This window comes from Microbacterium pseudoresistens, assembly GCF_013409745.1.
GTDB lineage: Bacteria > Actinomycetota > Actinomycetes > Actinomycetales > Microbacteriaceae > Microbacterium > Microbacterium pseudoresistens.
In genome coordinates, this window is the sequence record NZ_JACCBH010000001.1 from 1854537 (window position 1) to 1909430 (window position 54894).

Annotated in this window: 56 protein-coding genes and 1 riboswitch (2 of these 57 running past the window's edge); of the genes, 19 read left to right on the plus strand and 37 right to left on the minus strand. The window is 70.2% G+C overall.

All coding sequences use genetic code 11. The features are described from left to right. The 6 genes from pstA to BKA02_RS09235 form a co-directional block, all read right to left on the minus strand. On the minus strand, positions 1 to 330 hold the start of the coding sequence (gene pstA / locus BKA02_RS09210) for a phosphate ABC transporter permease PstA (protein WP_179433350.1). It extends 768 nt beyond the left edge of the window; only the first 330 of its 1098 coding nucleotides appear in the window; the start codon lies at positions 328 to 330; its stop codon lies beyond the left edge, outside the window. Position 331: 1 nt separating this feature from the next. Then, positions 332 to 1312 (minus strand): phosphate ABC transporter permease subunit PstC, encoded by a 981-nt coding sequence (pstC, locus tag BKA02_RS09215; RefSeq protein ID WP_179433352.1) that lies wholly within the window; start codon positions 1310 to 1312, stop codon positions 332 to 334. Positions 1313 to 1441: 129 nt separating this feature from the next. Further along, the gene (locus tag BKA02_RS09220) at positions 1442 to 2545 is read right to left on the minus strand and encodes an extracellular solute-binding protein (RefSeq protein WP_179433354.1); all 1104 of its coding nucleotides are present in this window, start codon (positions 2543 to 2545) and stop codon (positions 1442 to 1444) included. 135 nt (positions 2546 to 2680) lie between these two features. Beyond that, complete coding sequence (locus tag BKA02_RS09225; protein WP_179433356.1) at positions 2681 to 3640, minus strand: NUDIX hydrolase; 960 nt, start codon at positions 3638 to 3640, stop codon at positions 2681 to 2683. Then, positions 3637 to 5799, minus strand: coding sequence for an RNA degradosome polyphosphate kinase (locus BKA02_RS09230; RefSeq protein WP_179433358.1), 2163 nt, complete (start codon positions 5797 to 5799; stop codon positions 3637 to 3639). The genes BKA02_RS09225 and BKA02_RS09230 overlap by 4 nt, the downstream gene beginning before the upstream one ends. Before the next feature lie 47 nt (positions 5800 to 5846). Continuing rightward, on the minus strand, positions 5847 to 6539 hold the full coding sequence (locus tag BKA02_RS09235; protein ID WP_179433360.1) for a winged helix-turn-helix transcriptional regulator: 693 nt from the start codon (positions 6537 to 6539) through the stop codon (positions 5847 to 5849). Positions 6540 to 6593: 54 nt separating this feature from the next. On the opposite strand from BKA02_RS09235, the gene BKA02_RS09240 reads away from it, so the two are divergent. The 4 genes from BKA02_RS09240 to pabB all read left to right on the plus strand — a co-directional run bounded on the left by BKA02_RS09240 (position 6594) and on the right by pabB (position 11033). Then, positions 6594 to 6884, plus strand: coding sequence for a hypothetical protein (locus tag BKA02_RS09240; protein WP_179433362.1), 291 nt, complete (start codon positions 6594 to 6596; stop codon positions 6882 to 6884). A 251-nt stretch (positions 6885 to 7135) separates the two neighbouring features. Next, positions 7136 to 7735, plus strand: coding sequence for a nitrobindin family protein (locus tag BKA02_RS09245; RefSeq protein WP_179433364.1), 600 nt, complete (start codon positions 7136 to 7138; stop codon positions 7733 to 7735). Between the two features lie 5 nt (positions 7736 to 7740). Next, the gene (ygfZ, locus tag BKA02_RS09250) at positions 7741 to 8925 is read left to right on the plus strand and encodes a CAF17-like 4Fe-4S cluster assembly/insertion protein YgfZ (RefSeq protein ID WP_343045386.1); all 1185 of its coding nucleotides are present in this window, start codon (positions 7741 to 7743) and stop codon (positions 8923 to 8925) included. After that, entirely contained in the window at positions 8922 to 11033 is a 2112-nt protein-coding gene (gene pabB, locus BKA02_RS09255; RefSeq protein WP_218844502.1) for an aminodeoxychorismate synthase component I, read from the plus strand. The genes ygfZ and pabB overlap by 4 nt, the downstream gene beginning before the upstream one ends. A gap of 30 nt (positions 11034 to 11063) precedes the next feature. On the opposite strand, the gene BKA02_RS09260 is transcribed toward pabB, so the two are convergent. Next, positions 11064 to 11885: a class I SAM-dependent methyltransferase gene (locus BKA02_RS09260; RefSeq protein WP_179433366.1), complete on the minus strand. Its 822-nt coding sequence runs from the start codon at positions 11883 to 11885 to the stop codon at positions 11064 to 11066. A 41-nt stretch (positions 11886 to 11926) separates the two neighbouring features. Between BKA02_RS09260 and BKA02_RS09265 the strand changes: the two genes are divergently transcribed. Continuing rightward, complete coding sequence (locus BKA02_RS09265; protein WP_179433368.1) at positions 11927 to 12673, plus strand: phosphoglyceromutase; 747 nt, start codon at positions 11927 to 11929, stop codon at positions 12671 to 12673. A 60-nt stretch (positions 12674 to 12733) separates the two neighbouring features. On the opposite strand, the gene phoU is transcribed toward BKA02_RS09265, so the two are convergent. Continuing rightward, the gene (phoU, locus tag BKA02_RS09270) at positions 12734 to 13426 is read right to left on the minus strand and encodes a phosphate signaling complex protein PhoU (protein WP_179433370.1); all 693 of its coding nucleotides are present in this window, start codon (positions 13424 to 13426) and stop codon (positions 12734 to 12736) included. 177 nt (positions 13427 to 13603) lie between these two features. On the opposite strand from phoU, the gene BKA02_RS09275 reads away from it, so the two are divergent. After that, positions 13604 to 14815, plus strand: coding sequence for a sensor histidine kinase (locus BKA02_RS09275; RefSeq protein ID WP_179433372.1), 1212 nt, complete (start codon positions 13604 to 13606; stop codon positions 14813 to 14815). Continuing rightward, positions 14812 to 15495, plus strand: coding sequence for a response regulator transcription factor (locus BKA02_RS09280; RefSeq protein ID WP_179433374.1), 684 nt, complete (start codon positions 14812 to 14814; stop codon positions 15493 to 15495). The genes BKA02_RS09275 and BKA02_RS09280 overlap by 4 nt, the downstream gene beginning before the upstream one ends. A gap of 27 nt (positions 15496 to 15522) precedes the next feature. Here BKA02_RS09280 and BKA02_RS09285 read toward each other — a convergent pair whose 3' ends face one another. Continuing rightward, complete coding sequence (locus BKA02_RS09285) at positions 15523 to 16059, minus strand: DNA modification methylase (RefSeq protein WP_179433376.1); 537 nt, start codon at positions 16057 to 16059, stop codon at positions 15523 to 15525. A 181-nt stretch (positions 16060 to 16240) separates the two neighbouring features. Between BKA02_RS09285 and BKA02_RS09290 the strand changes: the two genes are divergently transcribed. Together BKA02_RS09290 and ispD are read left to right on the plus strand one after the other, a co-directional pair. Beyond that, complete coding sequence (locus tag BKA02_RS09290) at positions 16241 to 16723, plus strand: CarD family transcriptional regulator (protein ID WP_179433378.1); 483 nt, start codon at positions 16241 to 16243, stop codon at positions 16721 to 16723. A gap of 112 nt (positions 16724 to 16835) precedes the next feature. After that, on the plus strand, positions 16836 to 18026 hold the full coding sequence (ispD, locus tag BKA02_RS09295) for a 2-C-methyl-D-erythritol 4-phosphate cytidylyltransferase (protein WP_179433380.1): 1191 nt from the start codon (positions 16836 to 16838) through the stop codon (positions 18024 to 18026). Between the two features lie 6 nt (positions 18027 to 18032). On the opposite strand, the gene paaZ is transcribed toward ispD, so the two are convergent. Genes paaZ through BKA02_RS09320 form a run of 6 tightly spaced genes read right to left on the minus strand, consistent with a single transcriptional unit; the run spans position 18033 to position 24006 of the window. Next, complete coding sequence (gene paaZ, locus BKA02_RS09300) at positions 18033 to 20090, minus strand: phenylacetic acid degradation bifunctional protein PaaZ (protein ID WP_179433382.1); 2058 nt, start codon at positions 20088 to 20090, stop codon at positions 18033 to 18035. After that, positions 20087 to 20977 carry a 3-hydroxyacyl-CoA dehydrogenase family protein gene (locus tag BKA02_RS09305; protein ID WP_179433384.1) on the minus strand — a complete coding sequence of 297 codons (891 nt, stop codon included), beginning with the start codon at positions 20975 to 20977 and terminating at the stop codon, positions 20087 to 20089. Before BKA02_RS09305 ends, paaZ begins: the two co-directional genes overlap by 4 nt. Then, entirely contained in the window at positions 20974 to 21708 is a 735-nt protein-coding gene (locus BKA02_RS09310; RefSeq protein ID WP_179433386.1) for an enoyl-CoA hydratase/isomerase family protein, read from the minus strand. Before BKA02_RS09310 ends, BKA02_RS09305 begins: the two co-directional genes overlap by 4 nt. Before the next feature lie 8 nt (positions 21709 to 21716). Beyond that, the gene (locus BKA02_RS14520) at positions 21717 to 21839 is read right to left on the minus strand and encodes a hypothetical protein (RefSeq protein WP_281370275.1); all 123 of its coding nucleotides are present in this window, start codon (positions 21837 to 21839) and stop codon (positions 21717 to 21719) included. Continuing rightward, complete coding sequence (locus BKA02_RS09315; RefSeq protein WP_179433401.1) at positions 21836 to 22909, minus strand: alpha-ketoacid dehydrogenase subunit beta; 1074 nt, start codon at positions 22907 to 22909, stop codon at positions 21836 to 21838. The genes BKA02_RS14520 and BKA02_RS09315 overlap by 4 nt, the downstream gene beginning before the upstream one ends. Next, entirely contained in the window at positions 22906 to 24006 is a 1101-nt protein-coding gene (locus BKA02_RS09320; RefSeq protein ID WP_179433403.1) for a thiamine pyrophosphate-dependent dehydrogenase E1 component subunit alpha, read from the minus strand. Before BKA02_RS09320 ends, BKA02_RS09315 begins: the two co-directional genes overlap by 4 nt. A gap of 145 nt (positions 24007 to 24151) precedes the next feature. Between BKA02_RS09320 and BKA02_RS09325 the strand changes: the two genes are divergently transcribed. Continuing rightward, positions 24152 to 24586 (plus strand): Lrp/AsnC family transcriptional regulator, encoded by a 435-nt coding sequence (locus BKA02_RS09325; protein WP_179433405.1) that lies wholly within the window; start codon positions 24152 to 24154, stop codon positions 24584 to 24586. Positions 24587 to 24704: 118 nt separating this feature from the next. Next, positions 24705 to 25244 carry a TetR/AcrR family transcriptional regulator gene (locus BKA02_RS09330; protein WP_179435359.1) on the plus strand — a complete coding sequence of 180 codons (540 nt, stop codon included), beginning with the start codon at positions 24705 to 24707 and terminating at the stop codon, positions 25242 to 25244. 10 nt (positions 25245 to 25254) lie between these two features. Here BKA02_RS09330 and BKA02_RS09335 read toward each other — a convergent pair whose 3' ends face one another. Next, complete coding sequence (locus BKA02_RS09335) at positions 25255 to 25911, minus strand: HAD-IA family hydrolase (protein ID WP_179433407.1); 657 nt, start codon at positions 25909 to 25911, stop codon at positions 25255 to 25257. Between the two features lie 135 nt (positions 25912 to 26046). On the opposite strand from BKA02_RS09335, the gene BKA02_RS09340 reads away from it, so the two are divergent. Both BKA02_RS09340 and BKA02_RS09345 read left to right on the plus strand, forming a co-directional pair. Beyond that, the gene (locus BKA02_RS09340) at positions 26047 to 26379 is read left to right on the plus strand and encodes a PadR family transcriptional regulator (RefSeq protein WP_179433409.1); all 333 of its coding nucleotides are present in this window, start codon (positions 26047 to 26049) and stop codon (positions 26377 to 26379) included. Next, entirely contained in the window at positions 26376 to 26987 is a 612-nt protein-coding gene (locus BKA02_RS09345; RefSeq protein WP_179433411.1) for an HAAS signaling domain-containing protein, read from the plus strand. The genes BKA02_RS09340 and BKA02_RS09345 overlap by 4 nt, the downstream gene beginning before the upstream one ends. A gap of 39 nt (positions 26988 to 27026) precedes the next feature. On the opposite strand, the gene BKA02_RS09350 is transcribed toward BKA02_RS09345, so the two are convergent. The 6 genes from BKA02_RS09350 to BKA02_RS09375 all read right to left on the minus strand — a co-directional run bounded on the left by BKA02_RS09350 (position 27027) and on the right by BKA02_RS09375 (position 32689). Beyond that, on the minus strand, positions 27027 to 27542 hold the full coding sequence (locus BKA02_RS09350) for a hypothetical protein (RefSeq protein ID WP_179433413.1): 516 nt from the start codon (positions 27540 to 27542) through the stop codon (positions 27027 to 27029). A gap of 43 nt (positions 27543 to 27585) precedes the next feature. Beyond that, entirely contained in the window at positions 27586 to 28398 is an 813-nt protein-coding gene (locus BKA02_RS09355; protein ID WP_179433415.1) for a carbohydrate ABC transporter permease, read from the minus strand. A 14-nt stretch (positions 28399 to 28412) separates the two neighbouring features. Further along, on the minus strand, positions 28413 to 29390 hold the full coding sequence (locus tag BKA02_RS09360; RefSeq protein WP_218844503.1) for a carbohydrate ABC transporter permease: 978 nt from the start codon (positions 29388 to 29390) through the stop codon (positions 28413 to 28415). Continuing rightward, a complete protein-coding gene (locus BKA02_RS09365; protein WP_179433418.1) occupies positions 29380 to 30672 on the minus strand; it encodes an extracellular solute-binding protein in 1293 nt (430 codons plus the stop codon). The genes BKA02_RS09360 and BKA02_RS09365 overlap by 11 nt, the downstream gene beginning before the upstream one ends. Before the next feature lie 3 nt (positions 30673 to 30675). Beyond that, positions 30676 to 31692 carry a GNAT family N-acetyltransferase gene (locus BKA02_RS09370; RefSeq protein ID WP_218844504.1) on the minus strand — a complete coding sequence of 339 codons (1017 nt, stop codon included), beginning with the start codon at positions 31690 to 31692 and terminating at the stop codon, positions 30676 to 30678. 136 nt (positions 31693 to 31828) lie between these two features. Next, the gene (locus BKA02_RS09375) at positions 31829 to 32689 is read right to left on the minus strand and encodes a MurR/RpiR family transcriptional regulator (protein ID WP_179433420.1); all 861 of its coding nucleotides are present in this window, start codon (positions 32687 to 32689) and stop codon (positions 31829 to 31831) included. Positions 32690 to 32820: 131 nt separating this feature from the next. Between BKA02_RS09375 and BKA02_RS09380 the strand changes: the two genes are divergently transcribed. The 4 genes from BKA02_RS09380 (at position 32821) to BKA02_RS09395 (ending at position 37609) form a co-directional block, all read left to right on the plus strand. Further along, the gene (locus tag BKA02_RS09380) at positions 32821 to 33738 is read left to right on the plus strand and encodes an N-acetylglucosamine kinase (RefSeq protein WP_179433422.1); all 918 of its coding nucleotides are present in this window, start codon (positions 32821 to 32823) and stop codon (positions 33736 to 33738) included. Next, complete coding sequence (murQ, locus tag BKA02_RS09385; RefSeq protein ID WP_179433433.1) at positions 33728 to 34663, plus strand: N-acetylmuramic acid 6-phosphate etherase; 936 nt, start codon at positions 33728 to 33730, stop codon at positions 34661 to 34663. Before BKA02_RS09380 ends, murQ begins: the two co-directional genes overlap by 11 nt. Positions 34664 to 34957: 294 nt before the next feature. Further along, positions 34958 to 36472 carry a glyceraldehyde-3-phosphate dehydrogenase gene (locus BKA02_RS09390; RefSeq protein WP_179433435.1) on the plus strand — a complete coding sequence of 505 codons (1515 nt, stop codon included), beginning with the start codon at positions 34958 to 34960 and terminating at the stop codon, positions 36470 to 36472. 66 nt (positions 36473 to 36538) lie between these two features. Further along, a complete protein-coding gene (locus BKA02_RS09395; RefSeq protein WP_179433437.1) occupies positions 36539 to 37609 on the plus strand; it encodes a winged helix DNA-binding domain-containing protein in 1071 nt (356 codons plus the stop codon). Positions 37610 to 37623: 14 nt separating this feature from the next. Here BKA02_RS09395 and BKA02_RS09400 read toward each other — a convergent pair whose 3' ends face one another. Beyond that, a complete protein-coding gene (locus tag BKA02_RS09400; RefSeq protein WP_179433439.1) occupies positions 37624 to 39066 on the minus strand; it encodes an XRE family transcriptional regulator in 1443 nt (480 codons plus the stop codon). Positions 39067 to 39174: 108 nt separating this feature from the next. Between BKA02_RS09400 and BKA02_RS09405 the strand changes: the two genes are divergently transcribed. Further along, positions 39175 to 41037 (plus strand): phosphoenolpyruvate carboxykinase (GTP), encoded by a 1863-nt coding sequence (locus BKA02_RS09405; protein WP_179433441.1) that lies wholly within the window; start codon positions 39175 to 39177, stop codon positions 41035 to 41037. Positions 41038 to 41114: 77 nt separating this feature from the next. On the opposite strand, the gene BKA02_RS09410 is transcribed toward BKA02_RS09405, so the two are convergent. The 10 genes from BKA02_RS09410 to trpS form a co-directional block, all read right to left on the minus strand. Next, positions 41115 to 42998, minus strand: a complete 1884-nt coding sequence (locus tag BKA02_RS09410) for an ABC transporter ATP-binding protein (RefSeq protein ID WP_179433443.1) — start codon at positions 42996 to 42998, stop codon at positions 41115 to 41117. Positions 42999 to 43031: 33 nt separating this feature from the next. After that, positions 43032 to 43232 carry an AsnC family protein gene (locus tag BKA02_RS09415; RefSeq protein ID WP_179433445.1) on the minus strand — a complete coding sequence of 67 codons (201 nt, stop codon included), beginning with the start codon at positions 43230 to 43232 and terminating at the stop codon, positions 43032 to 43034. A gap of 61 nt (positions 43233 to 43293) precedes the next feature. After that, on the minus strand, positions 43294 to 43656 hold the full coding sequence (locus BKA02_RS09420) for a Fe-S protein (protein ID WP_179433447.1): 363 nt from the start codon (positions 43654 to 43656) through the stop codon (positions 43294 to 43296). 48 nt (positions 43657 to 43704) lie between these two features. After that, positions 43705 to 44193, minus strand: a complete 489-nt coding sequence (ribH, locus tag BKA02_RS09425) for a 6,7-dimethyl-8-ribityllumazine synthase (protein WP_179433449.1) — start codon at positions 44191 to 44193, stop codon at positions 43705 to 43707. Beyond that, positions 44190 to 45518 (minus strand): GTP cyclohydrolase II, encoded by a 1329-nt coding sequence (gene ribA, locus BKA02_RS09430; protein WP_179433451.1) that lies wholly within the window; start codon positions 45516 to 45518, stop codon positions 44190 to 44192. The genes ribH and ribA overlap by 4 nt, the downstream gene beginning before the upstream one ends. Beyond that, the gene (locus BKA02_RS09435; protein WP_179433453.1) at positions 45515 to 46168 is read right to left on the minus strand and encodes a riboflavin synthase; all 654 of its coding nucleotides are present in this window, start codon (positions 46166 to 46168) and stop codon (positions 45515 to 45517) included. Before BKA02_RS09435 ends, ribA begins: the two co-directional genes overlap by 4 nt. Beyond that, entirely contained in the window at positions 46168 to 47232 is a 1065-nt protein-coding gene (gene ribD / locus BKA02_RS09440) for a bifunctional diaminohydroxyphosphoribosylaminopyrimidine deaminase/5-amino-6-(5-phosphoribosylamino)uracil reductase RibD (RefSeq protein WP_179433455.1), read from the minus strand. The genes BKA02_RS09435 and ribD overlap by 1 nt, the downstream gene beginning before the upstream one ends. Before the next feature lie 65 nt (positions 47233 to 47297). Next, positions 47298 to 47454: riboswitch (FMN riboswitch) on the minus strand. 55 nt (positions 47455 to 47509) lie between these two features. Then, positions 47510 to 48382, minus strand: coding sequence for an Fpg/Nei family DNA glycosylase (locus BKA02_RS09445; protein ID WP_179433457.1), 873 nt, complete (start codon positions 48380 to 48382; stop codon positions 47510 to 47512). Positions 48383 to 48428: 46 nt separating this feature from the next. Beyond that, entirely contained in the window at positions 48429 to 49013 is a 585-nt protein-coding gene (locus BKA02_RS09450) for a GNAT family N-acetyltransferase (RefSeq protein WP_179433459.1), read from the minus strand. A 19-nt stretch (positions 49014 to 49032) separates the two neighbouring features. Next, positions 49033 to 50037 (minus strand): tryptophan--tRNA ligase, encoded by a 1005-nt coding sequence (gene trpS / locus BKA02_RS09455; RefSeq protein WP_179433461.1) that lies wholly within the window; start codon positions 50035 to 50037, stop codon positions 49033 to 49035. A gap of 57 nt (positions 50038 to 50094) precedes the next feature. Here trpS and BKA02_RS09460 point away from each other — a divergent pair, with 57 nt between their 5' ends. Beyond that, positions 50095 to 50427, plus strand: a complete 333-nt coding sequence (locus BKA02_RS09460) for a hypothetical protein (RefSeq protein ID WP_179433463.1) — start codon at positions 50095 to 50097, stop codon at positions 50425 to 50427. A gap of 31 nt (positions 50428 to 50458) precedes the next feature. Here BKA02_RS09460 and BKA02_RS09465 read toward each other — a convergent pair whose 3' ends face one another. The 4 genes in view from BKA02_RS09465 to sdhA are tightly spaced (at most 24 nt apart) and all read right to left on the minus strand, a layout consistent with a single transcriptional unit that may run on beyond the window. Beyond that, complete coding sequence (locus BKA02_RS09465; protein ID WP_179433473.1) at positions 50459 to 51352, minus strand: exodeoxyribonuclease III; 894 nt, start codon at positions 51350 to 51352, stop codon at positions 50459 to 50461. A 9-nt stretch (positions 51353 to 51361) separates the two neighbouring features. Continuing rightward, positions 51362 to 52570, minus strand: coding sequence for a YhjD/YihY/BrkB family envelope integrity protein (locus tag BKA02_RS09470; protein WP_179433475.1), 1209 nt, complete (start codon positions 52568 to 52570; stop codon positions 51362 to 51364). 24 nt (positions 52571 to 52594) lie between these two features. Then, positions 52595 to 53377, minus strand: coding sequence for a succinate dehydrogenase iron-sulfur subunit (locus BKA02_RS09475; RefSeq protein ID WP_179433477.1), 783 nt, complete (start codon positions 53375 to 53377; stop codon positions 52595 to 52597). Then, positions 53377 to 54894, minus strand: partial view of a succinate dehydrogenase flavoprotein subunit gene (sdhA, locus tag BKA02_RS09480; RefSeq protein WP_179433479.1) — the 3' portion only. Its footprint extends 288 nt past the window's final position; 1518 of the gene's 1806 nt are visible here — the last part of the coding sequence; the start codon falls outside the window, past its right edge — the gene reads right to left on this strand; its stop codon occupies positions 53377 to 53379. Before sdhA ends, BKA02_RS09475 begins: the two co-directional genes overlap by 1 nt.

Sequence of the window (54894 nt, forward strand, 5' to 3'; positions counted from 1 at the left end):
CCACAGCAGTGAGACCAGCGGCAGCAGGGCGAGGAGGAACGCCGAGGACACCAGTGCGGTCATCAACCGATCGATCGCCTTGCGGCGGCTTTCGGCGATGACCGAGATCACCGTGATCAGCACCATGTAGATCACGGCGCCGACGATCGTGGCGCCGACGGCGTTGAAGTGCTGCAGGCCTTCGCCGATGCTCGCCACCCCGAAGATCGCGTAGGCGATGGCGAGAGAGACGAGCAGCAGGGTCCACGGCACCCAGCGGGCGAGCTTGCCCGCGGTGAGCGAGGCGGCGGGGGCGGTGCCGGTCGCGGTGCGGGCGTCGAGCACGGTCATGTCAGTTCGCTCCCGAGAACTCGGCGCGGCGGGCGACGATCCAGCGCGCCAGCGCGTTGACCGCGAAGGTCACGACGAAGAGGATGAGGCCGGTCGCGACGAGCGTGTTCACGCCCGTGCCGTGCGCCTCCGGGAAGGCCAGGGCGATGTTCGCGGGGATGGGCGTCGGGTTGGTGGAGGTGAGCACGAGGAAGCTCACCACGGCCGAGGGCGAGAGCACCATGGTGACGGCCATCGTCTCGCCCAGCGCGCGGCCCAGGGCGAGCATGGCGGCCGAGACCATGCCGCCTCGCGCGAACGGGAGCACCGACATCCGCACCATCTCCCACCGGGTGGCGCCCAGGGCGAGCGCCGCCTCCTCGTGCAGCTTCGGTGTCTGCAGGAACACCTCGCGGCAGATGGCGGTCATGATCGGGATGCACATCACGGCGAGCACCAGGGCGGCGGTGAGGATGGTCTTGCCGGTGGGCGAGACCTGTCCGCCGAAGAACGGCACCCAGGCGGCGTTGGCGTTGAGCCAGGCGTAGATCGGCTGCAGCAGGGGAGCGAGCACGAGCCCGCCCCACAGGCCGAAGACGACCGAGGGCACGGCGGCGAGGAGATCGATGATGTAGCCCAGCACCGAGGCGAGCCGCCGCGGCGCGTAGTGCGAGATGAACAGCGCGATGCCGATCGAGATCGGCGCGGCGATGATCAGGGCGATGAACGAGGCCCACAGCGTGCCGAAGACGAGCGGCCACACGTACGACCAGAACGAGTCGCCGCGCAGGATGTGGTTGCCGCTCGTGTCGGTGTCGAAGGCCGGCAGGCTCTGGATGATGAGGAATGCGGCGACGGCGGCGAGCACGATGAGGATGACGATGCCGGCGCCGAGCGCCGTGCCCGAGAACACCCGGTCGCCGAGGCGCTGCTTGGCCCTGATGGGTGCGGGCGGCGCCGGAGGGGCCGCGGTGGCGACGGGATCCTGCTCGGTCGTGCTCATGGTCTCCCTGTTCGGAATGGATGGAGCGGTTCGGCGTGCGCGGGTGCGGTTCTCTGGCGGCGACCCGCCGATGCCCCCGCGCCCGGTCGGAGGCGAGGGCACCGGCGGATCAGTGAACGCTCACGCCGTTCAGCCGACCTGGATGAGGTCGATGGCCGCGAGCACCTGCTCGCGCAGACCATCCGAGATAGGAGCGTTGCCCGCGTTGGCCTCGGCGGCCTTCTGGGCCTCGTCGCTGGCGACGTACTGGAAGTAGCTCTTGACGAGCTCGGCGGTGTTGGCGTCGTCGTACTGGACGCAGCCGATGAGGTAGCTCACCAGTGCGATCGGGTACGCCCCGCCGGTCGCGGCGGCCGGGTCGACGTCGAAGACGAGGTCGCCTTCGCCGCGGCCCTCGACGAGCGGCGAGTTCTCGACGAGCTTCGAGGCGGCCTCGGCCGAGTAGGCGATGAACTCGCCGTCGACGCCGACGTGCACCTGGCCGAGGTCGCCGACCTGGGAGGCGTCGGCGAACCCGATCGTGCCGTTGCCGGCCGTGAGCGCCTGCACGACGCCCGAGGTGCCCTGGCCGGCCTCGCCGCCCTGGATGGGCCACTCGTCGCTGACCTCGTAGGTCCACACATCCGGAGCGGTGGCGGCGAGGTACTTCGTGAAGGTCTCCTGCGTGCCCGAGGGGTCGGAGCGGTGCACGGGTGCGATCGCCAGGTCGGGCAGGGTCGTACCGGAGTTGAGCGCGGCGATGGCCGGGTCGTTCCAGTTGGAGATCGTGCCGGCGAAGATGCTGGCGATGGTGGCGGCGTCGAGGTTGAGCGTGTCGACGCCTTCGAGGTTGAACGCGACGGCGACGGGCGAGATGTACAGCGGCACCTCGACGATGTCGTCGGCGGCGCAGGCGCCGAAGCCGCCCGCGGCGATCTCCTCGTCGTTGAAGGCGCGGTCGGAGCCGATGAACACGCTGCCGCCCTCGAGGAAGTTCTCGCGCCCCGTGCCCGAGCCGGTGGGCTCGTAGTTGACGGTGACGTCGGGGTTGGCGGTCTGGAAGCCGGCGACCCAGGCCTCCTGGGCGGCGGTCTGCGACGAGGCGCCGGTGGCGTCGATGGTGCCCGAGAGGGAGGAGCCGGCGGGTGCGTCGGTCGAGCCGCCGGCGGCGGCCTCGTTCGCGGCGCAGCCGGCGAGGGTGAGTGCAGCGACGGCGCCGATGGCGCCGATACGGGCGATGCGGGAGATCTTCACTGTGTGATCCGTTCGATCGGTGTTCGGTGGAGCCCGGTGCAGGGCACACAACGACGCTAGGAGTGACGGTTAACGAGACTCTCCTGCGCTGGTGAACGGCAGGTGAACGGCTTGCGTCGAGCAGAACTCGATCGCTCAGGCCCTGGGCGTGTGCGTCTCGATGCAGACGAGTCCGGATCCGGGGTTCGATGACGACAGGTGCGCCACGCTGAACGCGGCGACATCCAGCGCCGAGGCGCTGCTCACGTACGAGCCCTGCATCGTGCCGGTGGCCAGCGCGATCTCGCGCAGGACGTCCGGCAGCACGGGGCCGTGGCTGCAGATGACGGCGGCCTTGCCCGCGCGCACCCGCTTGCCGACCACCGAGCGCACATCGGCGGTGCCGTCCTCCCACGCGTCCTGACTGAGCAGGGGAGTGAGCTTCGGGGCGCGCGTGATCGCGCGGGCCAGCGGCGCGACGGTCTGCTCGCAGCGCACGGCGTCGCTGCTGACGATGCGCTTGACGCCGAAGGTGCGCAGCGCCCCGACGATCCCGGTCGCCTGGGCGCGACCGCGCTCGGTGAGCGGGCGCGTGGCATCCGATCCGCCCCACTCCGAGCGGCTCATCGCCTTGCCGTGGCGCAGCGCGATGAGCGGGAACGTCTCCAGCACTCCGTCGTCGACGAGGGCATGGAAGGCGTCGAGGATCTCGATGTCGACAGGGTAGGTCAGTCGTGCGCGGGCCTTCTTCAGGCTCACCCATTCCAGTGCGGCGATCTCGCGGTTGGGCACGAACGCCGATGCGCGGATGGCCTTGTCGGTGGCGTGCGCGGCCCAGTAGTGCACGATCTTCTGCTTGCCGTTGTCCATCCGGTAGCGCGAGACGCCCACCGGCGCGCCGAGCACGACGGCGATGCCGGTCTCCTCGAAGATCTCGCGCACCGCGGTCTCGGCGAGCATCTCGCCCGGGTCCACCTTGCCCTTGGGCAGCGTCACGTCGCCGTACTTGGTTCGGTGGATGAGCAGCACACGCAGCTTCCCCTCCACGAACCTCCAGAGCAGACCGCCCGCCGCGTACACCGCGTGGTTCTCGCCGCGCGCCTTGCCCGAGGTCATCGCGCCGTCCGCGGGCGCCGGCGGCGCTGGATGCGCTGCATGGTCTGATCCTGCAGGTCGGCGAGGGGCGAGCCGTCGGCGGCGGTCGCGTGGCGGATCCATTCGCCATTGTCGCCCAGATGCCACGACGAGGTGTCGGGCGACATGGCCTCCTCGAAGAAGCCGAGCAGCTCCTCGATGTGCGCGGAGGCGTTGACGCGCACGAGCGCCTCGACGCGGCGGTCGAGGTTGCGGTGCATCATGTCGGCGCTGCCGATGTACACCTGGGGATCGCCGCCGTTCTCGAACGCGAAGATGCGGGAGTGCTCCAGGTAGCGGCCGAGGATGCTGCGCACCGTGATGTTGTCGGTGACCCCGGCCAGGTCGCTGCGCAGACTGCAGATGCCGCGCACCCAGACGTCGACGGGAACGCCCGCCGCGCTCGCCCGGTACAGGGCGTCGATGATCTGTTCGTCGACGATCGAGTTGACCTTGAACCGGATGCGCGCGGGCTTGCCCGCCAGGGCGTTGACCCGTTCGCGCTCGATCTGGCGCAGCAGCCCTTTACGCAGGTGCAGCGGGGCGACGAGCAGGCGTTTGAACTTCTTCTCGATCGCGTAGCCGCTGAGCTCGTTGAACAGCCGGGTGAGGTCTTTGCCCACCTGCGGGTCGGCGGTGAACAGGCCGAGATCTTCGTACACCCGGCTCGTCTTGGGGTTGTAGTTTCCCGTGCCCACGTGCGAGTAGTGGCGCAGCGCGCCCTCCTCGTTGCGGATGATGAGGGCGAGCTTGCAGTGGGTCTTCAGCCCCACGAGCCCGTACACGACGTGCACCCCGGCCTTCTCGAGCTTGCGTGCCCACACGATGTTGTTCGCCTCATCGAATCGGGCCTTCACCTCCACGAGGGCGAGCACCTGCTTGCCCGCCTCGGCGGCGTCGATGAGCGCCTGCACGATGGGACTGTCGCCCGAGGTGCGGTACAGGGTCTGCTTGATGGCGAGCACGTGCGGATCGCGCGCGGCCTGCTCCAGGAACGCCTGCACGCTCGTCGCGAACGACTCGTACGGGTGGTGCACGAGCACGTCGGCCTTGCGGATGGCCTTGAACACGTCGCCGCGCTCGTTGTTGTCGCCGGGCTGGAACGCCACGGCGGTGGTCGGCACATGCGGCGGGTAGCGCAGGTCGGGCCGGTCGATGCGCGACAGGTCGAACAGCCCCCGCAGATCGAGCGGGCCGGGCAGGCGGTAGACCTCCTGGTCGGTGATGTCGAGCTCCTTGATGAGGAGGTCGAGCGTCACGTCATCCATGTCGTCGGTGATCTCCAGCCGGATCGGCGGGCCGAACCGGCGGCGCAGCAGCTCCGCCTCCAACGCCTGGATGAGGTTCTCGCTCTCGTCCTCCTCGATTTCCACATCCTCGTTGCGGGTCAGGCGGAACGCGTGGTGGTCGAGCACCTCCATGCCGGGGAAGAGGTCGTCGAGGTGGTTGGCGATGAGCTCTTCGAGACGGATGAACCGCATCCCCGCCGCCCCCGGCACCGGCACGAAACGGGGGAGCATCGGCGGCACCTTGAGGCGCGCGAACTCCTGGCGGCCGGTGCGCGCGTTGCGGATGCGGATGGCGAGGTTGAGCGAGAGACCCGAGATGTAGGGGAAGGGGTGCGCCGGATCGACGGCCAGCGGCATGAGCACGGGGAACACGTTCGTGCCGAAGTAGTCGGTGAGCTCGGCGCGCTCCGCGCCGTCGAGGTCGGCCCAGTCGGCGACCTCGACGCCGGCGTCCATCAGCGCGGGCCGCACGTGCTCGATCCACGCCGACGCGTGGCGCAGCTGAAGCTCGTGCGCATGGGTGGAGATCTCGGCCAGCAGGTCGGAGGGGGAGCGGCCCACGTTGGTCGGCACCGCGAGGCCGGTGACGATGCGACGCTTGAGGCCGGCGACGCGCACCATGAAGAACTCGTCGAGGTTGCCGGCGAAGATGGCGAGGAAGTTCGCCCGCTCCAGCACAGGCAGCGTGGCGTCCTCGGCGAGTTCGAGCACGCGCTGGTTGAACGCCAGCCAGCTCAGCTCGCGATCCAGATAGCGGTTCTCCGGCAGGGAGTCGTCGTCTTCGACGACCGCGTCGAAGTCGTCGTCCTCGGCGTCGCCGAGACCGGAATCGGCCAGTATGGGATCGATCATGGGGTACATCTAAGCATTGGCACGTTGCGAGGGTGTGAACGAACGGGTCAACCCTCGACGGGGGCGGGGTCGGGGGCGTCCTCCTCGGAGATGTTGAAGCGGTAACCGACGTTGCGCACGGTGCCGATGATGTGCTCCTGGTCGCCGAGCTTGGCACGCAGCCGGCGCACGTGCACGTCGACCGTGCGGGTGCCGCCGAAGTAGTCGTACCCCCACACCTCGCTGAGCAGCTGCTCGCGGGTGAACACGCGGGCAGGGTGCGTGGCGAGGAAGTGCAGCAGTTGGAACTCCTTGTACGTGAGATCCAGCGGGCGTCCGCGCAGCTTCGCCGAGTACGACTGCTCGTCGATCGTCACGCCCGACGCCTGCACCCGCACGGGCGCCTCCTCGACCTGACCTCGCGCCAGCGCGAGCCGGATGCGCGCGTCGACCTCGGCGGGGCCGGCGGTGGCGAGCACCACGTCGTCGACGCCCCACTCGCCGCTGACGGCGCTCAGTCCGCCCTCGGTCGTCACGAGCAGGAGCGAGCCGCGCAGTCCCGTGGTGCGGATGAGCGAGCAGAGCGATCTGGCGGCCATGAGGTCCGTGCGCGCGTCGACGACGACGACATCCGCATCCGGCGCCGTGACGAGCGCGGCGGGCTCGGCGGGGATCGTGCGCACCCGGTGGCTTAGCAGCTCCAGGGCGGGCAGAACCGGCTCCGCAGCGGGAGACGAGGTCAAGACCAGCAGGAGAGCCAAGCGGGATCCTTTCGTGCAGTCATGTTATCCGCCCCTGTGGGGGAGAATGGACGCATGTCGGATCCGGTGCTCGCCCCGCGCAACGCGCTCTGGGGGCTTGCGATCACCTGGGCGTTCGCGCTGGTCGCCGCGATCGTCATCGGGATCGTGGCCCCGCCGTCGTCGACCATGACGTGGTTCATCGTCGCGTTCGGGGCGAGCGTGCTCGTCTCCTTCGCCGTGCAGCTCGTGCGCGGCGAGAAGAGCGGCTTCATCTTCCGGGTGGGCGCCGGGGCACTGGGCGCCCTCATCGTGATGGGCGTCGTCTCCGTCGGGCTCGGCGTCGTGACCCTGCTGGCGCTCTGAGCCGCTCGCGTTCCGGGCTGCTGCGTTCTGACGCGCTGTCCGCGTCGAACGGGTAGAGTAGCGGTCATGGACCTCGTCGCGCTCGAACTCTTCTTCGTCGGACTGCTGGGCCTGGCGAGCGTCGCGATCGCCTTCTGCGCCGGCGCCGTCCTGGTCAATCTCTTCCGCGGCCAGCGCTGAGCGCCGCGGATCCCGCTGCTCGGGGCCGTTCGCACCGCGGATCGCGCTCCCGCTGATTCGGAGGCGTCCGCATGCTCGACCTTCCCACCGACCTCCCTCCCGAGATCGTGCCGCTGTCGTGGCTGCTCGGCGTCTGGGAGGGCACCGGCGTCATCGACTACACGGCCGAGGGGCATCATCACACCGGCGAGTTCACGCATCGCGTGAGCTTCAGCCATGACGGCGGGCCGTTCCTCAACTACGCCGCCACCGCCGTGTTCGCTCCGGAGGGAGGGCCGTCCGTGCCTCTCGTCGCAGAGACCGGCTTCTGGCGGCTGGCTCGCCCCGCCACCGCCTCGGATGCGGGGCCCGGGCTTCTGCCGCCGACCTCCGACGCGGCGATGCGGACGCCCGAAGACGTCGAGGCACTGCGCGTGCCCGACGAGGGATTCGCCATCGAGGCGTCGATCGCGCACTCCGACGGCATCCTCGAGCTCTACCTCGGCCAGGTCAACGGCCCGCGCATCGACATCGCCACCGACGCCGTGGTGCGCCCGGCCGACGCCAAGGCCTATACCGCCGCGAGCCGGATGTACGGCCTCGTCGACGGCCACCTGCTGTGGGCGTGGGACATCGCGGCCCTCGGCTCCGAGCTGCGCTCGCACGCCTCGGCCCGGCTGGCGAAGGTGTGAGCGCCGTGGAGGATTTCACCGACCCGGCCGTCACGGACCTGGCCTTCACGGACCTGGCCTTCACTGAACTGGCAGGTGCCGTCGCCGACGAGACGAGCGGCGCCCTGCTGCACCTCGGCGACCCGGTGCGCGAGCAGCGCGCCCTCGAACGCGGCGATGCGCTCGCGCCGCTGGGCGATCGCACCGTGATCGAGCTGACCGGCACCGAGCGGCTCACCTGGCTCGACTCCATCACCTCGCAGTCCGTCGCCCGGCTGGCGGCGGGGGAGAGCACCGAGCTGCTCGTGCTCGATCCGCAGGGCCGCATCGAGCACGTCGCGGCGATCTTCGACGACGGCTCGTCGACCTGGCTCATCGCCGATGCGGCCGACGCCGAGCCCCTGGCCACCTGGCTGCTGCGGATGCGCTTCCGCGCCGCCGCGACCATCGGCGTGCGCCACGACCTCGCCGTCGTCGGCTTCTTCGGCGGCGGGGCGGCCGAGCGCCGCGCCGAGCAGGCCGCGCTGTCTCCGCACGGCACCGCCGTGGTGTGGACCGACCCGTGGCCGACCGTGCAGCCCGGCGGGCATCAATACCACGACGGCGCGGAGCATCCGGGCGCCGGATACCACTGGCGCACGGCCGTCGTCGACGCCGCCGGCGCCGAGATGGTCGTGGCCGATGCGCAGGCGGAGTGGGCGGGACTGCTCGCGGCCGAGGCGCTGCGTGTCGCCGCCTGGCGACCGCGCTGGGCGGCGGAGGTCGACGAGCGCTCGATCCCGCACGAGACCGACTGGATCCGCAGCGCCGTGCACCTGGCCAAGGGCTGCTACCGCGGGCAGGAGACCGTCGCCAAGGTGCACAACCTCGGCCACCCGCCGCGCCGCCTCGCGATGCTGCACCTCGACGGCAGCGAGAACGTGCTGCCCGCGCCCGGCGACGCCGTGCTGGCCGGCGACGACGAGGCGGGTCGGGTGACCTCGGTGGCCCGCCACCACGAGCTCGGGCCGATCGCGCTGGCGATCCTGTCGCGCCGCGCTCCGACGGGCGATGTCGTCGTGCGCACCGCCGAGGCGGATGTCGCGGCGGCGCAGGAGGTCATCGTGCCCGCCGATGCCGGATCCACCGCCGATGTGCCGCGTCTCACCCGGCTGTCGCGGCGTGCGACGGCTCCCGATCCGCGCGAGAGCGATCCGCGCGAGAGCCGATGATCCGCACGCTGCTGCTCGACAACCACGACTCCTTCACCTTCAACCTCTTCCACCAGCTCGCTCAGGTGACCGGATGCGCGCCCCGCGTGGTGCGCAACGACGACCCGGCGTGGGATCCGGCGATCCTCGGCGCGGTGGATGCCGTGGTGATCTCACCCGGCCCCGGTGATCCGCGTGTTCCCGCGGACTTCGGCGTGTGCGCGGAGGTGATCCGCTCGACCGCGCTGCCGCTGCTGGGCGTATGCCTCGGGCATCAGGGCATCGCCCATGCGCACGGCGGATCCGTCGTGCGCGCACCGGAGCCGCGGCACGGGCGCCCCTCGACGGTCGTGCACGACGGGATGGATCTGTTCGCAGGGCTCCCCTCGCCGCTGGAGGCCGTGCGCTACCACTCGCTCATGGTCGCCGACCTGCCCCCCGAGCTGCGCGTCACGGCGACCGCGGACGACGGCGTGGTCATGGGGCTGCGGCATACGGAACGCCCGCAGTGGGGGGTGCAGTTCCATCCGGAATCCATCGGCACGGTGCTCGGCACGAGGATGATCGAGAACTTCGCCGGGCTCGTGCGCGAGACCGGGGCGGTGTGCGGCGCCGAACCCGGGCCGAAGGGCGCGGCCGCTGCCGAGCCGGCGATGCCTGCGCATGTCGCGGTGCGGTCAGTGCCGCTGACGGCTGAGCCCGCCGACGTGTTCTCGGGGCTGTTCGGCGCGGCGCAGACGGCGGTGTGGCTCGATGGCAACGCGCCCGGCGACCCGCGCGCCCGGTTCTCGGTCATGGGGGCCACGAGCGGCCCGTACGCCGGCCCGCTCGCGCGCACGGCTCTCGCCGATGTGCACGCCCAGACCGTGACGATCGAGCATGCGGGACGGCGCGAGGTGCACACCGGCGGCTTCTTCGACTGGCTCGACGACGAGCTGCACGGCATCCGGGTCGATGCCTCGGACGTGCCGGGAGGCTTCGCGCTCGGCTGGGTGGGCTGGCTCGGCTACGAGCTGCGTGCCGAGTGCGGCAGCGCGCACGAGCGGCGCTCCGACCTGCCGGATGCGGCCCTCGCCTTCCTCGACCGTGCGCTTGTCATCGACCGCGAGGAGGGCGTCGTGCACCTGCTCGCGCTGTCCGCGACGGACGGCGCGACCGGGGCGGGGGACGCCGAGGTGCGGGCGTGGTTCGTGCGGGTGTCCGATGAGCTCGGCCGCCTTCCGGCATCCGCTCCGCCGACAGCATCGGAGGCCTTCGACCCGCCGATCGAGCTGTCGGTGCGGCACGACCGTGAGCGCTATCTCGAGCTGATCCGCGAATGCCACGAGCAGCTCGCGGCGGGCGAGAGCTACGAGGTGTGCCTGACGAACATGATCGAGGGGCGCCCGGCCGCCGGGGCGGCGCCGTTCGACCCCCTCTCGGTGTACCGGATGCTCCGCGCAACGAACCCGGCGCCCTTCGGCGCCTTCCTGCGGCTGGGCGGGGCGAGCGTGCTCAGCACGTCGCCCGAGCGCTTCCTGCGCATCACCGCCGAGGGTGAGGCGGAGTCCAGCCCGATCAAGGGCACGCGGCCGCGCGGGGCGACGCCGGGCGAGGACGCCGCGATCCGCGCGGAGCTTCTGACCTCGGAGAAGGATCGCGCCGAGAACCTCATGATCGTCGATCTCGTGCGTCACGATCTCGGCCGAACCGCCGAGATCGGCTCCGTGCACGTCGACGGACTGTTCCGCGTGGAGTCGTACGCGACCGTGCACCAGCTGGTCAGCACCGTGCGCTCCACGCTCCGCGACGATGCGAGCCCGGTCTCCTGCGTGCGCGCCGCCTTCCCGCCCGGGTCGATGACCGGGGCGCCGAAAGAACGCACGATGGACATCATCGATCGGCTCGAACGCGGCGCGCGCGGCGTCTACAGCGGCGCGATCGGCTTCTTCTCCCTCGACGGCGCGGTCGATCTCAGCGTCGTCATCCGCACGCTCGTCGTGCAGGAGACACCGGATGCCGGTCAGGTCATCCGCTACGGCGTGGGCGGCGCGATCGTGACTCTCAGCGAGCCGGTGGCCGAGCACGCGGAGACGGTCGTCAAGGCCGCACCGCTCCTGCGCCTGCTCGATCGGTCGTTCCCGGACTGACCGCTCGCCCCGGCGCCCACTCCGCGTCGCTCAGCGTGGGGCGACGGCCGACCACGGCACGGTGAGCTCGCCGAGGCGCCAGCGGGTGCGGGCGCCCTGCACGGGCCAGCCCGCATCGCGCAGGGCCGTGACCGCGGCGAGGAAGCGCTGGGGCGCGCCGAACGTCGACAGGGGCGCGGCTCTGTCCCACTCCCGATCGAGATCGCGCAGCAGATCGTGCACGCGCTCGCCGGGGACGTTGCGATGGATGAGGGCCTTCGGCAGCCGCTCGGCGACGATCGACGGGCGCTCCAGCTCACCCAGCCGCAGCGACACGGTGAAGCGCTGCGGAGTGCCGGACCCGTCGACATCGACCCAGCTGGCGACGCGCCCGATCTCATCGCACGTGCCCTCGACGATGAGCCCGCCGGGGGCGAGGCGCGCCGCCATCGTGCGCCACGCACCCGCGACCTCCGACTCGTCGTACTGGCGCAGCACGTTCATCGCGCGGATCACGGCGGGGCGGCGGCCCCCGGCAACAGGCACCTCGAAGCCGCCGCGGGCGAACGAGACGGGAAGATCCGGGGCGAACGGCCGCCGCCCGGCACGCACCTCGGCCAGCTGCGCCGTGGCCGTCGCGACGCGCTCCGGGTCGAGCTCGAGGCCGAGCACCTCGGTCTCCGCGCGCACGCGGACGAGCCGTGCGGCCAGCTCGAACGCGGTCACCCCGCTCGCCCCGTAGCCGAGATCGATCACGAGCGGATCGGCCGCCGTGCGCAGGGCCGCGCTCGCGGCGATCCACCGGTCGTTGCGGCGCAGCCGGTTGGTGCCTGTCGTGCCCCGGGTGGGGTGACCGAGGGGAGAGGGCGCCATCCTCCCATCCTGCGGCACAGAGCTGTCGCTAGGCTGGAGGCATGACGCGCACACTCATCCTGCTCCGTCACGGGCAGAGCGAATGGAACCAGCTCAACCTGTTTACCGGATGGGTCGACGTCCGGCTCACCGACCAGGGCAAGACGGAGGCGAAGCGCGGCGGCGAACTGCTCGTCGAGTCCGGCATCCTCCCCGACGTGCTGCACACGTCGCTGCTCAGCCGCGCCATCCAGACGGCGGACATCGCCCTGGATGCGGCCGACCGGCTGTGGATCCCGGTGAAGCGCGACTGGCGCCTCAACGAGCGCCACTACGGCGCTCTGCAGGGCAAGGACAAGGCGCAGACGCTGGAGGAGTTCGGGCAGGAGCAGTTCATGCTGTGGCGCCGCTCGTTCGACGTGCCGCCGCCCCCGCTCGACGACGACAGCGAGTTCAGCCAGGTGCACGACCCGCGCTACGCCGACATCGACGGCGAGGTGCCGCGCACCGAGTCGCTCAAGCTCGTGATCGACCGCCTGCTGCCGTACTGGGAGGGCGCGATCGTCCCCGACCTGGAGGCCGAAAAGACCGTGCTCGTCACCGCGCACGGCAACTCGCTGCGCGGGCTCGTCAAGCACCTGGAAGGCATCAGCGACGACGACATCGCCGAGCTGAACATCCCCACGGGCATCCCGCTCGTCTACGAGCTCGACGACGACAACCGGCCGACGGCTCCCGGTCGCTACCTCGACCCTGAGGCCGCTGCCGCCGGAGCCGCCGCGGTCGCCGCTCAGGGCGACAAGAAGTAGCCGGAGACCCCGGCGCCACGAAGGCTCCCGCCATCGCCGGCGGGAGCCTTCGGCGCGGAGTCAGTCCTTCGCCGCCTGCTCGGCGACCACGGTCTCGATCGTCTCGGTGTCGGCGGTCCAGTCGCCCGTGGCGAGGTAGACGACCTTCTTCGCCACCGACACCGCGTGGTCGGCGAAGCGCTCGTGGTAGCGCGAGGCGAGCGTGGCATCGACCGTGGCCTCTGCCTCGCCCTTCCACTTGTCGCTGAGCACCTTCTCGAACACGCGGGCGTGCAGCTCGTCGACGTCGTCGTCGGCGTTGCGGATGGCGTCGGCCAGGCGCAGGTCCTCCGTGCGCAGCAGCGTGGACAGATCGCGGGCGATGGCGACGTCGAGCTCGCCCATCTTCACGAACGTGCTCTTCAGGCCCTTAGGGATCGCCCGCTCCGGGAAGCGGTAGCGCGACAGCTGAGCGATGTGCTCGGCCATGTCGCCCATCCGCTCGAGGGATGCGCTCACGCGGAGCGCCGTCACCACGATCCTCAGGTCGCGGGCGACGGGCTGCTGGCGCGCGAGGATCTCGATCGCCAGCTCGTCGAGGGCCACGGCCTTCTCGTCGATCAGGGCGTCGTCGGTGATGACCTCCTCCGCGAGCGCGACATCGCTGCCGGCGAAAGCCCGGGTCGCCTTGTCGATGGCGGTCACCACGAGATCGGCGATCTCGACGAGCCGGGACTGCACGTCTTCGAGGGACTGATGGAAGACCTCGCGCATCGGGCGGACCTCTTTCCTGATCGGGCGTCGTCGCGCACGGCATCGCCGGTGCGCACGTCGAGTCTGCGGTGGTCAGGTTAACGGACGGTGCCGCGTGAGTGAATAGTAGGCCCGCGTTGCCGCCGATGACGGGCGAACCCGCCGGATGCGGGCGTCGCGGCCCCTACGCTGGTGTGCATGGACGCCACGCCGCTCGCGCTGCTGGCCCTCGTGCTCGGCGCCGTGATCGGAGCGGGTGTGACGGCGATGATCGTCGCGGCCGTGCGCGCCCGCCGCACGGCGCAGGCGCAGACGTCCACGGTGCTGCCGGATGGGCTCACCGCCGTGCTGGCGAGCATGGACGACGCCGCCTGCGCCGTCGACGCCTCGGGCGTCGTGGTGGTCGCCTCGCCTCCGTCTGCACGGCTGGGCATCCAGGCCGGTACGACGCTGGAGAACACCGAGCTGCGGCGACTCGTGCGCTCGGTGCGCGACGGCGGCACGGCCACCGAGACGATCCGGATCACGCGGGAGCGGATCAGTCAGGACTCCCGACTGGTGTCGGCGCGAGCGAGTGCGATGGGCCCGCGGCTGAGCCTTCTCGTGATCCGCGACGTCACCGAGCAGGAGCGCCTGGATCAGATGCGCACCGACTTCGTCGCGAACACGAGCCATGAGCTGAAGACGCCCGTGGGGGCGGTCACACTGCTCGCCGAGGCGATCGAGAGCGCCGCAGACGACCCCGAGCAGGTACGGGCCTTCGCGTCGCGGATCTCGGACGAGGCCGCACGGCTCGGTCAGCTGACCGGACGGATCATGAGCCTGTCGCGCCTGCAGTCCGCTGACGGGCTCGGCGAATTCGGCCCCGTCGCGATCGACGAGGTCATCGCCTCGGCCGTCGACGCGCACACCGTGCAGGCCGATTCCGCCGCGGTGGAGCTCAGCCGGGGCGGGGAGCGCGGCACCTGGGTGCACGGCGATGCGCAGGTGCTCATCGAGGCCGTGGGCAACCTGCTCGCCAACGCGATCCTGTACTCGCCTCGTGGGTCGCGGGTGGGGATCGGTGTGAAGGTCGATGACGACGTCGTCGAGATCGCGGTGACCGATCAGGGCATCGGCATCTCGGATGCCGATCGCGCGCGCATCTTCGAGCGGTTCTACCGCGCCGACGATGCGCGCTCGCGGCGCACCGGGGGCACGGGGCTGGGGCTCTCTATCGTCAAGCACGCGACGCAGCGCCACGGGGGCGAGGTGCGCGTGTGGTCGCGCCCCGGTCGTGGGTCGACCTTCACGATGCGCCTGCCCCGCATCGATGCCCCGCAGCAGAGCCCGCTGTCCAAGCGGGCGCGCAAGAAAACCGACAAGGTCCAGTCCAAGACGGCCAAGAAGAGACGGAAAGAGACCGCATGACCCGCATTCTGCTCGTCGAAGACGAACCCGACCTCGCCGACCCGCTCGCCTATCTGCTGCGGCGCGAGGGGTACGACGTCGAGATCGCTCAAGACGGCCCCGCGGCGCTGGACTCGTTCCGCAGCGCCGAGCCGGATGTGGTGCTGCTCGACCTGATGCTGCCCGGCATGCCCGGCACCGAGGTGTGCCGCAGGATCCGCGCCACGTCGTCGGTGCCGATCATCATGCTCACCGCCAAGGACTCCGAGGTCGACATCGTCGTGGGGCTGGAGCTCGGGGCCGACGACTACATCACCAAGCCGTATTCCTCGCGCGAGCTGCTCGCGCGAATGCGGGCGATCCTGCGCCGGGTGCAGCAGCCGGACGACGAGCTCGACGAGCGCGTGCTGGACGGGGGCCGTGTGATCCTCGACGTCGACCGGCACACGGTGGCCGTCGAGGGATCGGAGATCCCGATGCCGCTGAAGGAGTTCGAGCTGCTCGAAATGCTGATGCGCAACGGCGGCCGGGTGCTCACGCGCGGCCAGCTCATCGACCGGGTGTGGGGCAGCGATTACTTCGGCGACACGAAGACGCTCGACGTGCACATCAAGCGCATCCGTTCGCGCATCGAGAAGGACCCGAAGCACCCGGAACTGGTCGTGACCGTGCGCGGGCTCGGGTATCGCTTCGAGGCCTGACGCCGCGGCTGTTCAGCGGGTGACGCCTCAGGAGGCGGGGGTCTCGGTGGGAGGCGCGGGGGTCTCGGGCTGCGCCGGGATCGAGATGATCGGCTCCGCCGTGGGCACGAGGTCGGCGTAGTACGGGAGCGTGCCGTCGAGCACCGGCACCTCGGTGACCACGCCCTCGGCATCGCCGGACTGGAAGTACACCGAGATCGTCGAGCCGGGCTCGGCGTCGATGCCGGCGAAGCGCAGAGGCTCCTCATCGGTGCCGCCGAGGCTGATCACGTCGTCGGCGCCGAGGCGGATCTTCTCGGCGGGAAGGCCGTCGACCTCGATCGAGAGGGTGACGGGCTGGTCGGTGGTGTTGACGAGACCGGCGACGAAGTTGCCGATCGTGCCGTCTTCGTTCACGACGAAGAACGCGTTGCGCACGTCGACGGGGCCGTCGCCGGGCACGTTCACGCCGTCGGAGGCGGAGTAGTGGATCGTGGTCGCCTGGGGCGAGATCATGGCGCATCCGGAGCTGCCGACGATGACGAGGGCGCTGATGGCCAGAGAGGCGGCAAGGCGCGATTTCACGGATCCTCCAGGGGTGCGGCGTGACGGTCCGCCCTCTATTCTAGGGCTTCCGCCGCCACCGTTCGGGACGCCTGTTCACGGCCCGGGAGAGCGGTGGCGGAGCGCGTCGGAGCGGGTGCTCGGCAAACCTTAGTGCATTTCGGCTGTGGTATCCTGGAGTTTGCCGAAAGGACACGAATTTATGCTTTTCGAGGTTGGCGAGACCGTCGTCTATCCGCACCACGGCGCCGCGACGATCATCGAGGTCAAGGACCGCGTGATCAAGGGCGAGACCAAGAAGTACCTGAAGCTCAACGTCACCCAAGGCGACCTGATCATCGAGGTTCCCGCCGAGAACGTCGACCTCGTCGGCGTGCGCGATGTGATCGGCAAGGAGGGCCTCGACCACGTGTTCGAGGTGCTGCGCGCTCCGTTCACGGAGGAGCCGACCAACTGGTCGCGTCGGTACAAGGCGAACCTCGAGAAGCTCGCCTCGGGCGACGTCATCAAGGTGAGCGAGGTCGTGCGCGACCTGTGGCGCCGCGACCAGGACCGCGGGCTGTCCGCCGGAGAGAAGCGGATGCTCGCCAAGGCGCGCCAGATCCTCACCTCCGAGCTCGCTCTGGCCGAGAAGATCGACGAGGAGAAGGCCGGCGTGCTGCTGGACGAGGTCCTCGCGTCCTGACCGGATGATTCTTCGCGAGAGGGCGGGTGCTTCGGCACCCGCCCTCTTCGCGTCTGCACCGATGGTGAGTTCGCGACCGCGGTGAAGCTCGCCGCGACGGTAACGTGAGAGCGTGAGCTCCGACCCGCTGCTGCCCGTTCCGCGTACCGCCGTGATCGTCGTCGCCGCGGGCTCGGGCACGCGCCTGGGCGCCCCGGCACCCAAGGCGTTCGTCGGGATCGATGAGCGCACCGTCCTGCGGCACGCGCTGGAGGGAGTCTTCGCCGCCCCGCCCGCGCAGGTGATCGTCGTCGCTCCCGCCGGCTACGAGGGCGAGGCCGAGTCGGATGCGCGGGCCGCCGCGGGTGCGCGAGGCGACCTGATGCGGGTGGTCACCGGCGGGCAGACGCGTCAGCAGTCCGTCGCCGCGGGGCTGGCCGCGCTGTGGGGCGACGTCGAGACCGTGCTCGTGCACGACGCCGCCCGCGCGCTGACCCCGGCGTCTCAGATCGCCGCCGTCATCCGCGCCGTCTCCGAGGGAGATGGCACCGGCATCGTTCCCGCACTGCCCGTCATCGACACGCTCAAGCAGGTCGACGGGGATGCCGTGGTCGGCGTCGCGGACCGGTCGCAGCTCGTCGCCGCGCAGACCCCGCAGGGGTTCCCCCGTGCGCGGCTGGAGCAGGCCTACGAGCGCGCCGCGCAGGAGGGGGCGGAGTACACCGACGACGCGGCGCTGTATGCGGCGGCCGGGTTCGCGGTGCAGCACATCCCCGGCACCGCGACGGCGTTCAAGATCACCACGCCCGCCGACCTCGAACGCGCGAGGATGCTGCTCGCACCGCGCACGACGAGCGCGCCGCGGATCGGCATCGGCACCGATGCGCACGCCTTCGGCGGTGCGGGAGACCTCTGGCTGGCGGGCCTGGAGTGGCGGGGGGAGCCGGCGCTGTCCGGCCATTCCGACGGCGACGTCGTGGCGCACGCGATCGTCGATGCGCTGCTGGGCGCCGCGGGCCTCGGCGACATCGGCGAGCACCTCGGCACCGCGCATCCGGAGTACGCGGGGGCGCACGGCGAGGTGTTCCTCGCTCGCACGCGCGAGATCCTCGATGACGCCGGGTTCGCGATCGGCAACGTGTCGGTGCAGTTCCAGGGCAACCGGCCACGGTTCAGCGCACGACGCGCCGAGGCGGAGTCCGCGCTGTCTGCCGCCCTCGGCGCCCCGGTGTCGGTGTCGGCGACGACCACCGACGGGCTGGGGTTCGCCGGCCGCGGTGAGGGGATCTCCGCGACGGCGGTCGCGCTCGTGCACCCCCGCTGAGCCGGGCTACTGCTTCGCGACGAGGGTGAGCACGTCGTACGAGGCGACGAGGTCGTCGCGCTGGTTGCTGATCACGGCATCCCAGCGCACGTCGCCGTACTCGTCGGTCTCGCGCGGCGTGATCTGCTTGGCGGTGAGCTCGACGCGGATCTCGTCGCCGGGCGACACGGGCGTGACGAACCGCAGCTGCTCGAGGCCGTAGTTGGCGAGCACCGGCCCCGGGTCGGGATCGACGAACAGGCCCGCCGCCCACGACACGAGCAGGTAGCCGTGCGCGACCCGACCGGGGAAGAACGGGTTGGCGGCGGCGGCCTGCTCATCCATGTGCGCGTAGAAGGTGTCGCCGGTGAAGCGGGCGAAGGTCTCGATGTCGTCGAGCGTGACGGCGCGCAGCGGAGAGGAGAAGCGGTCGCCGATGCGCAGGCGCGACAGCGGCTTGCGGAACGGATGCTCGCCGCCCTCGCGCACGGCGGCCCCCGCATGCCACACGCCGGTGACCGCCGTGAGCATGTCGGGCGAGCCCTGCACGGCCGTGCGCTGCATGTGATGCAGCACGGCCCGGATGCCGCCCAGTTCCTCGCCGCCGCCGGCGCGCCCCGGACCGCCGTGCACGAGGCCGGGCATCGGCGAGCCGTGGCCGGTCGACGAGCGCGCGTCGTCGCGATCGAGGACGAGCAGGCGGCCGTTGTACGGCGCGATCCGCTCGGCCAGGGACGCCGCCAGAACCGGGTCGTGCGTGGCGATGCTCGTGACCAGCGACCCCCCGCCCCGGTTCACGAGCGCTGCGGCCTGCTCGATGCTCGTGTACGGCAGGACGGATGACACCGGGCCGAACGCTTCGACCATATGCGGGGCATCCGCGTCCGCATCGGCGAACCGCAGCAGCAGGGGCGAGACGAAGGCGCCCTCGGGTGCCGCAGTGCGCGTGCCGTCGGCGCGGATGACTTCGGGATCGTCGAGCGAGCCCACGACGATGTCACCGCCCGCCTCCTGCAGCAGGGCGACCGCGCGCCGCACCTCGTCGCGTTGGGCCGTCGAGACGAGGGGCCCCATCGTCACGCCCTCCGCTCCCGGTTCGCCCAGCACCGTCGTGGCGGCGATGCGCTCCCGCACGGCGTCGATCACGGCGTCCATCGCCCCGGCGGGCACGATCGCCCGGCGGATCGCGGTGCATTTCTGCCCGGCCTTCGCGGTCATCTCGGTCACGAGCTGACGCACGTAGGCATCGAACTCCGGTGTTCCCGGAGCGGCGTCGAGGCCGAGCACGGAGGCGTTGATCGAGTCGGCCTCGGCGGTGAAGCGCACGCCCCCGGTCTGCACCGACGGATGCGCGCGCAGCGCCTGCGCCGTCGACGCGCTGCCGGTGAATCCGACGAGGTCGCCCACGCGCAGCAGGTCGAACAGCCCGGGTACGGCGCCGCTGACGAGCTGCACGGAACCGTCGGGCAGCAGACCGGATTCGACGAGGATGCGCACCATCGCCCCGGCGACGTAGCTAGTGGGCGTGGCGGGCTTGATGAGGGTCGGCATGCCGGCGAGGAAGGCGGGGGCGAGCTTCTCCAGCGACCCCCACACGGGGAAGTTGAACGCGTTGATCTGCACGGCGACGCCCGGAAGGCGGGTGTGCACGTGGCGGCCCAGGAAGCTGCCGTCCTTCGACAGCGGCTCCGGCGCGCCGTCGACGACCACGGTGCCGTTCGGCAGTTCGCGGCGCCCTTTGCCGGAGTATGCGAAGAGCACGCCGATGCCGCCGTCGATGTCGATCCAGGAGTCCGCGGTCGTCGCGCCGGCCCGTGCAGACAGGGCGTACAGCTCGTCTTTGCGTTCGGTGAGGGCGAGAGCGAAGCGCTTCAGCAGAAGCGCCCGCTGGTGGAAGCTGAGCGCGCCCAGACTCTGCTGTCCGCACGTGCGGGCGTGCTCGAGAGCCCCGGCGAGGTCGATGCCCGCGGTGCTCACGTGCGCCACGGCCTCGCCGGTGCTCGCATCGCGCACGATCGTCGCATCTGCCGCGTCATCGGGCGTCCACCACGCGTCTTTCAGGTAGCTCGGCAGCAGCGCGATCATCTCTCCTCCTCGTCCCAGTGGTAGAAACCCTGGCCGCTCTTGCGGCCCAACCGCCCCTCGGCGACCATGCGTCGCAGCAGCGCGGGCGGCTCGAAGCGCGCGCCGAGGGTGGTGGCGAGCTGCTCGGCGATCGCCAGGCGCACTTCGAGGCCGACGAGGTCGGTGGTGCGCAGCGGACCGAGCGGATGCCGGTATCCCCGCACCATCGCCGTGTCGATGTCAGCGGCGCTGGCGACGCCCTCCTCGAGCATCCGGATGGCCTCCAGCCCCAGCGCGACACCCAGGCGCGAGGAGGCGAAGCCGGGGGAGTCGCGCACGACGACCGCGGATTTGCCCAGTGCGTCGATCCATCCGCGGCATCTGGCGATCACCGACTCATCCGTGGCGGCACCCCGCACGATCTCGACGAGCGCCGAGGCGGGAACGGGATTGAAGAAGTGCAGCCCGAGAAATCGCTGCGGTCGGGCGAGGCCGGCGGCGAGCGCGTCGATCGACATCGACGACGTGTTCGTCGCGAGCACCGCGTCGTCGGCGAGCACGGATGCGGCGCGGGTCAGCGCGTCGTGCTTCAGGCCGTGATCCTCCGGCACGGCCTCGATCACGAGACCGTAGCCGGCGAGCGCGTCGAGGTCGGTCGCGATCGTGAAGCGTTCGTCGAGCACGTCGTCAGGTGCGGCCATCGCGGTCATCCCCGCGGCGGATCCGTGTTCGGCGGAGCGGGCCAGCGCTCGCCGGACCGCCTCGCGGGCGCGGCCAGATGATTCGGCGTCGCGCTCGACGAGTCGCACGGTCGAGCCGGCCATCAGGAAGGCGTGGGCGATCCCGCTGCCCATCCGTCCCCCGCCGATCACTCCCACGGCCTCCGGCGCAGGCGCCGCGGCGCTCATCGTCTCTTCTCCAGGAACGCCGACATCCGACGCTGCTTCTCGGCGCTTTCGAAGAGCTCTGCCTGCAGCATGAGATCGACGTCGGGATGCGCGCTGCGCGGGGCGCGCAGCGCCGTCTTGGTGTGCTGCACGGCGAGGGGATCGAGGGCGCGAATGCGCTCGGCGAGGGCGTGCGCCGCGGGCAGGAGCGCGGCGGGCTCGTGCAGCGACGACACGATCCCCCATGACAGCGCCTCGTACGCATCGAGGAGGCGCCCGGTCAGCAGCAGCTCGGCGGCCCGCGCCTCGCCCACGATCTCGGGCAGCCGCCAGGTCGCCCCTGCCGCCGCGATGATCCCGAGGGCCGGTTCGGGGTTGCCGATTCGGAGTGCCGGTGTGCCGATGCGGATGTCGGCGGCGTACGCCAGCTCGGCGCCGCCGCCGAGCGCGTAGCCGTCGAGAGCGGCGATGACGGGCATCGGCAGCGCGCGTATGCGTGCGAAGGCATGCGTGTTGATGCCGCGCCGGGCATCCTCGGCGCGGCGGTCGCGCAGCTGGGCGATGTCGGCGCCGGCCGCGAAGTCTCCCTGTGCTCCGGTGAGGATGAGGACGCGCGGCGCGCGTTCCATCTCCGCGCACAGCGCATGCAATGCGTCGACCATCGCCTGGTCGATGGCGTTGCGCGCGGCCGGACGGTTCAGGGTCGCGACGACGCGATCCTCCCGCTCTTCGACGAGGAGCACGTCGGTCATGACGATGCTCACGACACCCGCTCCAGCGATGAGCCCGTGCGGGCGAGCGGCTTCTGCGTGGCGGGCACCGCATCCGGCAGAGCGGCCAGCAGCACGGGCATCCGCGCGACGAGGAAGACGTCGGCGGTCACCGCGTCGCCCCCGTGGGGGACAGGCCCAGCGTATCGATCGCGTCGAGGATGCGCTCGGCATCGGGCAGATACCAGTGCTCGTACTTGGGCGGGGCGAACGGCGCATCGAACCCCGTGACCCTGCGCACGGGGGCCTCGAGGTATTCGAAGCACCGCTCCGAAAGGCGCGCCTGGATCTCGGAGGCGACGCTCGCGAACCCCGGCGCTTCGGCGACGACCACAGCGCGCCCCGTGCGGCGCACCGCCGCGCACACGGTCTCGTCGTCGAACGGGGTGAGCGTGCGCACGTCGATCACGCCGATGTCGAACCCGTCGTCCCGGGCGAGCTCGGCGGCCTCGAGCGCCGCGACGACCGAGGCGCCGTAGCTGACGATGGTCGCATCCGCTCCCTCGCGCACGACCCTGGCCTCGCCCAGCGTCGCCGTGACCGTCGTGTCGACCTCGCCCTTGGCCCAATAGCGCTTCTTCGGCTCGAGGAAGATCACCGGATCGGGCGAGGCGATCGCCGCGCGCAGCATCGAGTACGCATCCTGCGGCGTCGAGGGGCACACGACCGTGAGCCCCGGCGTATGGGCGTAGTACGCCTCGGAGGAGTCGCAGTGGTGCTCGACGCCGCCGATGCCGCCGCCGGTGGGGATGCGGATGACGAGCGGCATCGTCAGCGCACCCTGCGTGCGGTTGCGCATCTTGGCGACATGGCTCACGATCTGCTCGAACGCGGGCAGGGCGAACGCGTCGAACTGCAGCTCGACGACGGGGCGCATCCCGTTCATCGCCATGCCGACCGCGGTGCCCACGATGCCGGACTCCGCCAGCGGGGTGTCGAAGCAACGTTCCTCGCCGAAGCGCTCGGCGAGGCCGTCGGTGATGCGGAATACACCGCCGAGCGGGCCGACGTCTTCGCCGAAGACGACGACGTCGGGATCGGCGGCGATCGCATCCGCCAGGGCCCGGTTGAGGGCGGCCGCCATCGAGATCGTCTCGGTGCCCGATGCTGAGGTGGTCGTTGTCGATGTGGCCGCCGTCGCGGCGGCGCCGGCCGTCTCCCTCTCGTGGTGGACGATGCTCATCGGGCTCCTCCTGCGGGTGTCGGCTGGGCGCTGCGGCGGATCTCGTCGAGCAGCAGTTCGCGCTGCTCGACGAGCTGCGGCGAACGGATGCCGCGCACCTGGCGGAACAGGTTCTCGGGGTCGGGCGCGGTGTCGGTGGTGATCGCGGCGCGCAGCGCGGCGGCCATCCGGTCGGCTCCGGCGCCGATGTCGGCGGCGGTCGCGTCATCCAGCGCGCCGGTGGAGGCCAGATGCGCGCGCATCCGGATCAGGGGGTCGCGGCCCTCCCATGCCGCGACCTCGGCGCGGTCGCGGTAGCGGGTGTCGTCGTCGGCGTTGGTGTGCGCCTGCATCCGGTAGGTGTGCGCCTCGATGAGCGACGGGCCTCCGCCCGCACGTGCGCGCTCGACGGCCGCGCCCACGACGGAGAGCACCGCGGCAGCGTCGTTGCCGTCGACGCGCTGCCCCGGCATCCCGTAGCCGATGGCCTTGTGCGCCAGCGACGGGGCGGCGGTCTGCCTGGCCAGGGGGACCGAGATCGCGAAGCCGTTGTTCTGCACGAAGAAGACGACCGGCGCGCGGAAGACGGCGGCGAAGTTCAGCGCCTCGTGGAAGTCGCCCTCGCTCGTGGCGCCGTCGCCGCACATCGCGAGCACGACGGCGTCCTGGTGGCGATGCTGCGCGGCCTGGGCGAAGCCGACGGCGTGCAGCAGCTGCGTGGCCAGGGGTGTCGCCTGGGGGGCGACGTGGTGCACGGCGGGGTCGTATCCGGAGTGCCAGTCGCCCTTGAGCAGCGTGAGCACCTCGGCGGGGCGGACCCCGCGCGCGGTGATCGTGACGGAATCGCGGTAGGTGGGAAAGAGCCAGTCCTGCTCCGCCAGCGCCAGCGCGGCGCCGATCTGCGAGGCCTCCTGCCCGTGCGACGACGGGTAGACGGCCAGCCGACCCTGCCGCACCAGGGCGCTGGACTCGTCGTTGAACCGGCGCCCCTCGACGAGGGCCCGATAGGCCCGCAGGAGCGTGTCGCCGTCGGGGAGCGGGAACTCCGGATCGTCGTGAGCCGTGCCATCCGCATCGATGAGCTGCACGGGCTCATCGCGGGGGAGAGAAGCCTCCATCTCGTCCGCCTTCCTTGCCGAACCGATGAGGCCAGTGTGCGCCGCGGTGATCAGACGTCCAAGCAGAACGCGAAAAGACTGGATGATTGGCTCTATATTCTTCGAGTTCGTGACAGAGTGTCAGCATCACCCGGGAGGAGACGTGATGAGCGAGATCGACGAGACCGACGAGGCGATCCTCGGCATGCTGCGGCGGGATGCGCGGGCGTCGATGACGGCGATCGCCGATGCCGTGCACATCTCGCGAGCCGGTGCGCACGCGCGCATCAAGCGGCTCACCGAGTCGGGGGTGATCACCGGGTACACGGTGCGCACCGACCCCGTGCTCCGCGGCCACCACGCCTCGGCGTACGTCATGCTCGCGATCGAGCAGGCCAGCTGGCAGGACGTGCGCGATCGCGTGCAGCGCATCCCCGAGGTCGAGCACATGGCGCTCGCCGGCGGCGACTTCGACGTCATCCTGCTCGTGCGCGCGAGAGACGCCCGCGACCTGCGCCGGATCGTGCTGGAGGACATCCAGGCGATCCCGTCGGTGCGCTCGACCCGTACGACGCTGATCTTCGAAGACATCACCCTCTGAGCGAGCGCTGATCGCCTCGGCGCGCGCGGGCCGCCGGGCCCCGTGCCACACTGGGGTCGTGTCCACCGCCGAACCGCTGCCCGCCCGCCGGGGGCGCCCCGGTTACGACCGCGACGGCATGCTGGCCGCGGCGGTGGCGGTGTTCAACGAGCAGGGGTACGACGCCACCTCCGTCTCGGCGCTCGCCGGTCGCCTCGGTGTGTCGAAGGCGGCGCTCTACCACCACTTCTCCTCGAAGGAGGAGCTGCTCGGCGCCGCGCTCGATCATGCGCTGGACGGACTGGAGGGCACGCTGACCGCGCCGCGCGCGGGCGGTGCGGCCGAGCATCTGGCCGGGGTGTTGCACGACGCCGTGATCGTGCTCGCCGAGCGGCTCCCGGAGGTGACGCTGCTGCTGCGCGTGCGCGGCAACAGCGAGGTGGAACGGCGAGCGCTGGATCGACGACGGGCGTTCGATCAGGCCGTCGGCGCGCTCGTGCAGCGCGCCCAGGCGGAGGGCGCCGTGCGTGCCGACGTGGATGCGGCTGTCGCCGCCCGGCTGCTGTTCGGCACGGTCAACTCGCTCGTCGAGTGGTATCGGCCGGAGGGGCCCGAAGGGGCGGAGACGCTCGCTCGCGATGTCGTCGCGGTCGCTCTGGACGGGCTGCGCACGCGCTGAGGCGGTTACGTCAATTCAGGGCGAGGGTCACCGTGCCGGTGTCGGCATCGACGGTCACCTGCACGGCGGTCAGGTCGGGCACGGTCGCATCGGGGGAGTGCGCGGCCGCCGCGGCGCCCACGCCGATCACCCGCATCCCCGCGGCGCGGGCGGCGGCGATACCCGCCGCGGAGTCCTCGAAGACGATGCAGTCGGCCGGCGCCACGCCCAGGCGCTCGGCGGCGAGCAGGAAGCCTTCGGGATCGGGCTTGCTGGCGCTCACGCTCTCCGCGGTGATCGCGAGATCGGGCACGCGCAGCCCTGCCGCGCCCATCCGTGCGGTCATGAGCGCGATGTCGGCCGACGTGACCACCGCGTGGGGGGCGTTCTGCAGCGCGGCGAGGAACCGATCCGCGCCGGGGATCTCCACGACCCCGTCGACGTCGGCGCTCTCGGCGGCGAGCATCTCGCGGTTCTCGCGAAGATTGATCTCGTGATCGCGCGCCGGCAGCAGGATCGCCATGCTCTGGTGTCCCTGCCTCCCGTGCACGACATCGAGCACGCGCTGGGGTTCGAGTGCGTGGGGCTCGGCCCAGCGCAGCCAGAGCTTCTCCACCACCGCGGTCGAGTCGACGAGCGTGCCGTCCATGTCGAGCAGGAGGGCGCGGGCTCGGAGCGTCTGGGGCATGTCTTCAGCGTATCGGCGCGTGAGTGAGGCGCCCGGCGGGGCTCATGCCCGACCGGATGCGAAGGGGAACCGATCCGAAGCGACGGCATGCGCGCATGGTTGTTGAAGCGTGTCATGCAAGGTATCTTGTTGTGCATGACACTGGACGCGGGAACGCAGATGCGCAAGGGCGTCGTGGAGTACTGCGTCCTCGGGCTGCTCTCCCGCACCCCGATGTACGGCTGGGAGCTGTCGGAGCGCCTGATCTCCGCGGGGATGATCGCGAGCATCGGCACGCTGTACCCACTGCTGTCCCGACTTCGGCAGAGCGGCTGGGTCCGCACCTTCGATCAGGCGTCCACAGCAGGTCCGGTGAGACGCTATTACGAGCTCACGGCGGAGGGGCGCGCACAGTTGAACGGCTTCCGGGCGCTATGGGAACCGTTCGCGCGCGGAGTCGCAGACCTCATCGACCAGGAGGAATCATGAGTCAGAACACGCATCCCACGCGGGCCGTCCGCTATCTCGCCGAGCTGGATGACGCGCTCGGCGAGCTGCCGCACCGCGTGGCGACCGAGATCCGTGCAGGGATCGCTGAGGAGCTCGACGGCCTCGACGACGCCGCGGCCGCGGAGCGGATCGCGAGTCTCGGTGATCCTCGCGCGATCGCGGCGGCGGCGGCCGAAGCGGGGCCTGCACCGGCCCCCGCCGGCGCAGCCGCGTCTCCGGCTCGGCCGCTGCGGGAGTCGAAGGGGTTCGCGATCGCGGCTGCTCTCGTGCTCGCCTTCGGCGGAGTCGTGATCCCTGTCGCCGGATGGTTCGTCGGTGCGGTGATGGTGGTGTCCAGCCGGATGTGGACCCGCCTGGAGAAGGCGATCGCGCTCGCGACGCCGTTCGTGGCGTTCGCGCTCATGATGCTTGCGACCGTGATCACTCGGGCGCTCACCGCTCCCTCGGAGGATGAGGCGCGCAACCCTCTCGTGCCAGGAGCGCTCGATCTCTGGCACAGCAGCATCCTCCTCGCTTTCATCCTCGTGCCGGTCATGGGCGGCTGGCTGCTCTGGCGCATGCGCAACAGGACGGCGCCGCTGCGCTGATCCGGCGCGGGATCCGGCGCTGATCCGCAGCGGCTCACGTCAGCAGGTGCCGACGTTCTCGTTCTCGGACACGCGCCACTCGTCACCGGATGCGACGAGCACGGCTTCGAACGCGAACCGGCCCTGTTCGAAATCCACGTCGTCGCCGTCGAGCGCGTACGGGGCGTGCTCGGTCACGTCGAGGCAGTACGACACGGCGATCCCATCGTCCGCGAGCTCCGCGCTCTCGACGTCGACGGCCGTCGGCCCGCGCCACGCGATGCCCAGGTCGCGCCAGGTCGCCGCCGCAGTCTCGAGCTGGTCGAGATGGCTGCCGGTGGCGATCTCGGCCAGTCGCTCAGGCTGCTCGCCCGCATCGGCCTTCACCGCGGCGAGCACCTCCGCGTAGTGCGCGAGCGTGCTCTGGGCGGTCGACTCGGCGTCGGCCGGGGGCGTCGGCGAACCTTCCGGTGCGAGCGCGCCGGCCGTGCATCCGGAGAGCAGGACGGCCGCGAGCGATGCGGTGAGGACGAGGGCTGCGGGGCGCAGAGAGCGAGACGACGACACGATCGTCACGGTATCAGCGACCGTCTCGCGAGCAGCGTCGGCAGCCGGTCGGTCATTTGACGCCTCCCGCACCCACCCCCTCGCGAACCTGTTTCGACGTGAAGAGGAAAAGCAGTGCCAGAGGCAGCATCGAGAGGAGGAGACCAGCGAACAACACGCCCCAGTCGGTTCCGTACTGTCCGACGAACGTCGACAATCCCAAAGGCAGGGTCCGCATCTTCGGATCGAAGATGAACAGCAACGGGAAATAGAAGTCGTTCCACACTGCGATCGCGGTGAAGATGGTGACGATCCCTACGGCGGGTCGAACCTGTGGGGTGAGCACCGACCACAGCAAGCGAACGTGTCCGGCGCCATCCAAGCGGGCGGCTTCCTCGAGTTCCACGGGCACCGCCCTCATGAAATTGCTGAGGATGAAGATCGCGAACGGAAGTCGGGTGGCTGTGTAGACGAGGATCAGTCCGAGATGAGAATTGAGCAGTCCGAGATCCTTCATCAACATGAACAGTTCTACGGACGCCAGGCGCACCGGGACGAGCAGTCCGAGGAGGAAGAAGCCCAGCATCGGTGTCGCCCACCATGATCGAAAACGACTGATCGGGTAGGACGCCAGCAGCGCGAGCAGCAGCGTGAGGAGGATGGAGCCAACGGTCACGACGAGGCTGTTCCACGAATACGTGCTGAAGTCGGCCCGGACCCATGCTTCGACAAAATTGTCGAGTGTGAAGGCTTCCGGCAGGCCGAGAGGATTCTGGTAGATCTCCAGGGTCGATTTGAACGTCGAGACTGTCAGCAGATACAGGGGCACCCCGATGAGGAGGGTCCACAGGGCGATGACTGCGTGGGCAGGGAGGCGGCTGAGCATACGTCGCGCGCGAATCACTGGATCATCTCCGCTCGCTTGTTGAAGAATCTCAATGCCATCCCGGAGACGGCCGTCATGAAGATGAAGAGAATTGCGCCAAGCGCCATCGCCAGCCCCACATCGGTGATGCCCACAGAGCCCTGGGCACCGAAGGCGAGGCGGTAGAAGAAGGTGACAAGGGTGTCGGTGGCGAAGTTCGGTCCCCCCTGCACGCCTTGCATCACATAGACGATGTCGAACTGGTTGAAGCTGTTGATGAAGCTGAGCACGGCGAGAGTCGTCACGGAAGGCGTGACGAGCGGAACCGCAATCTGGAAGAGCGTGCGGCCGGAACTGGCACCGTCTAGCCGCGCCGCTTCGAAGATCTCAGGGTTCAAGGCATTGAGTCCTGCGAGGAAGACCAGGATGGGCAGCCCGATCCAGTTCCAGATATCCACGGCGATGAGCACCCACAGGGCGGTCGAGCCGTTACCGAGCAATGTCAGTGGCTCCGAGGTGATCCCCATTCCCATCAGCACCCCGTCGAGCGGGCCATCGGGCGTGAGGATGAGCCGCCACAGTGCGCCGACAAGGACGGGCGAGAGTATCGCAGGGAAGAAGAACCAGTTCTGGAAGAACGTCCAGCGCGCTCCGCGCACGAACAGAATGTAGGCCAAGAGGAGGCCGATCATGTTCTGCACGACGAGAACGCCGATGAACCACAGCACGTTGTGCCAGAAGGCATTCGTGACGAGGTCCGCGTTCTGCCCGGAGAAGAGCCGAGTGAAGTTATCCAGTCCAGTGAAGCTCTGTGCGCGCATGCCGCGCCAGTCCCAAAGGGATCCCAGCAGGGAACGAATCATCGGATAGACGAGGAAGATGACGTAGACCAGGAGTGCGGGCAACAGGAACGCCCATCCGGCGAGCCCGTGGGCTCGCCGGACGGTGCGCTTGCGCGGCTTCGGCATCGGCTCCGTGCCGTCCGACTCCGTCGCAACGGTGTCAGTAGACATTCGGCGTGAACCACTCCTGGACGGCTTCGGTCATCTGCTCTGCGACGCTCTGCGGCGCAACCTTGCCCATGATCATGTCGACAAAGGCGGGTTGGAGCACCGACGATGCGGTCGGTGATTGCCACTTGAAGCCAACATGCGTGAGATACGGCGTCTGGTTCTTCATTGCGGCCATCATGTCGAGCAAGACCGGGTTCTTCGGCTCGACGTCGTCGCGGGCAGGCGGCCAGCCGAGCTCGTCCATGAACATCTGTGCGAACTCGGCGGTCGCCATGAAGTTCAGGACCTCGATGGCCGCATCGCGGTGCTCAGCGTCGACAGGCAGACCATACGAGCCATCGACGAACGACGATGTGTAGGCGGTGTCGGCCGGGTCATCGACCGGATACGGGAAGAATCCGAAGTCCAGATCCGGATTCTGAGACGCAAAACTGCCGTTCTCGTAGGAACCCCCGATGAACATGGCCGCGTCACCACCGATGAACTGTTGCGTCGCGGTGGTGTAGTCGACCCCTTGGAAGCCGGGAGAATAATACGGCAACATGTCAACCATGCGCTGCAGCGCCGCCACATACCGCGGGTCGGTGAAGTCGACCTTTCCAGCCATCGCCTCGTCATAGAACTCAGGGCCGATCTGACTGGGGGCAACAGCTGCGAGAGCCATCTCCAGAGCCCAGGACGTGCCGTTAGCGCCTCCTGCGGCAATCGGGATGACGCCTGCGTCGAGCAGTGTCTGCGAGGCTGCAATCAGTTCATCGTAGGTTTGCGGTACCTCCAGGGCATTCGCGGTGAAGATCTCCTTGTTGTAGAAGACTCCCGTGTTGACGATGGAGTACGGCACGCCGTACAGGTTGCCATCTTCGATGCCGCGCAATCCGGCTTTCGTTGTGTCCGGAAGGGAGTCGAGTTCGGGAACGAGTTCGTCGAGTGGCTCGATGAGCGCGGCATCGATGAGAGGTTGGAGCTCACCGTACGCTTTGAGCTGCACGATGTCGGGTCCCTGACCACCTTGTAGGGCCGTGCTGACTCGGTTCTGGTACTCCGCATCCGGAATCGTCTGGAAATCGACGGTGATCTCAGGATGCTCATTTTCGAACGAATCGAAGATCCGATCCATTGCCGCTTGATCTTCCGTGCGCCAACTCCAGATCGTCACAGTGGTACTGCCGTCGGTGTCGCCACCAGGACTGCATGCAGTCAAGCTGACTGCCAGACTTCCAGCTACCAGCGCAGCGCCGACGGCGAGGCGCCGCGGCACGTGTCGAGGGCGTGTGGCATTCATTGTTCAGCACTCCTTTTCGTTGTGATCGGGTTTCTGCCATTGAGTCTGGGTGAGTGCGGCGCGCAGGATGTCGAAGGTGCGCGTCGCCGCGAATCCGGTCTTCTCGTAGAGGGCGGAGGCGATGGAGCCCTCGTCGGCCCAGAGGAACCACGCGCTGTGCGCGCCGAGGGCCGTCATCCGCTCGAGGGTGAGGTGCAGCAGCACCTTGCCGAGCCCTGTGCCTCGGCTCTCCGGCAGCACGCCGAAGGGGCCGAACCGCTCGATGACCGCTTCGTAGGTGCCGTGCATGCCCCAGCCGATCACGGCGCCGTCGGGGTCGCGGGCGATGACGATGCGCTCCGGGGGCATGCCCGCCACGATCCCCTCGCGGATGGCGCGGGCCCAGTCGGAGTTGAACCGCTCGCCGGCGATCTTCACGAGGGCGACGACGTCGTCGCCTTGCGGGCTGCCCAGGTACCAGCCCTCGGCGCGGAGGGCGTCGGCGCGCTCGCGCACCTCGGCGGGCATCTCGTAGCCGATGAGCGAGCGGTCCATGGCGCTCGGGCGCTCGACGACCTCGAAGCCGAGCGAGGAAAGCAGGGATGCGGCAGCCGGATAGCGCGCCGCATCGAGCCCTGGGAGCACGTAGTTCGGCGTGTAGCTGGAGAAGAAGACCTGCGTGGCGCCCTGGTCGCGAAGCCAGCCCCGCGTGGCCTCGAGCAGCGCGCGGCCGAGACCGCGCCCGCGGTGCTCCGGCGTGACGAAGAAGAAGGGGATCCACCCCGTGTCGGGCTCGAGGTCGTCGCCGTCGTGGGCGACGCGACGGCGCACGGCATAGGCCGACCCGATCACCGCTCCCTCGGTGTCTTCGGCGACGAACAGGCCGTTCGCATCGAAATTGCGATCCAGCAGCACGAGGTCGCGGAACCGCTGCGGGGTCATGCCGTCCTGCGGGGCCGACCGGGTCCACGCATCCGGGATCGCGACGCCGTCGCCGGCGCGGAAGGTGCGGATCTGCGGATCGGGAGGGGGCGCGGTCACGGGGGCGAGTCCTTTCTCGGGCGAGGCGGTGACATCAGTATGGTGACAATTTACAAGCTTGTCCAGCAGAGTGGAGATGATTTACCTCACGAATGCGTGACGAACGCCGATGTCGTCGCGGGAAGCAGTGCGGAGCTCAGGCGCCGCGGACGGCGCGGGTGGCTTCGCGGGTGCGCTCGAGCGCGTCGAGTGTCTCGGCATAGCGGCGCTGGGCAACGCCCACGAACAGCGCATCGACGACGGCGAGCTGGGCGATGCGGCTCACCATCGCCCCGGCGCGGAAGCGCGACTCGCGCACCTCGGTGAACAGCGGGTGGTCCACGGCCCGTGCGAACGCCGAGTCGGGGCTCGAGGTCACGCCGATCGTGGCGGCGCCGTTGGCACGGGCCACCTCGACGAAGCGGATCGTCTCGGGGGTGGTGCCGAGGTGCGAGAAGCCGATCGCCGTAGTCGGCGCGCGGTGCAGCACGGCCGAGGCGACGGCCTCGTGCGCGTCGGAGAGCACGATGGCGTTGCGCCCGACGCGCAGCAGCTTGTGCCCGAGGTCTTCGGCGACGATCTGGCTCGCGCCGATGCCGAAGAGCAGGATGCGGTCGGCGGCGTCGATCGCGCCGACCGCGCTCTCGAGCACGGCGTAGTCGAGGTGTCCGATCGTCTCCTCGATGGCAAGGCGCTCGAGTGCGGCGATCTTCGCCGCCGCATCGCGCAACGAGTCCTCGGCGGCGATATCGGATCCGAATCCCGAGTGGTCGGCGAACTGCACCGACTCCCGGCCGATCTCGGTGGCCAGCGCCATGCGCAGCGCCGCGTACCCGCCGAGCCCGATCGCCCGGCAGAAGCGCACGACCGAGGCGACCGACGTGCCGCAGGCGTCGGCGAGCTCGTTGATGGTCATGTCGATCACGATCGACGGCTTCTCGCGCACGGCCGCGGCGACGCGGGCGAGCGAGGGCGGCATGGCTGCGATGCTCGCTTCGATCGTGGACTGTATGCTCATCCGAACCTCCTGGCGGTGCTCCAGTATCGCGCGATCGGGGGCTTCCGTCGTTACGAAAGATTCTTTCAGATATAGCGCCGAGACTGTAGAGTCTTTACGTCCTGAGTCGTGATCGCGGGAGAGGAGCCCGGATGCCCCCCACGGAGAGCACGGCCGTTGCGGTCGATCTGGGCAAGTCGCGTTGCCGCGTCGAACTGGTCGACGGCGAGCGCCGCATCCGCACCGACGGCCCCGGGGCGCCCGGCCTCGCCGCGGCCGACGGCGTGCGCCTGGCGGCGGAGGCCATCCGCCCGCTGCTCGAGGCGCTCCCGATCGATCGGGCGTCGCTGCGGTGCATCGGAGTCGGCGCCGCGGGCGCCTGGGCTTCTCCGGATGCGGCCGCCGAGCTCGCGCATCTGCTGCACGATGCGACGGGCGCCGCGGCGGCCGTGACCTCCGACGTCGTCACCGCGCACGCGGGCGCGCTCGGCGGGGGCGAGGGCGTGCTGCTCATCGCGGGCACAGGCGCCGTGGCGCTGGGCACGGATGCCGCGGACGCCCGTCTCGTCGACGGCTGGGGCCCCGACCTGGGCGACTTCGGCAGCGGTTCCTGGCTCGGCCGCGAAGCCGTGCGCGCCGTGCTCGGCGCCCGCGACGGCCTGGGGGCAGGAACGGCCCTGTCGGCCGCGCTGGACGCGCACATCGGCGACGAGGCCTCGCCGATCACCTGGCTGGCGGCGCGTGAACCCGTCGCCCGCCGCCTCGCCACGGTCGCACCCCTCGTGCTCGACGCCGCCGAGGCCGGAGACGACGTCGCCGTCGGCATCCGCGACGAGGCCGTTCGCCTGCTCGTGCGCACCGCCTCCGCCGCGGCGGGCACAGGCAGCACTCCGATCGTCGTGCACGGCGGGCTCACCGTGCATCCGGGCTTCCATGCCGCGCTGACCGGTGCGCTCGCCGCGGCAGGATTCGACGTGCGGGATGCTGTCGGCGACGCCCTGCACGGCGCCACCCTGATCGCCCGCGATCCCTCCTCCCTCCACGAAAGGCGGGTCTACCGTGCGGGATGACACCACGCGCCTGCAGGAGCTCATCGACGAGCTCTCCGCCCTGTCGACCGAGACTGCCACCACCGACCGCGGCGACCTCGACCTGCTCACCACGATCGAGCTCGTGCGGCGGATGAACGCCGAAGACGCCCTCGTCGCCGGTGCCGTCGCGACGCAGAGCGAGGCGATCGCCGCGGCCGTCGACGGGATCACCGACCGCTTCCGCCGCGGCGGCCGGCTGCTCTACATCGGGGCGGGCACGGCGGGGCGCGTGGGTGTGCTCGATGCCTCGGAATGCCCGCCCACCTTCGGCACCGACCCGTCGATGGTGGTCGGCATCATCGCCGGCGGCGAGAAGGCCATCCGCTCCGCCGTGGAGAACGCCGAAGACGACGACGCCGCCGCGGCGCGGGAGCTGGCCGCGCTCTCGGTCGGACCCGACGACACCGTCGTGGGGATCTCGGCGTCGGGGCGCACGCCGTACGTGCTGGGCGGGCTGCGCCACGCGGCCGCCGTGGGCGCGCTGACCGTCGCCGTCGCCGCGAATGCCGCATCTCCCATCGGCGCCGCATCCGACATCGCCATCGAGACCGTCGTCGGGCCGGAGTTCATCACCGGGTCCACGCGGCTGAAGGCCGGCACCTCGCAGAAGCTCGTCGTCAACATGCTCACCACGTTGTCGATGATCCGGCTCGGCAAGACCTATCGCGGCGTGATGGTCGACCTGCGCGCGACGAACGAGAAGCTGCACGCCCGTTCCGCGCGCACCGTCATGCAGCTCACCGGCGTCGACGCGGCGGCGGCCGTGCGGGCGCTGCGCGAGGCCGACGGATCGGTCAAGCTCGCCCTGCTCACCGTCATGACCGGGGCGGATGCCACGGCGGGCGCGGCGGCGCTGGTCGCCTCGGACGGCATCCTGCGCGACGCCGTCGCCGCGCTGTCCTGACCGTCGCGCTGTCGCTCGCCGGGCGCGCTCTCCCTTCGCCGAGTGCACGGCTTCCCGCCGACTGCGCGGCTTGTTCCCGTGAATATCCCGCTCACTGGGCGGGAGGCCGTGCACTCGGGGTGGATGGCGTGGTGCGACCGAACCGATCTTGCGGCGCGCTAAGGAATCCCGGTTCTTGCCCTGTGGATCGGGAGGGCCCGGAGGCGGCGACTGCATAGGCTGGAGGCGGGCCGATCGGCCCCGACAGCGACGCCGCCCGCATCCCGGGCCGTACGACCACCCGCAAGGATCCCGATGAACGACGCCGTGCACGACTCTGCCTCCCTCAACGATTCCGCCTCCCTCAAAGACCTCGCCGCCACCGACTCCACCGCCGCGCACCGCGACGACTGGATGGCACGGGAAGAGCTCGCCGAGCGGATGATCCCGCTGGTCGGCGCGCTCACCCGCGAACACGAGGTGGTCACCTCGCTGCACGGGCACCGCCTGCTCGGACTCTCCACCACCGGCATCCTCGAGGTGCACGAGCGCGTCGCCCAGCTCGGCCACGGCCAGCTCGCGCTCACCGACACGCTCGCCGTGCTCGAGGCGCTGCGCGAGATCGCCCCCGGGGCGGCATCGATCGACGTCGCGCGCCTGGTCGAATCTCACGCGGCCGAGGGCGGCGACCTCCTCGAGCACGTGCGGGCCGCGCTGGCCGCGGCCGGCAACGCGCCCGCCGCCGAGCCCACCGATGTCGTGCTCTACGGCTTCGGCCGCATCGGGCGTCTGCTGGCGCGCATCCTCATCGCGCACACCGGCGGCGGCAACGGGCTGCGCCTGCGTGCGATCGTCGTGCGCCGCGGCGCCGAGAACGATCTCGTCAAGCGCGCCTCGCTGCTGCTGCGCGATTCCGTGCACGGGCGCTTCGAGGGATCCGTCACCGTCGACGAGGAGGCCGAGCAGATCGTCGCGAACGGCACGCGCATCCAGGTGATCTACTCCGACGACCCCGGCACGATCGACTACACCGCGTACGGCATCCACGACGCCATCGTCGTCGACAACACCGGCCGCTGGCGCGATGAGGAGGGGCTGAGCCGCCACCTGGAGTCGGCGGGCGTCGCCCGCGTGCTGCTCACCGCACCGGGCAAGGCCGCGCTGAAGAACATCGTGCACGGCATCAACCATGACACGATCGACGACGCCGACCGCATCCTGTCGGCCGCCTCGTGCACCACGAACGCCATCACCCCGGTGCTCAAGGCCATGGACGAGGCATACGGGATCGTGCGCGGGCACGTCGAGACGGTGCACTCGTTCACGAACGACCAGAACCTCATCGACAACTTCCACAAGGGCGACCGGCGCGGGCGCTCGGCGGTGCTGAACATGGTGATCGCCGAGACCGGAGCGGCCAAGGCCGTGGCGCGGGCGCTGCCGGAGCTGGCGGGCAAGCTCACCGGCTCGGCGATCCGCGTCCCCACGCCCGACGTGTCGCTCGCCGTGCTGCACCTGGGCCTGGAGCGCCCGGCGACCAAGGAGCAGCTCAACGACTACCTGCGCCGCGTATCGCTGCACTCGAAGCTGCGCCAGCAGATCGACTACGTCGAGTCGCCCGAGGTGGTCTCGAGCGACTTCGTCGGCTCGCACCGCGCAGGCATCGTCGACGGCCTGGCCACGATCGCGAACGACCGCGATGTGGTGCTCTACGTCTGGTACGACAACGAGTACGGATACTCGTGCCAGGTCGTGCGCGTGATCGAGGTCATGGCGGGCTCGCACCCGGTCGTCGTGCCGGTGCGTCGCGAGGTGACGCTCGCCGGCTGAGCCGGTCTCGGGCCGCCGCGCCGCCGCCGTCTCGGCCGTGTCGGTGGCTCGGGGCAGGATGAGGGGATGACACTGCGCACCCTGCTGAGCGAACGGCTGCGCTCGCATCGGCTCAGCGCCCCTGCGCGCACGCCCGTTGCCGCGGCGGAACACATGCTCGCCGTGCAGGCCCAGGACTTCGGGGCGGGGCGCTGGGCGCTCGCCGCTCGCTCGGCGGGGTCGCCGACGATGGACGCGGTCGACACGGCCTTCGACGAAGGTGCTCTCGTGCGCACCTGGCCGATGCGCGGCACGCTGCACATCCTGCCCGCGTGCGACGTCCGCTGGGTGCTCGGGCTCACGGCCGACCGTCAGCGCAGGCAGGACGCCGGGCGCATGCGTGAACTCGGCATCGACGACGCCGTCGTCGGACGCGCGCGGGACGTCCTCGTCGCCGCGCTGAGCGGGGGAGGGCTCGCGCGGGCAGAGCTCTTCGCCGCGTGGATGAGTGCCGGCATCGACCCGGGCGGGCAGCGCGGCAACCACCTCCTCGCCGAGCTCTCGTGGCAGGGTCTGATCGTGCAGGGCCCGGTCGTGCACCGCGACGGGGCGGCGAGCCGCGAACAGTGCTTCGTGCTCGCGGACGGATGGCTGCCGGATGTTCCCGCGCCCGACGACCCGCTCGCGGAGTTCTTCCTCCGCTACGTCGACGGCCACGGCCCGGCCACCGCAGAGGACTTCGCGTGGTGGTCGGGGCTCACCCTCACGCAGGCGCGGGATGCGGCAGCGCGCGGCGCCGTGCGGACCGACCGCATCACGGAGGTCGACGAGGGCGTGTTCCTCGCCCGCACCCGCCCGCGGCGGTCGCCGAAGGCGAACGGTGTGCTCACCCTCGGCGCGTTCGAGGAGTTCTACATCTCGTACGCCGACCGCTCGCCGGTCGCCGATGCGGCGGCGCAGAAGGCGACGGGGCCCGGCAGGAACGGCATGGTGCGGCCCATCATCCTCGCCGAGGGGCGGATCGTCGGAAACTGGACGCACTCGCTCGCCGTGGGCCGGCATCGAGAGGAACCCGTCGCCGAGATGCTCGATCCGGCGATCGATCCGGGCGACGTGCGGGCCGCCCTGTCGCGGTACGCCGACTTCGTGACCGGCTGATCCGCCTCACTGGCTCACTGGCTCGCGTGCCGATCCAGGAACTCGTACACCTCGCCGTCGTCGACGCCGGGGAAGTTGCCGCGGGGGAGCGGGGAGAACATGTGCGTGTGCACACGAGCACTCGGCCACGCCTTGCCGCTCCAGCGCTCGGCGATGTCGGCGGGAGCGCGGCGGCAGCACGACTCGTCGGGGCACGTCGACTGGGCGCGGTGCGACGTCTCCCGTCCGCGCCACCACCGCGCGTCGTCGAACGGCACGCCCACCGTGACAGAGAACCCGCCGTCGGTCGACGAGCCCGTCTGCGTCGAGCACCAGTAGGTGCCCGCGGGGGTGTCCGTGTACTGGTAGTGCTCGGTGGTGCGGTTGTGCTGGGTGAACGCGATGCGGGCGGAGAAGCGCTGGCACACCGGCTGGCCTTCCACGGCACCGGTCACGTCCATCGGCAGCGGCAGGTCGTCGTTCTCGTAGACGCGCGTGATCGCACCGGTCTCGTCGACGCGCAGGAAGTGCAGGCTCATGCCGAGGTGCACGGTCATGAGGTTGGTCATGCGCATCCCGGCCGCCTCGTGCGTCACGCCGAAAGCATCGCGGAAGTCCTCCACGGCGAGATTGCGGTCCTTCTTGGCCTGCTGCAGGAACGCGGTGCCGGCCGTTTCGGGGATGAGGCAGCACGCGGCGAAGTAGTTGATCTCGAGCCGCTGCTGCAGGAAGTCGGCGTACGAGGTGGGCGGGGTGTGCCCGAGCAGGCGGTGCGCCATGGCCTGCAGGGCCATCGACCGCAGACCGTGCCCGCCCGGTATGGAGGCCGGCGGCAGGTAGATGCGCCCGTGCTCCAGGTCGGTCACCGAGCGGGTGGAGTGCGGCAGATCGTCGACGTAGATGAGCTCGAAGCCCAGCCGCTCGGCCATGATGTTCACGGTGCGGTGGGTGAGCGCGCCCGAGACGTGGCCCGCCGCCTTGAGCTGCTTCTCGGCGAGCTGCTCGATGTCGGGCAGGTGGTTGTTCTGCGCGCGCATCCGCAGTCGCAGCTCGGTGTTGGCCCTGCGCGCCTCCTCGGGGGTCGCGATGGCCTCGCTCTCGCGCCGCACCAGCTCGCGGTGCAGGCCGAGGATCGACTCGATCGTCGCATCCGACATGCCCTTCGTGACGCGGATGGGCGCGATGCCGAGCTGGCGGAACACCGAGCTGTTCTGCGCCCGCTCGAGCTCGATCTCCAGCGCCGCGCGCCCGTTCGGTGGCTCGCCGGAGATGAGATCGGAGACCTGCGTGCCCGTCGCCTCGGCGATCGCCTGGAGCAGCGACAGCTTCGGTTCGCGCTTGCCGTTCTCGATGAGGCTCAGCTGCGATCCGGCCACGCCGACGAGCGCCCCCAGGTCGTCGAGGGTGAGCGCCGCCTGCGTACGGCGATGACGGATGCGGTGTCCGAGAGTGCTGAGCTCGAGTCCGGTGGAAGCCATTCCTTGATCATAGCGAAAGAAACCAGATTCTTACGACGGAGATCGTCGATAAATCGTGGAACTCGGCACAAGAATGAAGACAAGGCATCCCGCTTCGAAGGAGTAGACATGGCCGTCGCCGAGCTGCACACCCCTCAGGTTCCCGCCGCCGCCCCGTTGCGCGCGTTCGGAGCGGCCCCCTCCTACGACACTCCTGCCTTCGCCGAGCTGGTCTCCTGGGTCGACGGCATCCGTGCGCTCACCCAGCCCGACCGCGTGCACTGGGTCGGCGGTTCGCGCGCCGAGAACGACGCGCTGCTGCGCGACCTCGTCGACGAGGGCAAGCTCATCAAGCTCAACCCGGAATGGCGCCCTGGTTCCTACCTCGCGCGCTCGCATCCCAGCGACGTCGCCCGCACCGAGGCGCGCACCTTCATCGCGTCCGAGAACGAGGTCGACGCCGGCCCTACGAACAACTGGGCCGACCCGACCGAGATGCACGCGACGATGGACCGGATCTTCGAGGGATCGATGCGCGGTCGCACCATGTACGTCGTCCCGTTCTCGATGGGCGCCGTCGGAGGCCCGCTCTCGCACATCGGCGTGCAGGTCACCGACAGCGCATACGCCGTCGCCTCGATCGGCATCATGACCCGCGTCGGCGACGCGGTGATGCGCGAGATCGCCGCGGGCAAGCCATGGGTCAAGACCGTGCACAGCGTCGGTGCGCCCCTCGAGCCGGGCGAGGCCGACGTCGAATGGCCCTGCAACGACGAGAAGTACATCGTGCATTTTCCCGACACGCTCGAGGTCTACTCGTACGGCTCGGGATACGGCGGCAACGCCATCCTCGCCAAGAAGTGCTTCGCGCTGCGGATCGCCTCGGTGATCGCCCGCGACGAGGGATGGCTCGCCGAGCACATGCTTCTCATCCGGGTCGTCTCGCCCGAGGGCAAGTCGTACCACGTCGCCGCCGCCTTCCCCTCCGCATGCGGCAAGACGAACCTCGCCATGCTGCGCCCGACCATCCCCGGATGGCGGGTGGAGACCCTCGGTGACGACATCACCTGGATCCGTCCCGGCGAGGACGGGCGTCTGTGGGCCATCAACCCCGAGGCGGGCTTCTTCGGCGTCGCGCCCGGTACGGGCGAGTCGACCAACGTCACCGCCGTCGAGACGCTGTGGGGCAACACGATCTTCACGAACGTGGCGCTGCGCCCCGACGGGGACGTGTGGTGGGAGGGCCTGACCGACACCCCGCCGGCGAACCTCGTCGACTGGGAGGGCAACGCGTGGACGCCCGACTCGGGCCGGCCCGCAGCCCACCCCAACTCGCGCTTCACCGTCTCCGCCGCGCAGTGCCCGCAGATCTCCGACGACTGGGAAGAGGCAGTCCCGCTCGACGTCATCCTCTTCGGCGGACGCCGTGCGACGAATGTTCCGCTCGTCGTGGAGGCCACCGACTGGAGCCACGGCGTCTTCCTCGGTGCGACGATCTCGTCCGAGCGGACGGCCGCCGCGGAGGGCACGCTGGGGGAGCTCCGCCGCGACCCGTTCGCGATGCTGCCGTTCTGCGGGTACAACATGGGCGACTACTTCGCGCACTGGCTGCGCGTTGGCCGCTCGGTGCGCTTCGACCGCCTGCCGCGGATCTTCCAGGTCAACTGGTTCCGCCGCGGCGATGACGGGCGCTTCCTGTGGCCGGGCTTCGGCGACAACTCGCGGGTGATCGACTGGATCATCCGCCGCGTGGAGGGTCAGGTCACGGCCGTCGACAGTCCGATCGGACGCCTGCCGCGGATCGAAGACCTCGACCTCGAGGGCGTGGATGTGTCGGATGCGGATCTTGCCGAGCTGTTCGCCGTCGACCCCGAATCCTGGTCGCGCGAAGCCGAATCGACCGAGGAGTTCTTCGACACCTTCGGCGACCGCCTGCCGGCCGCGCTGCGCACCGAGCTGTCGGCGCTGCGACACCGGCTCGCACGCGCCTGAGGCGCGATCACAGACCCGCGGCGGCGGGATGGCGGGGCGACCAAGGCTGAGTGTTCCCCGGCATCCCGCCGCCGCGTCTACACCAGCAGCTGGTGGCGGGCGAGGTCGCGATACAGCGGCGTCGACTCGAGGAGCTCCTCGTGCGTGCCCTGGCCGACCACTTCGCCCCCCTGCAGCACGACGATGCGGTCGCTGTCGATGACGGTCGACAGGCGGTGCGCGATCACGATGAGCGTGCGCCCGGTGGCGACGGCGTCGATGGCCTCGCGCATCCGCTGCTCGTTCACGCCGTCCAGCGACGAGGTCGACTCGTCCAGCAGCAGCACGGGAGCCTCGGTGAGCAGCGCACGCGCGATCGCGAGCCTCTGGCGCTCGCCGCCCGACAGCATCACGCCGTCTTCGCCGACCGGCGCATCAAGCCCGAGGGGAGAGCGCTCCAGCACGTCGCCGAGGTTGACGGCGCGCAGCACCTGTTCGCACTGCGCATCGGTCGCGTCGGGAGAGGCGAGGCGCAGGTTGTCTGCGAGCGTTCCCGCCAGGGTCGGCGCATCCTGCTCGACGTACCCGAAATGCGCCCGCAGCTCGTCGCGCGGGTACGTGCGCACGTCGTCGCCGTTGAGGCGGATCGAGCCGGAGGTGGGGTCGTAGAAGCGCTCGATGAGCGAGAGGATCGTGCTCTTGCCCGCGCCCGACGGCCCGACCAGGGCGAGGCGCGAACCGCGGGTCACCGGGAACGACACGCCGCGCAGCACCTCGCGCGGTCCGCCCGTGGCGTCGCCGTCGAGCGCATCCGTGGGCTCGACGTGTGCGTCGACGAGCAGGTCCTTCGCCGCGCGTTCGGCAGAGCGGCGTGCCTCGACCACGTTCGCCGGGTACTGGAAGCGCACGTCGCGGAACTCGACGATCGGCGAGCCGGCGACCATGAGGCGCTCGCCGCGCACGGGCTCGTCGGTCGCGTCCTCCGCGGGCAGATCGAGCACCTCCTGGATGCGCCCGAGTGCGCCGAGTGCCTGGTTCACCGAGGTGATGGCGCCGAACGCCGAGGCCAGCGGCATGATCATCATGAAGAGGAACATGATGAAGATCACGAGGCTCGCGATCGACAGTGCTCCCGCCGCCACGCGGAACCCGCCGACGCCGAGTACGACCAGCAGCGACAGCTGCATCGCGATTCCGGCGACGGGTACGACGAGGGCCGAGATCTTCGCGATCCGCACGCCGATCCCGTACGCCTCCTCCGCCAGCCCGGTGACGGCGACGGTCTCGCGCTCGGTAGCGCCCGATGCGCGCACCGTGCGGATCGACCCCACTGCGCGCTCCACGCCCGAGGCGAGCTCGCCCACCTTCTCCTGCTGCGCGGTCGAGGCGGTGCGGATGCGTCCGCTGAGCAGCACGACGACGACGACGGATGCGCCGACCACGAGCACGATGAGTCCGAGGAGGACCGGATCGATCACGAGCATGGCGATGAGTGCGCCGGCGAACAGCAGCACGTTGCCCACGGCATCCGCAAGGCCCTGCGTGAGCACCGCGTACAGCAGGGTCGTGTCGGTGCCGACGCGCGAGACGAGGTCGCCCGTGCGGCGGGCGTCGAACTCGCGGATGGGAAGGTGCAGGATGCGGGCGATGAGCTGGCGGCGGCTGGAGTAGACGACGGCGGTGCCGGTGCGCTGCAGCAGATAGTGCTGGTAGCCGGAGATCACCGATGAGACGATGACGAACGCGACGAGCAGCCAGATCAGCGCGCCCAGGGCCTGGTTGTGCTGCACCCGGTCGATCACCTGGCCTACGAGCAGCGGCTGCACGAGCGTGGCCGCCGCACCCAGGATGCTGAGGACGGCGACGACGATGAGCACCTTCTTGTGCTCGAGGAGGAAGGGCAGGAGCTGTCGGAACGTCGCGCGAGGGCCGTCGTCTGGTGCGCGGCGTCCGCGACGGCGTGGGGTCACCGTGGCGGACATGGGTGTGCTCGTCCTCTCGGAGATGGGATGTGGCTATTGTCTCCCGTACTTCTTATGCGCCGCCTGTTTCGTGACGCCCAGCGCCCCCGCGATCGCCTGCCATGAGTAGCCGGCGTTGCGTGCACGGCGCACCTGCACCTCTTCGGCGCGTGCGATCTCGCTCCGGACGCCCGCGAGGCGTCGCAGCTCGGGCAGCGGCTCGCCCTCAGGGCCGAGGGCCTGTGCGGTGATCATGTCGTCAATGTACATTGACGATCTTCGAGTGTCAACCCTTGTTGACACTCTTCCGGATCACTCAGCGCCAGAACAGGCCGAAACCGGCGTTCAAGAGAGCGAGCACGCCGACGCTCCAGAAGAGTGCCGGGGCGACGTTTCCCCCCTTGCGCTGGCGCGCACTTCCGATGCCCAGCAGTGCGCCGATGACGATCAGCACGACGAGCTTGACGGTGACCTTGAGGTAGAAGCTCATCCCGGGCTCCCAGGAGATCCCCCACGGCGCGGCGAGCGCGAGTCCGGCAAGACCAGCGATCGCCAGGCCGACGTCCATCAGCCGGGTGAACCGGCGCTGCCCGCCGAATGCCTGGGCGACCCATGCGCCGAACAGCACGGCGAAGCCGATGAGGTGGATGAAGACGACGATCTGGCGAAGGAGCTCCATGCGCCTCAGCGTAGGCCCGACGGCCCCCTCGCGCTAGACAGGCGACCCTCAGTCCCGGGCGGCTCCCGAGCGCAGGTCGAGAACGACGCGCGCGGTGCGCAGGGCGGCATCGGCCGCCTCGGCACCCTTGTCCTCGGTCGATCCGGGCAGTCCCGCGCGATCGATGCCCTGCTGCTCGTCGTCTAGCGTCAGCACGCCGAATCCGACCGGCTTGCCGGCATCCAGCGCGACGCGGTTCAGCCCATCGGTGGTCGCCGCCGAGACGTACTCGAAGTGCGGCGTGCCGCCCCGGATGATCACACCCAGGGCGACCACGGCATCCGCGCCGCCGGCGAAGGCCGCCTGTGCGGCCACGGCGAGCTCGAACGAACCCGGAACGCGCACGAGGCGGTGCGTCGCCCCCGCGGCGTCGAGGGTGCGCTCGGCGCCGGCGATGAGGCCGTCGGTGATGGTCTCGTGCCACGTGCCGGCGACGATGACCACGTTCAGGCCGCGACCGTCGATCTTTCCCGCCGTGGGTGCTCCTGCGCCGCTCATGCGTGCTCCTTCTCGGTCGTGTCGGTCTCGGTCGTGTCGATCTCGGTCGTGCCGGGCTCGTCGGATGCGGGCGCGGCGCCCTGCGCCATGGCGGCGGCGAGTTCGGCCTCGCCGATGATGTGCCCCATCCGGTCGCGCTTGGTCTCCAGGTACTGGTGGTTGTTCGGCCCGACGCCGACGATCAGCGGCACCTGCTCCACCACGTCGAGGCCGAGCTCGCGCAGGGCCTCGACCTTCGTGGTGTTGTTCGTCATCAGGCGCACCCGCGAGATGCCGAGATCGGTGAGGATGCCCGCCGCGGCCGCATAGTCGCGCGCATCGGCGGGCAGGCCGAGGGCGAGGTTGGCGTCGACGGTGTCGAGTCCGTCCTCCTGCAGGCTGTACGCCCGCAGCTTGTTGATCAGGCCGATGCCGCGCCCCTCGTGCCCGCGCATGTAGATGACCACGCCGCCCTCCGCGGCGATGGTGTCCAGCGCGGCGTCGAGCTGCGGGCCGCACTCGCACTTGAGCGAGCCGAACGCCTCACCGGTGAGGCACTCGGAGTGCACGCGCACGAGTGCGGTGCTGTCGGGCTCGCCCGAGACGACGGCGAGGTGATCGGTGCCGGTGATGCGGTCCTTGTAGGCGAGGAAGCGCATCGTGCCGTGCGTGGTGGGCACGGTGGAGTCCGCGCGCAGGCTCACGCGACGCCGCACCGGCGTCGACGAGGGGAGCGGTTCATGCTCGTTCAGATAGCCGATGAGCTGCTCGATCGTGATGACGGGGATCTGCTCGCGGGCGCCGAGTTCCTGCAGCTCGGGCAGGCGCATCATGCTGCCGTCCTCCGCGACGACCTCGGCGATGGCCCCCACGGGTGCGAGCCCGGCCAGGCGCATCAGCTCGACGGCCGCCTCGGTGTGTCCGCTGCGCTCGCGCACCCCGCCGTCGACGGCGCGCAGGGGCAGGATGTGCCCGGGGCGGATGAGGTCGCCCGGCGTCGAGTCCGGATTGCTCAGCACGTTGAGGGTGCGGGCGCGATCCGAGGCGCTGATGCCGGTGGTGACGCCGACGGCCGCGTCGACGCTCACGGTGTACGCCGTGCTACGTGCGTCTTCGTTCATCGAGACCATCGGGGGCAGGTTCAGCGCATCGGCGAGCTCGGCGGGCATCGGCGCACACAGCAGCCCCGACGACCAGCGCACCGTCCATGCGATCCACTCCGGGGTGGCGAGCTGCGCCGAGAGGATGACGTCGCCCTCGTTCTCACGGTTCTCGTCGTCGGCCACGAGCACGGGGCGCCCGGCGCGCAGCGCGTCGAGCGCCTCGGGGATGGGGGAAAGGCTCATCGCGAGCCTCCTTCCGTGACGGCGCCCGCGGCGCCGGAGGATTCGGTGCCGAACGCGAGCAGACGCTCCACGTGCCTGGCCAGGATGTCGGTCTCGAGGTTCACGCGGTCGCCGGTGCCGAGCGCGCCGAGCGTGGTGGCGGTGAGCGTCTCGGGGATCAGAGACACCTCGAACCAGGGCTCGGCATCCGCCGGCTCGCTCACCGCGCTCACCGTCAGCGACGTTCCCGCGACGGTGATGGATCCCTTGCTCACGACGAGCGGTGCGAGCTCGGTCGGCAGCGAGATGCGCAGCACGCTCCATTCGGCCCCCGGCCGCGCCTCGCGCACGATGCCCGTGCCGTCGACGTGACCCTGCACGATGTGGCCGCCCAGACGTGCGCCGACGGGCATGGCCTTCTCGAGGTTGACCCGTGATCCGACCTCGACGTCGCCGATGGCCGAGACGTCGAGGGTCTGCTTCATGACATCGGCGTCGAAGGTGTCGGCCGTCGAGCCGACGACGGTCAGGCACACCCCGCCGACGGCGATGGACTCGCCGTGCACGGCGTCGGCGGCGGCCTTCGGTGCGCGCACGGTGAGCCGCCAGCCGTCTCCCGACGGCGTGATGGCGACGATCTCGCCGATCTCCTCGATGATCCCGGTGAACATCAGTGCTCTCCTTCCGAGAGGTCTTCGTGCTCCGAGTGGTCTTCGTGTTCCTGCGCCGTCGCGGTCAGGCGGGCGATGGCGAGCAGGTCGTCGCCGAGGGGCAGCCATTCGACGACGAGGCGGCGGGCGGCATCGATGGTGCCGACGCCGATGTCGGTGAGCACCAGGCGCGATCCGCCCAGCAGCACGGGGGCGATGTAGGCGAGCACCTCGTCGGCGAGGCCGGCGGCGAGGAAGGCGCTCGCGAGCGTCGGCCCTCCTTCGACGAAGACCCGCTGGATGCCGCGGTCCCGCAGATCGCCCAGGAGCGCGTCGAGGTCGTGATCGGCATGCGCGATGACCGGATGCGGATGCCGCAGAACCGCCGCATCCGCGGGGATCGGGCGCGCGCCGACCACGACGGGGATCGGCTGATGCGGCAGCAGCACCTCGCCGTCGCGCGCTGTGAGCGCGGGGTCGTCGGTGAGCAGCGTGCCGGTGCCGACGACGATCGCATCGGCGGCGGCACGGCGGCGGTGCACGTCGGCACGAGCGGGGGAACCGGTGATCCATCGGCTGGTGCCGTCGTCGGCCGCGGCACGCCCGTCGAGGCTCTGCGCCCACTTGACGGTGACGTGCGGCCGGCCGAGGCGCTGCGCCACGAGCCAGTCGCGGATGAGCTCTTCGGCCGCGGCGGACTGCTCGCCGGCCTCGACGTCGACGCCGGCGGCGCGCAGGCGCTCCGCCCCGCCGCCGGAGTCGCGGCCCGGGTCGCTCAGGGCGTAGACGACGCGGGCGATGCCCGCCTCGCTCAGGGCCTGGGCGCACGGGCCGGTGCGCCCGGTGTGATTGCAGGGCTCGAGGGTCACGACCGCGGTGGCTCCGCGCGCGGCACCCGGTGCCAGCTTCGCGAGCGCGTCGACCTCGGCGTGCGGGGTGCCCGCTCCTCGATGCCACCCTTCGGCGAGGGTGGCGCCATCGGCGGAGAGGATGACGGTGCCGACCTGCGGGTTGACCCCGCGAGGGCCGCGTGCGGCGAGCGCGATCGCACGCGTCATCGCGTCGCGTTCCGCTGTCGTCGCCATCCGCCGACCCTTCCTGAGATCCATTCATCGGAACCGGGGGATGGGGTGTGCGCACGAGCGTCGTGTGCGTGCTGCCTCTCATCCGGACTAGCGAGGCTTCGCCTCGCATCACCGTCGGTTCCGGAATTTCACCGGATCTACGTCGGACTCATCCTGGGGATGCGTCGTCTGTTCGCGGACTGTCACCGCCGGTTCGGATTCTCACCGACCCCGGAGCACGTTGTTGCTTCCAGTTTAGTCAACGCGGGGCGCCTCGGCGCATTCCCGCCCTGCGCGACTATTTCAGCAGACGGGAGAGCCGCCGATCGGCGAGCGTCTTGCCGCCGGTCTGGCAGGTCGGGCAGTACTCCAGTGATCGGTCGGCGAAGAACACGCTGCGCACCTCATCGCCGCACACCGGGCACGCCTCGCCGCGGCGCGCGTGCACGCGCATCCCGCGGCGTTTGGCGTCTTTGAGGTCGGCCGGGGGCTTGCCCGATGCCGTCTCGACAGCCTCGCGCAGCGTCGTGCGCAGGGCGTCGTACAGCCGGTGGACGGCCTCGTCGTCGAGCGTGCCCGCGAGGGCGTACGGCGACATGCGCGCCACATGCAGAATCTCGTCGGAGTACGCGTTGCCGATACCGGCGATCACCGACTGGTCGCGCAGCAGGCCCTTGATCTGCATGCGGCTGCCCGCGAGCAGACCCGCGAACACGTCGAGGGTGAAGTCGTCGTCGAGCGGATCCGGGCCCAGCCGGGCGATGCCGGGCACGTCCTGCGGGTCGCGCACGACGTACACGGCGAGCGATTTCTTCGTGCCCGCCTCGGTGAGGTCGAACCCGCTGCCGTCGTCGAAGGCGATGCGCAGCGCGATGGGCGACCTGCCCGGCCGCACCGGGGCCGTGGGCGAGGTCTCGTACCAGCGCAGCCATCCGGCCTTGGCGAGGTGGATGACGAGGTGCAATGCACCCTCGTCACTCGCGAGCACGAGGTCGATGAACTTGCCGTGCCGCCGCACCCCGGTCGCACTGCTGCCGGGAACGTCGGTGATCGGCGGATCGAAGGTCTTCAGCGCCGAGATCGCCGCGACGCTCGCGCGCGTGACGCGCAGGCCCGCTGTTCGCTCCGCGAGGAAGTCGACGAGTCCCTGAACCTCCGGCATCTCCGGCATGGGCCCATCCTGTCACCCCGCGCCGACATCGGGACAGCGGCGGTGCTCAGAGCCCGATGTCGATGGGCCAGTCGACGCGTGCGCGGTCGTCGCCGGGTAGCAGGGCGGCGATCCAGCCGTCATCGCGACCGCGGGCGCTGGTCAGCGCCTGACGCTGCGTGCCCTCGAACCGGAAGCCCAGCGCCCGCGCGGCGCGCGCCGAGGCGACGTTGCCCACCACCGCGCGCCACTGGATGCGGGCGAGCCCCCGCTCGTCGAAACCCCAGTCCAGCACCGCGCGTGCGGCCTCGACGAGGTAACCCCGACCGCGCGCCTCGGCCGCCATCCAGTATCCGAGCTCGGCGTTGCCGCCCGCCGCATGCTCGGCGATGTGGTGCAGACCGATGGTGCCCACCAGTGCGCCGTCAGTCGCCCCATCGACGAAGATGCCCCAGATCGTCTGATTGCCGTCGTGCCACCACTGGGCGACGAGATCGATGAACTCCTCCGCATCGGCGCGCGTGTACGGGCTCGGCACCGTCGTCCAGCGGGGGATCTCCGGATCCTGGCAGGCTGCGGTGATCGCGTCGGCGTCGTCGATGCCCGGGGCGCGCAGGACGAGTCGTTCGGTGGTCAGGGTGACGGGCTGCATCCGTCCACCCTAGATCGCATCAGACGCGGCGCAGCAGCCCCACCCGGTCGTACACGTCGGAGAGCGTGGCGTCGGCCACGGCGTCGGCGCGTTCGGCGTTCGCGGCGAGGATGCGGTCGAGCTCGGCCGGGTCGTCGAGCAGCTCGAGCACGCGCTCGCGCACGGGACCGAACTCGCCGGTGACGACCTCGGCGAGCCCCTTCTTGAAGTCGCCGTAGCCGCGGCCCGCGTACTCGTCTTCGATCGCCGCGATCTGACGCCCGGTGAGCGCCGCGTAGATCGTGAGCAGGTTGGAGACACCCGGCTTGTTCTCGCGGTCGTAGCGCACCGAGCCCTCGTTGTCGGTGACGGCGCGCATGATCTTCTTCGCACTGGCCGACGGGTCATCCAGCAGCCACAGCACGCCGGCGTCGCTCTCGGCCGACTTCGACATCTTCGACGTCGGGTTCTGCAGATCGTAGATGCGGGCGGTGTCCTTCTGGATCACCGGGATCGGGACCGTGAAGGTCTCGCCGAAGCGCGAGTTGAAGCGCTCGGCGAGATCGCGGGTGAGCTCGACGTGCTGCTTCTGGTCGTCGCCGACCGGCACCACGTCGGTCTGGTAGAGCAGGATGTCGGCCGCCATGAGCACCGGATACGTGAACAGGCCGACCGAGGTGGCATCGGCCCCGTAGCGCGCCGACTTGTCCTTGAACTGCGTCATCCTCCCGGCTTCGCCGAACCCCGTGATCGTGCTGAGGATCCAGGCCAGTTCGGCGTGGGCGCGCACGTGCGACTGCACGTACAGCGTCGACTTGGTCGGCTCGATCCCCGCCGCGATGTACTGCGCCGCGGTGCGCCGGGTCTTCTCGCGCAGCTCGGCGGGATCCTGCGCGACGGTGAGCGCATGCAGGTCGACGACCGAGAAGAAGGCTTCGTAAGAGTTCTGCAGCTCCCGCCACTGCAGCAGCGCCCCGATGTAGTTGCCGATCTGGAGGGAGTCGGCGGAGGGCTGCATTCCGGAGTACAGGCGGGGTTTCGTCACGGTCTCAATCCTATGTTCTCGCTGGCGGCCGTCTTGCGGGCCTGGAAGACTGCCCGCATGGATGCCCCACCCTCCGAACCACGCTCCGGGGCACCACGCTCCGAGCTGGCGCTGCGGATCGTGGGAGGCGCGCTGTCGCTGCTGGTCGGCATCCCGTTTCTCCTGCTCGTGTTCGTGGCGCTGCGGGGGCGGTTCGCCGGCGCGAGCGCCGACCCGCACGGTTACGGGATGATCTTCGGCACGCTGCTCGCGGCCGTGGTGGGCCTCGTGCTCGCTCTCGTTCTGCCGCTGGTCTTCCCGCGCGGGCGGCGGATTCGCGCGCTCGCGTGGTGTCTTCTCGGCTACGTCTGCGTCGTGGGTGCGCTGTTCGCGATCCTCCTCACGGCCTGATCAGTGCTTCCGGCCCGAGCCGTATTGCGGCTCAGAACGTGTAGTCGACGATCACGGGGGCGTGATCGCTCCACCGCTCGGCGTAGTTCGCCGCCCTGGCGACGGTGTACCCGCCCGCTCGCGCTGCGAGCGACGGCGTGGCGAGGTGGTAATCGATGCGCCACCCGGTGTCGTTGTCGAACGCCTGCCCGCGCATCGACCACCAGGTGTACGGGCCATCGACCTCTCCATGCGCGGCGCGCCCGATGTCGACCCAGCCGAGCCCGGTTCCGCCACCCTCCGCCGCATACGGGCGTGTGTCGCTGAGCTGGCCGACCGTGCCCCGTCCGATGCCCTCCTGCCCGGTCACGGGCTCGCCCGCCGCGCCGACGAAGCGGTCGAAGTAGGCGCGCTCGCGTGCGAGGTACCCGGACTTCTTGACGTTGCCCTTCCAGTTGCGGATGTCGAGGGGGCGGTGCCCCACGTTGAGATCGCCGGTCACGAGCGCGAGTGCGCTGTCGGCGCCGAGCTGAGCCATCCGCTGTTCCATCGCGTCGAGGAAGCCCCACTTCGCGACCTGCTTGGGGGTGTCGGCCTCGCCGGTGTGCACATAGGCGCTGACGACCGTGAGCGGAGTGTTGCCGAGGCGCACGTCGGCCTCGAGCCAGCGACCTCGGGAGTCGACGTCGTCACCCCCGAGGGTCGTGCGCGAGGCGAGGATCGGCACGCGGCTGATGACGGCGACGCCGGCGCGTCCCTTGGCCGCCGCTTCGTCGTGCACGATCGTCCAGCCCGGGAAGGCCGACTCGAGATGTTCGTCCTGCCCCCGTACCTCTTGCGCCGTGAGAATGTCGACGTCGGCCGCGTCGAGCCAGGCGTGCATGCCGTTGCGCACCGCCGCCCGGATGCCGTTGACGTTGACCGAGGCGATACGAAGATGGGGCATGCATCAAGCCTAACGAGACCCGCCGACATCCTCCCGGCCGCGGGTGAGGGCGGCCACGAGCCGCCGGGGCGACGCGGTGTCGGGGCTCGTCGACGTCGGCGGATTGTCGAGGAGCGAGGAGAGCTCCGACCCCGCCGCTCGCACCGCGCGTCGTGCGCGCCAGCGGCGGTGCCACGGCGCCCGATCGAGCCCGCGACGGGCATCGCGCAGGCGGATCCGCGCTGCCAGCACCAGAGCCTGGTGCTCGACCTCAGCGCGGTCGTCGTCGCTCTGCGTCAGCATCGGCAGATCACGATCCTGTGCGGTGACGGCGATCCACGCGGCCGCTACGAGCATGACGACGCCGTTCACGCGGAACCAGAGCAGCAGTCCGACGAAGATCGCGAAGGTCGCCAGCAGCGGGTTGTTCGGTGTGTGGCTGAGCAGCAGACCGGCGCCCAGCTGCAGCACCGTCATCGCCCCGCCGCCCAGCAGCGCGCCCGGTGCGATTGTGCGCCAGCGCAGTGCGGTGCCCGTCAAGAACCGCACCATCATCGCCAGGGCGGTCGATAGCAGGATGAACGACACCACCACGGTCCCGAACCGGATGCCGATGTTCACCGAGCTCGAGCCGGCGTCCCAGCCCAGTTGGCTGAGCACCCAGCTCAGCAGCGCCGCGCTGCCGTAGCTCAGGATCGACCCGAGGATGAGGGCGACCCCGAAGATCAGCGCGGCCACGAGATCGCGCAGCTTCAGGAGCAGATAGCTGCGCCGATCGGGCGGCAGGCCGAACATGTCGCGCACCGCGCGGCGCGAGAAGGTGACCCAGCCGATCGCGGTCCAGATCACCGCGCCGAGGGCGATGAGACCGGTGATGCTCAGCACGCCGGTCGTGCCGACCGCGATCTCCTGCGCCTGCTCGGGGGTCACCAGTCCGTGCTCCTCGGCGATGAGGCCGGGGATGTAGCCGTTGATGATCCGGATCAGTGCCTCGACCGCACTCGGGCTGGCGCCGAGCCAGAGGCCGGCGATCGCGAACGCGAGATAGATCGCGGCGAAGATCGCGAACAGTGCCTGATAGCTGACGCCGGCGGCGAGGAGGAAGCCGTTGTTCTGCAGGAAATGCCGCCACACCCGGACGGGGAACAGCGCGAGCGTGCGCTGGGTCAGGGCCGTCGCGCGCTCCACGGCGACGTCGAGACGGCCGGTGTCGCGGTCATCGGCATCCGGATCGGCCACGCCCCCACCTCATCTCGCGGGCGGTCAGCGTCCGCCGCGCAGCACCGCCTGCTTCACCTCGGCGATGGCTTTGGTGACCTCGATGCCTCGGGGGCACGCCTCCGTGCAGTTGAAGGTCGTGCGGCAGCGCCACACGCCCTCTTTGTCGTTGAGGATGTCGAGGCGCACGTCGGCGTTGTCGTCGCGCGAGTCGAAGATGAACCGGTGCGCGTTCACGATCGCCGCCGGGCCGAAGTACTGCCCGTCGGTCCAGAACACCGGGCACGACGAGGTGCACGCCGCGCACAGGATGCACTTGGTGGTGTCGTCGAAGATCGCACGGTCGGCGATCGACTGGATGCGCTCCTTGCCCTTCTCGGGCGTGGTGTTCGCGACGAGGAACGGCTGCACCTCGCGGTAGGAGGCGAAGAACGGCTCCATGTCGACGATGAGGTCCTTCTCCAGCGGCAGGCCCTTGATCGCCTCGACGTAGATCGGCTTGGAGATGTCGAGATCCTTGATGAGGGTCTTGCAGGCCAGGCGGTTGCGGCCGTTGATGCGCATCGCATCCGATCCGCAGATGCCGTGCGCGCACGAGCGGCGGAAGGACAGTGAGCCGTCGACCTCCCACTTGATCTTGTGCAGCGCGTCGAGCACGCGGTCGGTGGCGTACATCTCCACGTCGTAGTCGACCCAGTGCGGCTCGGCATCGACCTCGGGGTCGAACCGGCGGATGATGAAGGTCACCAGGTAGGACTGCACGCCGCTGTCGTTCGCGACGTCGGCTCCGGGCGTCTCCTCGACGGCCTCAACCACGGCGTTCGACATCAGTACTTCCTCTCCATCGGCTGGTAGTTCGTGACGACGACCGGTTTCCAGTCGAGCTTGATGTGATCCGACGGGGTCGACGAGTGCGGGTCGCCCGTGAGGTACGCCATCGTGTGCTTCATGTACTTCTCGTCGTCGCGCTGGGGGAAGTCGTCGCGCATGTGCCCGCCGCGGCTCTCCTCGCGGTTCTGCGCGGCGTAGACGACGACCTCGGCGATGTCGAGCAGGAAGCCCAGCTCCACGGCTTCGAGCAGGTCGGTGTTGAAGCGGTGCCCCTTGTCGTCGACGTGCACGTTCTTGTAGCGCTCGCGCAGTTCGGCGATCACGCCGAGCACATGCTCGAGAGACTCGTGCGTGCGGAACACCTGGGCGCCGCGATCCATCTCGTCCTGCAGCTTCTTGCGCAGCACCGCGATCCGCTCCGTGCCGGTGCCGCTGCGCAGGCCCTCAATCATCTCCCGCACGTTCTTCGCGGGATCCTCGGGAAGAGGCAGGAACTCGGCCGTCTTGGAGTACTCGACCGCGTTGCGGCCCGCGCGCTTGCCGAACACGTTGATGTCCAGCAGCGAGTTGGTGCCCAGGCGGTTCGAGCCGTGCACCGACACGCAGGCGCACTCGCCCGCGGCGTACAGACCCGGCACGACGGTGTCGTTGTCGGAAAGCACCTCGGCGTCGTTGTTGGTGGGGATGCCGCCCATCGCGTAGTGCGCCGTGGGCATCACCGGCACCGGGTCGGTGACCGGGTCGACGCCCAGGTAGGTGCGGGCGAACTCGGTGATGTCGGGGAGCTTGGTCTCCAGCACCTCGGCGCCCAGGTGCGTGCAGTCCAGGTACACGTAATCCTTGTGCGGCCCGGCGCCGCGTCCCTCCGCGACCTCCTGCACCATCGAGCGGGCGACGATGTCGCGCGGCGCGAGGTCTTTGATCGTGGGGGCGTAGCGCTCCATGAAGCGCTCGCCCGAGTCGTTGCGCAGGATCGCGCCCTCGCCGCGCGCGCCCTCGGTGAGGAGAATCCCCAGGCCCGCGAGGCCGGTCGGGTGGAACTGGAAGAACTCCATGTCTTCCAGCGGCAGGTTCTTGCGCCACACGATCCCCACGCCGTCGCCGGTGAGGGTGTGCGCGTTCGAGGTGGTCTTGAAGATCTTGCCGAACCCGCCGGTCGCGAAGATGACGGCCTTGGCGTGGAAGACGTGCAGCTCGCCGGTGGCGAGCTCGTACGCCACGACGCCGGCGATGCCGGTCTTGCCGCTCTCGTCCTTCACGGTGATGAGATCGAGCGCGTAGAACTCGTTGAAGAAGTTGATGCCGAGCTTGACGCAGTTCTGGAACAGCGTCTGCAGGATCATGTGCCCGGTGCGGTCGGCGGCGTAGCAGGCACGGCGCACGGGGGTCTTGCCATGGTTGGCCGTGTGGCCGCCGAACCGGCGCTGGTCGATCTTACCCTCGGGAGTGCGGTTGAAGGGCAGGCCCATGTTCTCGAGGTCGATGACGGCGTCGATGGCCTCCTTCGCGAGGAT

Coding starts and splice junctions, on each gene's coding strand:
- pstC (WP_179433352.1), bottom strand. CDS start 1,312: ATGAGCACGACCGAGCAGGATCCCGTCGCCACCGCGGCCCCTCCGGCG.
- BKA02_RS09225 (WP_179433356.1), bottom strand. CDS start 3,640: ATGACCTCGGGCAAGGCGCGCGGCGAGAACCACGCGGTGTACGCGGCG.
- BKA02_RS09230 (WP_179433358.1), bottom strand. CDS start 5,799: ATGATCGATCCCATACTGGCCGATTCCGGTCTCGGCGACGCCGAGGAC.
- BKA02_RS09240 (WP_179433362.1), top strand. CDS start 6,594: ATGTCGGATCCGGTGCTCGCCCCGCGCAACGCGCTCTGGGGGCTTGCG.
- BKA02_RS09245 (WP_179433364.1), top strand. CDS start 7,136: ATGCTCGACCTTCCCACCGACCTCCCTCCCGAGATCGTGCCGCTGTCG.
- pabB (WP_218844502.1), top strand. CDS start 8,922: ATGATCCGCACGCTGCTGCTCGACAACCACGACTCCTTCACCTTCAAC.
- BKA02_RS09260 (WP_179433366.1), bottom strand. CDS start 11,885: ATGGCGCCCTCTCCCCTCGGTCACCCCACCCGGGGCACGACAGGCACC.
- BKA02_RS09265 (WP_179433368.1), top strand. CDS start 11,927: ATGACGCGCACACTCATCCTGCTCCGTCACGGGCAGAGCGAATGGAAC.
- phoU (WP_179433370.1), bottom strand. CDS start 13,426: ATGCGCGAGGTCTTCCATCAGTCCCTCGAAGACGTGCAGTCCCGGCTC.
- BKA02_RS09275 (WP_179433372.1), top strand. CDS start 13,604: ATGGACGCCACGCCGCTCGCGCTGCTGGCCCTCGTGCTCGGCGCCGTG.
- BKA02_RS09280 (WP_179433374.1), top strand. CDS start 14,812: ATGACCCGCATTCTGCTCGTCGAAGACGAACCCGACCTCGCCGACCCG.
- BKA02_RS09290 (WP_179433378.1), top strand. CDS start 16,241: ATGCTTTTCGAGGTTGGCGAGACCGTCGTCTATCCGCACCACGGCGCC.
- paaZ (WP_179433382.1), bottom strand. CDS start 20,090: ATGATCGCGCTGCTGCCGAGCTACCTGAAAGACGCGTGGTGGACGCCC.
- BKA02_RS09305 (WP_179433384.1), bottom strand. CDS start 20,977: ATGAGCGCCGCGGCGCCTGCGCCGGAGGCCGTGGGAGTGATCGGCGGG.
- BKA02_RS09310 (WP_179433386.1), bottom strand. CDS start 21,708: ATGACCGACGTGCTCCTCGTCGAAGAGCGGGAGGATCGCGTCGTCGCG.
- BKA02_RS09315 (WP_179433401.1), bottom strand. CDS start 22,909: ATGAGCATCGTCCACCACGAGAGGGAGACGGCCGGCGCCGCCGCGACG.
- BKA02_RS09320 (WP_179433403.1), bottom strand. CDS start 24,006: ATGGAGGCTTCTCTCCCCCGCGATGAGCCCGTGCAGCTCATCGATGCG.
- BKA02_RS09325 (WP_179433405.1), top strand. CDS start 24,152: ATGAGCGAGATCGACGAGACCGACGAGGCGATCCTCGGCATGCTGCGG.
- BKA02_RS09330 (WP_179435359.1), top strand. CDS start 24,705: ATGCTGGCCGCGGCGGTGGCGGTGTTCAACGAGCAGGGGTACGACGCC.
- BKA02_RS09335 (WP_179433407.1), bottom strand. CDS start 25,911: ATGCCCCAGACGCTCCGAGCCCGCGCCCTCCTGCTCGACATGGACGGC.
- BKA02_RS09340 (WP_179433409.1), top strand. CDS start 26,047: ATGACACTGGACGCGGGAACGCAGATGCGCAAGGGCGTCGTGGAGTAC.
- BKA02_RS09345 (WP_179433411.1), top strand. CDS start 26,376: ATGAGTCAGAACACGCATCCCACGCGGGCCGTCCGCTATCTCGCCGAG.
- BKA02_RS09355 (WP_179433415.1), bottom strand. CDS start 28,398: ATGCTCAGCCGCCTCCCTGCCCACGCAGTCATCGCCCTGTGGACCCTC.
- BKA02_RS09360 (WP_218844503.1), bottom strand. CDS start 29,390: ATGTCTACTGACACCGTTGCGACGGAGTCGGACGGCACGGAGCCGATG.
- BKA02_RS09365 (WP_179433418.1), bottom strand. CDS start 30,672: ATGAATGCCACACGCCCTCGACACGTGCCGCGGCGCCTCGCCGTCGGC.
- BKA02_RS09375 (WP_179433420.1), bottom strand. CDS start 32,689: ATGAGCATACAGTCCACGATCGAAGCGAGCATCGCAGCCATGCCGCCC.
- BKA02_RS09380 (WP_179433422.1), top strand. CDS start 32,821: ATGCCCCCCACGGAGAGCACGGCCGTTGCGGTCGATCTGGGCAAGTCG.
- BKA02_RS09390 (WP_179433435.1), top strand. CDS start 34,958: ATGAACGACGCCGTGCACGACTCTGCCTCCCTCAACGATTCCGCCTCC.
- BKA02_RS09395 (WP_179433437.1), top strand. CDS start 36,539: ATGACACTGCGCACCCTGCTGAGCGAACGGCTGCGCTCGCATCGGCTC.
- BKA02_RS09400 (WP_179433439.1), bottom strand. CDS start 39,066: ATGGCTTCCACCGGACTCGAGCTCAGCACTCTCGGACACCGCATCCGT.
- BKA02_RS09405 (WP_179433441.1), top strand. CDS start 39,175: ATGGCCGTCGCCGAGCTGCACACCCCTCAGGTTCCCGCCGCCGCCCCG.
- BKA02_RS09410 (WP_179433443.1), bottom strand. CDS start 42,998: ATGTCCGCCACGGTGACCCCACGCCGTCGCGGACGCCGCGCACCAGAC.
- BKA02_RS09415 (WP_179433445.1), bottom strand. CDS start 43,232: ATGATCACCGCACAGGCCCTCGGCCCTGAGGGCGAGCCGCTGCCCGAG.
- BKA02_RS09420 (WP_179433447.1), bottom strand. CDS start 43,656: ATGGAGCTCCTTCGCCAGATCGTCGTCTTCATCCACCTCATCGGCTTC.
- ribH (WP_179433449.1), bottom strand. CDS start 44,193: ATGAGCGGCGCAGGAGCACCCACGGCGGGAAAGATCGACGGTCGCGGC.
- ribA (WP_179433451.1), bottom strand. CDS start 45,518: ATGAGCCTTTCCCCCATCCCCGAGGCGCTCGACGCGCTGCGCGCCGGG.
- BKA02_RS09435 (WP_179433453.1), bottom strand. CDS start 46,168: ATGTTCACCGGGATCATCGAGGAGATCGGCGAGATCGTCGCCATCACG.
- ribD (WP_179433455.1), bottom strand. CDS start 47,232: ATGGCGACGACAGCGGAACGCGACGCGATGACGCGTGCGATCGCGCTC.
- BKA02_RS09445 (WP_179433457.1), bottom strand. CDS start 48,382: ATGCCGGAGATGCCGGAGGTTCAGGGACTCGTCGACTTCCTCGCGGAG.
- BKA02_RS09450 (WP_179433459.1), bottom strand. CDS start 49,013: ATGCAGCCCGTCACCCTGACCACCGAACGACTCGTCCTGCGCGCCCCG.
- BKA02_RS09460 (WP_179433463.1), top strand. CDS start 50,095: ATGGATGCCCCACCCTCCGAACCACGCTCCGGGGCACCACGCTCCGAG.
- BKA02_RS09465 (WP_179433473.1), bottom strand. CDS start 51,352: ATGCCCCATCTTCGTATCGCCTCGGTCAACGTCAACGGCATCCGGGCG.
- BKA02_RS09475 (WP_179433477.1), bottom strand. CDS start 53,377: ATGTCGAACGCCGTGGTTGAGGCCGTCGAGGAGACGCCCGGAGCCGAC.